Raw genomic sequence first — 57,671 nt, 5'->3', positions numbered from 1 at the left:
GGCGCTTGCTGGTTCGCAGAAAATCCCTTCCTCGGATGCTAGCAAGCGGTAAGCGTCGAGAATTTCGGCATCGGTGACGGCGGCAAAACTGCCGCGGCTGGCTTCGGAAGCGGCAACTGCCTGTTTCCAGCTAGCAGGGTTGCCGATCCGAATCGCCGTCGCCAGAGTTTCTGGGTGCGACACAGGCGATCCAGTCACCAACGGTGCCGCCCCCGCTGCTTGAAATCCCATCATTTGCGGCAGGCGAGAACATTTTTTCGCTTGGTGGTATTGACAAAAACCCATCCAGTATGCTGTGATGTTTCCCGCATTTCCTACGGGAATGCACAGCCAGTCGGGAGCATCGCCCAAAGCGTCCACCACTTCAAAAGCGCCGGTTTTTTGCCCTTCGAGTCGGTAAGGATTGACCGAGTTGACCAAAGTCACCGGATAATGTTCGGCGATTTCGCGGACAATTTCTAAGGCTCGATCGAAATTGCCGACAATCGAAATCACTTCCGCACCGTACAGCAACGCTTGGGCCAACTTGCCCAAAGCCACGTAACCTTCGGGAATCAACACAAAAGCGCGCATCCCCCCACGTCGGGCGTAGGCGGCCGCCGCGGCCGAAGTATTGCCGGTACTGGCGCAGATTACCGCCTTGGCACCAGCTTCCTTCGCCTTAGAAATCGCCATTGTCATCCCCCTGTCTTTGAAACTACCAGTGGGGTTGAGGCCGTCGTATTTGACGAGGACGCGCACGTCTCTACCGATTAAGGAGGCGATCGCCGGTGCCGGAATTAAGGGAGTATTGCCTTCTTGGAGTGTCACTACCGGCGTGGTTTCAGTCACCGGCAGGTAGGAGCGATAAGCTTCGATCAAGCCCGGCCAGCCGTAGTGTTTCGGCATGGCTGCGCGGGCAGCGGAGTTAGGAGCAGAGTCAGTTACAGGTAGAATCAGGGTCACGATGTCAATGGTTTTGAGGCAATGGCCGAGGAATTTACACCAATTTTAGCTCGATCGGTTAATTTGATGTTTAATACGATCGGTTCAGGTTAAAGTAACTTAATGGTGTGAATGTGTAGATATGTCTACTCAATTAGTAATGTCAAATAATTCATCCACTCTTTCTCGACCTCAAGTCACCGCGAGCAATCCCGAAATGGCTAGTCCTTCTACCCGATCGACCAGCTTGGCCCGCAAACTAGATTCGGCTAAGTGCCCCTACCAAGCCGATCAGCAAGTTAAGTTCCTGCACCTGCAAGCCGAAATCGACTCCTTGCTGCTGCAAGTGCAAACCCTCACACAGCAACGATCGATCGCTGCACTCTCTGCCCCCGAGCCAATTTCTGGCAGCAACAGCAATTAGCAGACAACACTTGCTGATGCGAATCCTGCTGCCCCTGTGTTATAAAAACTCAGGTTTTGCTACCCGCAGTTTTTTTGCCGAAAGTGCTATAAATTCTGGCGCTGCCGATAGCGATAGCTAGCATTTGCTAAAACGCGCTTGCCCGAAGCTCGACTCGTCTGCCCACACACTGGCAACGAGCTGACGTTTTATGGCGCTTTTTTATGGCGCTAATTTTGTCAAGCCATCCACATGGCATACGGAGAATCGAAATCAATTTATGACAGCATCGATCGAAAAACCACTAAATTTGACATCCGCAAGTGACACTTCCAACTTGCGCCTCAAAGATATTCTCAAAACCCTGCCCCGCGAAGTCTTTGTCAAAAACCCCCGCAAAGCTTGGACAAAAGTCATCGTCAACGTTTTATTAGTAGCTGTCGGTTATTTAGGCCTAGCAGTATCTCCTTGGTATTTACTGCCCCTAATGTGGATTTTCACAGGTACCGGATTAACCGGTTTTTTTGTAATCGGCCACGACTGCGGTCACCGATCCTTTGCTAACCGCCGCTGGGTAAACGATTTAGTCGGACATCTGGCATTTCTACCCTTAATTTTCCCGTTCCACGCATGGCGGCACGGACACAATTATCACCACAAACACACCAACAAAATTGGCGAAGACAACGCTTGGCAGCCGATGACAGCAGCCGACTACGCTGCCGCACCCAAAGCATTACAAATAGCTTACAGTTTAATCTTCGGCCCAATGTGGTGGGTAGGCTCGATCGCCCACTGGGCAAAAGTACACTTCATGTGGTGGCGCTTCAAAGGCAAACAGAAACAAGAACAAGTGCGGTTTTCAGTATTAGTAGTTTTAATCGGTGCTGCGATCGTATTTCCCACACTAATTGCCACCACAGGCATCTGGGGATTCGTCAAATTTTGGTTGATGCCCTGGATGGTTTACCATTTCTGGATGAGCACCTTCACCATTGTTCACCACACAGCCCCCGACATTTCATTCAAAGCACCAGAAGAATGGAACGAAGCCCAAGCGCAACTATCAGGAACAGTTCACTGCGACTATCCCCGCTGGGTAGAGTTTCTGTGTCACGACATTAACGTCCACGTTCCCCACCACCTCTCAACTGCTATTCCCTGGTACAACCTGCGCCTCGCCCACAGCAGCTTAAAAGAAAACTGGCAATCTCATCTCTACGAAACCAAGTTTTCTTGGTCCTTAATGAAGCGCATTGCCGACAACTGTCACCTGTACAATCCGGCTGGCGGCTATCTGACACTAGAGGAATTCAACGCTCAAACTAAGTAGTTATTGGTTGTTGGTTATTGGTTATTGGTTATTGGTTATTTGCTACAAATGTCCAATTCCCAATTCCCAATTCCCGATTCCCAATTCCCAATGACAACTAACAACTAACAAATTATAAATTATAAAATCTTTTGAGTATTGTAGGGTGCGTCAGGCGTGAATATTGCGTGCAAACCAACAATTTTTTGCCTGACGCACCCTATGGTTACTACAAAAAAGTCAGGTGCGTCGCTATAAGATTGTCGATATTTATTTGGGATTTTCTGTGGCGACACACCCTACGACTAAAATCTAAAATCTAAAATCTAATGGCTTTCAATCCTAATAACTGTCGCAACGAAAGCGAAGTAGAAAGCAAACTCATAGTCACTTATCTGTTGCCAAAACTGGGCTATACCCCCGACAGTTGGCATCAAGAAATCGCCTTTGGGAATATTCGCCTAGACTTCCTCTCATTTCGCATCCAATACATCCCCTTAATGCTCGATGCAGACTCGCAGATGAGTATAGTCATCGAAGCCAAACATCCCAAGGAAAAATTAGACCGTCACGTCAGGAGACTCAAGCGTTACTTAACAAGTTTAAGCATTCGCTACGGACTCATAACTAACGCTAAAGAAATTAGAATTTACGAAAAAGTCAGCGATGATATTCAGCTAGTTTTTCAGTGTGCCGGAGAAGAGCTAGAAACTAGACTTGATGAAATTATCGCTTTAATTGGCAGAGAAAGCTTAAAATATCTAAAAAATCCCGAAAATCTCGAACAGGAAGATAGTAATATTGATTTATTAATTCCTGATTTAATTAACGAAGTACCAATACAACCGGACAATCTCGCTACCGCAGAACCAAAGTTAAGTCAAATCTCAGAACCCCAAAAAATACCTGAAAATTATCCACTTAATCTTCAAGTTAAATCCGATGTAACCGTTCCCCAAACAAGCCAAAATACTATGAAAATAATTGCAGTCTACCACAATAAAGGCGGCGTTGGCAAAACTACAACAGTAGTAAATTTAGCAGCAGCCCTCAGCAAGAAAGGTAACAGAGTCCTTGTCATCGACTTAGACAGTCAGGCAAATACCACCTTTGCGACAGGTTTAGTAAAATTTGAGGATGAAGAACAAGACGATTTGAAAGATAATAATATTCTTCAAGTTTTGCAATCAGAAGACTTTTTCTCGATCGCCGAAGTAGCACGCAAGTCTAATTTTTGCAATCCCGAAATCGACGTAGTTCCTTCCCACATCGATTTAATGCAATATGAAACCGAACTCAATCAACTAGATTACAGCCGCATGATTTTAATTCAAAAACTAGCAGAGGTAGAAGAAAAGTACGATATTGTACTGATTGATACGCCGCCGTCTTTGAATTTTTATGCGAGAGTAGCCCTGATTGCAGCGGATTATTTAATTATTCCTTCTGATTTAAAACCTTTTGCCAATCAAGGATTGGTTAATGTCAAGGACTTTATTAAAAAAGTTAATGGATTCAAAAAACAAATTGGCAAGAAACCTTTAGAAGTTTTAGGTGTACTTGCTTGCAAAATCTCCACAAATTATAAATTTGTACAGTACAGTTTGCCCAAGCGGAGGGAGGCAATTCCCAAACGCTACGACCTTGAAATCATGGACAGCGTAATTTACGAAAGAGACGATTTAGCCAAGTGTGCAGAACAAATTCAAATCGTGGGAAATATGGAAATCGCCGATCCGATTTCAGTGCTGGAATTCAAGCCAGATTCCATCGCCTCCCAAGAATTTGAAATGCTAGCAGTAGAAGTTTTGGAAAAAATAGGTAAAAACTAATGAAAAAATTATCTCCGTCACTGGTTGCAGTTAAAAAAATAACATCCGCAGTGCCCCGTTCCAATTTTTCAGATCCTGATTTGGAGAAATTAGCGAGACTAATTTTAGATTCAGGAGGATTGATTAATCCGATAATTGTCCGCCGAAACGGTATGGATGCTTACGAGATAGTAGACGGAGATTTTGAATTCTACGCGGCGGCGAGAGCAAAGGAAATTGAACCTCTCAAGGGCGAGACAATCGGAGCATTCATCCTGGAAGAAGAAAATGAAAAACTGCTCCTCGAACAACTGGAAATTCTCAGAAAAACCGCAGTCACTGAGAGTGCGGATGAAAATAAAACTCCCCAAGAGCTATCAATAATTGATACTTCGGTTGAAAGTGAAATTCCCCAAACATCATCGAGCTTAGAGCAGCGACTGACAAATATTGAAGTTCGGTTAGAAAATCAACTCAATGAATTGAAAGCCTCGCGAACCCGCGAAGAAAAGGTGTTAGCTGAGAAAATACAAGAGTTTGAAAATCAGATTTCACAATTACCTTTATTAATTGAAACTCAGTTAAATGACAGAATTAATGAGTTGAAATCTGAGGTAAATGCGGAAAAACCGACTTTGGTAGATACTGTAGGAGAAGTTGAACAGGTAACTGCTCAACGGCTGTCGCTGTTGACTGCACTGAATACTCAAGAGAAAGATCGACTGAAGGCGAGTTTGAAAAATGTTGGGCTGAACGACCAAGTTATAAAGCTCATATTCAAAGAGCGAGATTTGCGGCAGTTTGTGTCATTTGCAAATGTGGTAGAACGTATTAAAGGGTTATCTGATAACAGAATGATTAAAATTATTGATTACTGGGAAAATACTCATAAGTTGTGAACCGTCTAAATTGTATTTTTCCGGAGGCGTCGAAGCCCGCGCCACAAAAGTTGAAACTAGATTTTTCCAAGGTAATTGAGTATGGTGAAAATACCGAAAAACGCCAGCCCAGACTGCGTTAGCTTTCGCCTCCGCCCCGAAGCCGTTTCTGAAGGCTAGGAAAGCCCGCCCTGTGGGGGCTGCACCAAGAAAGAAGCTCGCCCCACAGCCAAAAAAAGTAAAGATGAGTAAAGCAGTGTATCGTTGGTGTCCCGCAGGCAGTTAAACTCATCACAGTCGATTTTTTGTAGGAATTGCAGTCAATTTTGTCGATCGGGTTGTCAGCGCACAGCCACTCGCACAGTAAAGCAATGCGACGATATGTCTCCCAAGCGCACAGCCTGGGTAAGGTGTTTGTCTCGCACCATACAATTAGAGTTCTTGGGTTAGTCTCCCAGCACTTAAAACCTAAGCTGTAAACTGCCAATATACATAATTACCCAAACACCTGATTTTAATGACAAAAGGGGACTTGTAACAAGATGGAGCGATCGCAAGATCACAACCGAATAGTTGAATATTTGCGGATTAAGCCAGTTAGTCACAGTCAGATTTATACTTCCCAAATTGCAGTACCAGAGACTCAGGGAAAAGAAATTATTCGCGAACGCCGCGAAGCTCTCAGAAGAAGTCTCATCGAGCAAGGTAGCAACTTAATTCCTTTAATTGTGCGCCCTACAGAAGCTTACAGCAACGAAGAAGAATATGAAGTAATCTGCGGCTCAGATTGGTGTATTGTTGCCAAAGAACTCGGCATCGAGCAAATGTGGGCTTGGGTTTTTGAAATGACCGACGAGGAGGTAGCTGCGGCTCAAGCACAAATGGAGCATTTAGCGCCGCAACCAACTCAGAAAACTGCACAAATTGAGACTCTACTGCAACAATTTGAGCTATCATTTCAAAAAAAAGTAGAGAGTCTAGCTAAACAAATAGAACAATCTGTTAAAAAAAATGAAGATTTGCTAAAAAAGCAAGTAAAAGCTTTAACTGAACGGAACTTTGAAAGTGACAGAATAGAAGAAATCAAGCGTCTGCTCGAACAAGTTGAAAAAACATTTCACGAAAAGGTAGATAAATTGGCTAAAAAAATTGAGCAGCCCGGTAGCGACAATTCTCAGAATTCTGCGGTGATATCTGAGCTGAATTGTGAAGGTGCATTGATCCAATTGGATGAACTAGAAAAACTGATTTCAATAAAATTAGAACGCACTGTCCAAACTATTAATCAGTTTGTTGCCGATGCGATTGAAGACGTAGAAAACGACCTAAAAAATCAAATCGCAACGCTCCGCAGCCAAATTTGCGAGGCTGCGACTGACTCAGAAATACAGCCAGAAACACAGCGAAAAAAGCCGTTGAAGACTCAGCGTCAGAAGCAGTCGAAGATCCAGCAGAAACCTCAGTTACCGCAGTTGCAGTTGTCGTTGCCGTTTGCGCCTCAAGAAGATGAAGAGTACGAAAATCTTTCGCTGAGACGGTTGAAGGCGATGTGCAAAGACCGGAAAGTGCGGGGCTACGCGCGCATGAAACGACCGGAAATTCTGGCGGCTCTCAGAGAATTTGACGCGCAATAAAGGGGGCAATTGCTAATAGTTAAAGACTAATTGTTCGGTGTTCGATCGCGTTTTTAGACCAAAAGCGCGATCGGGCTTTCAGAACAGTCCTGGACACAGATATGAAAAGCTTGCTAAAATAGACACACAACCTCTTACTCCTCACCGAGCAGCCATGTCCGCAACCGCAGAATTAGCTACTACCCAAGAGATACTAGAACAAGAGATACTAGAAAACTTTATCTTTCCTCCCGGCGACTTATACAGTGACGAACCTCCCGTGGAAACAGAACTGCATCTGAGACAAATAATCCTACTGTTCAACTGTCTAGAATGGCTGTGGCGAGATAGAAACAATTTCTATGCTGCTGGAAACCTCACCATTTATTACAGTCCCAAACAACTCAAATCAAAAGACTTCCGAGGCCCAGACTTTTTTGTGGTACTCGGAACTGAACGCAAAACTCGGAAAAGCTGGGTAGTTTGGGATGAAGAGGGAAAGTACCCCAATATTATCGTCGAAATCCTGTCGCCCAAAACAGCGGATACAGACAAAAACTTTAAAAAACAACTCTATCAAGATACTTTTCGCACTCACGATTACTTTTGGTTTGATCCAGAAACTTTAGAATTAGCTGGGTTTCATTTGGTTGACGGGGAATATGAAGCGATCGCACCAAACGAATCCGGGCATCTGCGGAGTCAGCAGCTCGATTTGAGTTTGGGAATTTGTGGGGGAAAATTGCGTTTCTTTACAGCAGAAGGAGAGCTTGTTCCTACTCCTCAAGAGGTTGCAGAAAGGGAGGCTCAACGAGCCGGACAAGAAGCTCAACGAGCCGGACAAGAAGCTCAACGAGCCGATCGCCTGGCCGCGAAACTGCGAGAACTAAATATCGATCCAGATACAATTTAGCGCCCGGTTCCTCGCAAAAACACGGTTGATGGCTTGGTGTATTCGAGGTCGCCAAAATCGCACAGCCGGCAAGCTTGCGTGCCCGAAACAGCCTTTTTGAACAACAATAACCGCAGGAGATGACCGTTGCGGTCGATCGGCACATCAACACGGACACACTATGTCAAGATTAATTAGCCCGATCGCCCACAAGTCCCAGTCTCAGTCAAGCGTGAAAATCCGACGCACCAAGTTCCATGAACAATCCCATCTACCCCGGCATAACTCTCAACCACCACTACCGCATCGTCCGCGAATTGGGACACGGAGGCTTCGGACGCACCTACCTAGCTGAAGATGCCCACCGATTTAACGAACCCTGCGTTTTAAAAGAATTTGCGCCCCAAGTACACGGAAGTTACGCCTTACAAAAATCCGAGGAACTCTTCGAGCGAGAAGCCGGAGTCCTCTACAAGCTGCAACACAATCAAATCCCGCGCTTCCGCGAACTGTTTCGAGTCAGTATTAGCGATCGAGGCTACCTATTTCTCGTCCAAGACTACGTACCCGGTCAAACCTACCGCTTCCTGCTGGATGCCCGCAAGCGTCAGGGTTTGCGGTTCATAGAAGCAGAAATAAATCAACTGCTGCTCCAGATTTTGCCAGTGCTCGAATACATTCACTCTTTGGGAGTGATCCACCGCGACATCTCCCCCGACAACCTGATTCTGCGCTTGTCTGACGGAATGCCAGTGCTAATTGACTTCGGCGGAGTCAAACAAGTCGCCGCCACCGTAGAATCTCTGTTTGCTGAAGCTAACGGTACTCCCGCCCCCGCCACTCGCATCGGGAAGCTCGGCTACGCTCCCCTCGAACAAATGCAAATGGGCATCGTCAATCCCCACAGCGATTTGTACGCTCTGGCGGCCACAGTTTTGGTGTTGCTGACGGCGAAGGAACCGCACCAGTTGCTCGATAGCCAGACGCTCAATTGGAACTGGCGGGCAGAATGTTCTCTATCTCCCAATTTGTCCCTGGTGCTGGATAAAATGCTCGCTCAGCAGCCTCGCCAGCGTTACTCCTCGGCTCGCGAGGTAATGCTCGCCCTGTCGGGGAATCCGCCTTTGCAGCCTCCGCCACAACCGCCTCCGCCAGCGTATTTTCCGGCGGCGACTGCGCCGCCGGAACACTCGCCCGTACCCGTACCCGCCCCGCCGCAACTGCCGGGAACTCCGGTACGAGCTGCGAATAAAAATCAGCAAAAGACGCCTGCTTGGCAAATGGTTTTGTTTGTGGTAGCGGTGCTTTTAAGTATGGGGGGAGTTGGCTGGTTTGCAGGCAATTATGTGTTAAACCTGCAATCAAAAGTGCAGAAAATTCCCCAAACTCCGGGCCCGAAGCAGCAGCAAGAAGATGCTTTGCGCGATCGCTTTTCCAAGCTCGGAATTGACGATCGATTTTATAACGGTTACGTCAGCCTTGTAGACGAGACTTTCTATGCCAAATATCCGGAATTGCGCGGGCGACTGCTAAAAGAAGGTGAGGACGATCGCCAGTGGCGCGAAAGATGGCAAAAAGTCGGCGACGAGTTGCTCGACAAGCTCCAAAACCTCAGCAGCGACGCTAGAGCGCGGTTGGGGAGTTACAACATCGCCGATATCGATCGCTGGAAAACAGAGGTTAACAAGCTTTTTTTGAGCAGTCGCGCCCTCTACGATTTGGCTGATGCTAAGTTCTTTTATTGGTTTCCGCGACAGTCGCGCGAGCGCAATCTCATTGGTTTGCCGATCGGACAAATTTGGCAAGCCATTACCGCCGACACCCTCGCATCTTTGCAAGCAGGAGCAACTCTCGAAAGCATCGAACTTGACAGCCGAGCTGCCAGCAAAACCCTCACCGGCAATCTCAAACCCGGAGAAGGGAAAGCCTATATTGCCCGGTTAGCTCAAAATCAAACTTTGCGCGTGAATTTACAAGCTCCGCGAAGGTCTACTTTGCTGTCAATTTATTCTCCAGGGAAGACCAGCAAAGCTCGAGCTTTGCTCCAAGATGCACAGGAGCTGAGTTGGTCTGGATTGCTCGACGATACTGGTTTTTATGAATTCGTGGTAGTTTCTCAGTCATCGGAGCCGATCGCCTACGAGTTGAATCTGGCAGCAAAATAACCCCAGCCCAAAAACCGATCTCGCTCCCCTGATTGTCCGTCGAAGTTCTTGCTCCCAGATTCATCTGTACAAGTAAATCTCAACTCTTCAATCCCCCAATTTCAAACCGAATCATGGCTATTGACGCTCTGAGTGCGATCGGGTAATAATAAAGTAATCCCCATCCAGTAAATTTTCCGATTCACAAAAACAATATGTTTAGATTTGCGATCGTAGCTTTAGTAACTTTGGGATTAGTATTACTCACAGCATTTGGTTTACATCCCGCCAGTGCCACAGTCAGCAATCCCGAATTTTATGCTTGGAACTTTGCCTCTGTAGGCAGCAGCGAACTTGTTTGTAAAAAGACAGTTGTAGTCCCCCAAAACCTGCTTTTTCCATCATCCTCAATGCAGGCAGTCACTATCAATTCTGCAAAGGTCGATCGCAAATTTTGCGCTAATTCCACTCAGCCTGTCAATTAAGTCAGAGTCGCCCATCCTGTCCGCCAAAACAACAATTACATTGGTTCGATAGTTCCCAATGCAACTATTCACAATCTCACGCATTGCCTTCGCAAAAAGCGGACAAATTTTGTTATCTGGAATACACCAGACATCATATTAAATAATTGCCGTCACCTGCGGAGCGACCAGGCCCAAAAACCAGAAAATCCCCCCAAAGCTGTTGCAAATCGTTCAAAAGATTGAGAACTTTGTTTGACTTTCCAAATTAAATGCTGCAAGTAAAATTCTCATTTTTCAAGTCTTCAATCCTGCAATCATATCCTTTCCGGTGGCATCGGAATCATAAAATAGAGTCAACAGTCACCAGTCATGAGGAGTGCAACCCGAATTGATCTGACGCATCCGAGCCCAAAAATCCAGTTTCTCGATCGATATCTCTCCGGCTCTCCTGGGTTTATCATGAATACGGTATCAGACACAACTGTTCGCGATTCTGTGATGCCCTTGGAGTAAGGATATGCGGTTTGTTTATCACCACAAACTCAGGAGAGCCCTCTCTCCAAGAGCAACAGCGATTGTCCAACAAAACGACTTTTCAAGGCTTAATCCTACTTTATGAAAAAAATAGAATATTTTGCAAGGAAAATTTATAAAACGAGTCTCGCGCCGCAGTGTCATGCTATTGAAAAATATCGAACCCTTCCCAATTTTTCCAAAGCTATGACAGTGATTTAAGAACTGATGCACAATGATTAGCCAAATGGCTAATCTTTTATTGGCTAATTGGCCTAATCACTAACTCCTTAGTTTGAGTATGCTAGAGTTAGTCAGGTTCTGATATATAGTGCCATCTGTAATCTAAACTATCATGCTAAAAATTCTGGTTATTGAGGACGACGAATTAATCCGGGAAACTCTTGTGCAACTCCTGGAATCTCACAGCTACCGGGTGATTGTAGCCGAAAACGGTCGCTTTGGAGTGCAGATGGCACTTTCAGAAATCCCCGATCTAATTTTGTGCGACGTGCAGATGCCGGAAATCGACGGTTATGACGTATTGCGAACCTTGCGACAAAACTCCCTAGCTGCAACAATTCCCTTCATTTTCCTTACAGCTCAAAGTTGCAAAACCGATTTTCGTCGCGGCATGGAATTGGGAGCCGACGATTACCTGACAAAGCCCTTTACTAAGGCGGAATTGCTCGGAGCCATTGCTTCTCGCGTCTCGAAACGGCAAACAATTACTCAGCCACTGACATTCGCGCTTCACCAAGCAGAAGCCAGACTCAAAGATTTAGTTAACGAATCCACCAAAGTTTGTGTCCTCTCTCCCGAAAAGTTGGCTCTGGAAGCTCTGTTGCGCCGCGCTTTGGCACAAGGTGAGTTTCAGGTATACTATCAGCCGCAAGTCGATCTCGCTACCGGACAAGTTATCGGCGCCGAAGCTTTGGTGCGCTGGCAAAATCCCGATCGAGGTATAATTTCTCCCGCCGAATTTATTCCCTTAGCAGAAGAAACAGGTTTAATTATTCAAATTGGCGAGTGGGTACTGCTTTCAGCTTGCGCTCAAGCCGCTAGTTGGCTGGCTGCGGGGTTTTCGCCCTTTAGAATATCAGTAAATTTGTCGGCTCGGCAGTTGTCCGACCCCGAACTCAAAGCGCGAATCGTGCAAATATTAGAAACCACAGGCTTAGAGCCGGCTAATTTAGAACTAGAAATGACCGAAAGCGCTTTAGTGGAAAATGCCACAGTCGCAGGCGCTACTTTAAACGAACTTAAAGCTCTAGGAATTCGGATTGCGATTGACGACTTCGGCACCGGTTATGCCACTCTAGGATATCTCAAGCTATTTGCTTTTGACAGCTTAAAGATCGATCGAATTTTCGTCCGCAATGCCAACGTAGACTCTCAAAATGCTGCCATTACTACAGCAGTAATTTTACTCGGTCACAGCTTGAACATGACAGTAATTGCTGAAGGGGTAGAAACAGAAGCAGAACTAGCATTTTTGAGACAGCACAACTGCGATATCATCCAGGGGTATCTGTTCAGCCGTCCCGAACCCGCACCCATACTTGAAAGTATGCTAGTTGCCGACAGGCGTTTGTTCGCGCCACCCGTAGCAGCAGTTACCGCTCGCCCCATCCCCTTTGTACCCCTATCCGAACCAGAAAAATGTAAAAACCTTTCCATGTCGAGCCTAGGAATAGTCTAAGTCTTACCAGAATTTGTGTATAATAAAACAAAATTATCACTTTTAGCTGCTATTTTCTGTGAAAAAGTTGACCCTGCTTGCTCAAAAGTTATAACTTTTTCATAATAAAGGCAAATAAAAAAAGGAGATTTTCCCCAATATTCCTCTACTTCTTCCAATTTTATGCGAGCGGCGCCAGTAATTGGACTATTTGAGAAATTGTGGCGTCTTGAAATCGCGATATTTTATCAAGTTGCAGCAGGTAAACTCATTTAAGTTCCTACATTGGAAGCCGCACTTTCAATAACTGTCAACTGAATTGGTGCAACGCTCTCATGGAAAGAATATTAGTGGTGGACGACGAAGCAGACTGTCAAACAGTCCTAGCAATGTACCTGGAAAGCCAAGGATACCAGGTTGAATGCGCTAATTCAGGAATAGAGGCGCTCTCAGTTTTTGAAAATGCCCAGCCCGATTTGGTAATTTCCGATGTGATGATGCCGGAAATGGACGGGTTTGAGTTGTGCCGCAGCTTGCGTACTAGCCGTTTGGGACAGTTGGTGCCCTTTATATTTTTGTCCGGTCAAGGCGAAATGGAGTCAAAAGTTAAAGGTCACAAGCTCGGAGCTGACGATTATCTGGTAAAACCTTTTCAGTCTGAAGAAATCTTAGCTAAGGTGAAGGCGCAGTTAGAACGTGCTCACCGCGTTCACGCCGAGATTGTCCGAATGCTCCAAATTTCTACCGCCCAGGCACCGCAGCCAACAGTAGTCGCAGTATTGCCAGAGCGTGCACCTTTGCCTTTAACACCAGCAGAGGAAAGAGTTTTTTGGGAGGCTATTCAGGGTTATACTAACAAACAAATTAGCAATCAACTGTTTATTAGCCCCCGGACTGTACAAGCTCATTTAAGCAGCATTTTCAGCAAACTACAGCTAGAAAATCGCGCCCAACTTGTGAAATTCGCCTTAGAAAGGGGATACAAACCACCTCAAACTTAGCTCAAAACTCATCTCAACTTCAGGTGCGCCAGCCAATCAGTAAAGTTTAGATTTTAGATTTTAGATTTTAGATTTTAGATTTACTTGCAGCGCCGTGAATCTGGGAGCGGGAACAAAAGTCTAAAATTGGAAATTCACTACTTTTATCATGTCCAGTCAATTACGGTAACAAAAACGGTTCGCAGTGAAGTCTATTGACCGGACATGATATCGGGAACGTCGGAAAGTACCCGTTTTTGGGACTGTCAAAAAATCCCCTAGCTGCGAAAATCATCGCCGACGCACTCCAATGTCAATCAGATAATTTCCTATCAATTACCCGCAATCTGTAAAGGTTCCCTCGTTCGGACTTTAGTCCCAGTCATGGAAGAGGACTAAAGTCCTGACTGCAAACCAATCTGATTGTGGTAGTTTGACCCGACACAATCTTACTCCAAATTTAAAACACAATCAGGAAAAGTAGTTATCACGCAAACCCCCGGCCCCAAATTCGTACCCCGCAAGTTGGCACGTTGCAAATCAGCCTGTCGCACGTTACTAGCTGCATCGATATTTGTCCCAGTCAATTGAGCTTTAGGAAGCCTGGTATTTGACAGAATAGCATTCTGCAAATTAGTATCGCGCACGTCAGCATAAGACATATCCGCTCCGCTTAAATTCGCGCGACTCAAATTCACCCTAAACAGCAGCGAACGCCTCAAATCCGCATTGGACAAATTAGCTTGCAGCAAATAAGATTCGCCCAAATTAGCATTAAAAAGTTTAGCACCGCGCAAATCAGCTCTCGTCAGATTCGCCCGCCCCAAAAAAGCATTAGACAAATCCGCATTTCGCAAATTAGCACTGTCCAAGTCAGCACCGTACATCTCCGCATTAACCAAGTTAGCATTTGCCAAATTAGCACCACTTAAATCAGCTTCTAGCAAATTAGCTTCATAGAGATTTGCACCGCTTAAATCAGCACCTCTTAAATTAGCTCTATACAAACTCGCTTTAAACAAATCAGCATTTCTCAAATCGCAGCCTTCACACTCGTTACTTTCGAGCAACTGCCGCACAGAATCGGGATTTTGAGCTTTGACGGGAGCTGCCAGCAAAAACGGAGCTAAAACTGCTACACTTGCCAAGATTTTAAGTTTCACAAACAAACCTCACTGCCACTTCAGATCGATCGTACTCGCAAACAGTAGAATTTCAACCCATTTCTTTCTCTCTTTTCTCCCTCTCTGCGCTCTCTGCGCTCTCTGCGGTAAAAAAAAACAGCATTCGCAGCCAAAGATTTAGACCTGCTTACAGCAAGGCGGGCAGCGCCCGCCATACTTAACTAAATCAAGCCTCATCCAAAGCCGCAACACCAGGCAATTCCTTACCTTCGAGCAGTTCCAAACTAGCGCCGCCACCAGTAGAAATGTGGCTCATTTCTGGCCCCAAATTTAACTGTTCCACAGCCGCCACCGAGTCACCGCCACCGATAATGGTGGTAGTACCAGTTTTAGTAAGTCCAGCCAAAGTATGAGCGATACCTTCAGTTCCAGCCGCAAACTTCTCCATCTCAAACACGCCCATCGGCCCGTTCCAGATTACACTTTTGCAATCGGCCAAAGCATCTTGGAAAGTTTTCACAGAATCTGGGCCGATGTCCAAACCCATCCAACCGTCGGGAATGCTTTCAACAGGGACAATTTGAGTATTGGCATCAGCAGCAAACTTGTCAGCAACTACCACATCGGTAGGTAACAGAAAAGTAACTCCTCGTTCCTTGGCTTTAGCTTCCAAAGACTTCGCCAATTCCAGCTTGTCATCTTCCACCAAAGACTTGCCAACGCTCAAACCGCGAGCTTTGTAGAACGTGAAAACCATGCCGCCGCCCAGCAGCAGTTTGTCGCACTTTTCGAGCAGTTTTTCAATGACTCCAATCTTGCTCGAAACCTTAGAACCGCCAATGATAGCAGCTAAAGGACGCTGAGGATTGTCGATCGCACTACCGAGATACTGCAATTCCTTCTCCATCAAAAACCCAGCCACAGAAGGACTCAGATATTTAGTAACGCCCTCAGTAGAAGCGTGAGCCCGGTGAGCCGTACCAAAAGCATCATTGACATACAAATCGGCCACTGAAGCTAACTTCTTGGCAAATTCCGAGTCATTTGCCTCCTCTTCTGAGTAGAAGCGGACATTTTCCAGCAAAACCACATCGCCATCCGCCATCGCCGCCACTGTAGCAGCCACGTCATCGCCGATGCAGTCATCAGTCTTTTTGACCTCTTTCCCCAACAATTCCGACAGCCGCTTCGCAACCGGTGTCAAGCGCAGCTTCTCCGTCACGCCCTTGGGACGCCCGAAGTGGCTGCACAAAATCACCTTAGCGCCCTTGGAGGCTAAATCTTGAATAGTCGGCAGAGCAGCCCGGATGCGAGTATCATCGGTGATATTGCCGTTGTCGAGCGGCACGTTAAAGTCCGCCCGCACCAATACCCGTTTGCCCGATAAGTCCGATGCTGATAAATTTGCTACAGTTTTTTTGGTCACAGGATTAACCTCCTAATATTTGTGTTTTTGTCTAATTCCGTTGAAATGGCGGCACTCGTCACTTGCACTTGGGGCCTCGGACGCATTCAACCGCGTCCGTACAAAAAACGGAGGATAAAACAAACGGCACTCATTGGTTCAACCTAAACATTTTATCGGAGTCCGTGCCCGGGAGATGTGCACTATGTTCAAGACTGTCTTATTTCCTGTAGATCAAAGCCGAGAAGCCCGCGAAGCTGCCGAAAAGGTGGTCAATATTGTGAAAACCTACGGCTCTCGTTTAGTTATTCTGTCGGTAGTCGAACTCCCGGCCGAGGTGGGCGACGCGCCGCCAGAGGTGATGAGTTCGCCCGAAGCAGTCGCCAAGCTGCTGTCTGAGGCCCAATCGATGTTTTCCCAGCAGGGAATTGAAGCTGAAATCATTGAACGAGAAGGCAAACCGCCTTTCACGATTTGTGATGTGGCTGACGAAATCGGGGCCGATTTGATTGTGATGGGCTGTCGGGGGATGGGTTTAACTGATGATGGGGCGTCTGACAGCGTTACCAGTCGGGTGATTAATCTGTCTCCTTGTGCGGTTTTGATTGTGCCTTAGTTCGTTGACTGTTGACTGTTGGCAGTTGGCAGTTGACTGTTGGCAGTTGACTGTTGGCAGTTGTAATTAAATCACTGATTATTAACAACTAACAACTAACAACTAAGCTGTCGCGCATTTAAATTGTATATTCAGGGCGGGCGGGACACCCCACTAATTGTGCGATCGTTTTTTAACATACAATTTAAATGTATAACAGCTTAACAACTGTCAACAGCCAACAGTCAACTAACTAATGAAAATTCACTGGTATCCGGTTTTAACATACAATTTAAATGTATAACAGCTTAACAACTAACAACTGTCAACTAACAACTAACCAATAACAACAGTCAACAGTCAACTAACTAATGAAAATTCACTGGTATCCGGTTTTAACATACAATTTAAATGTATAACAGCTTAACAACTAACAACTGTCAACTAACAACTAACCAATAACAACAGTCAACAGTCAACAGCCAACAGTCAACAGTCAACAGTCAACAGTCAACTAACTAATGAAAATTCACTGGTATCCGGGTCACATTGCCAAAGCTGAGCGGGCATTAAAAGAACAGCTAAAGCGGGTAGATGTGGTGCTGGAAGTCCGAGATGCCCGCATTCCACTGGCTACTTACCATCCGCAAATGCCTAGCTGGGTGGGGGGTAAGCCGCGAGTATTGGTCGTCAACCGTATGGATATGATTGCGCCTCGGGCGATCGAGGCGTGGGAAAGATGGTTTGAGTCACAGGGGGAAACTGCCTATTTTACCAATGCCGAACACGGGCAAGGAGTACATCATGTTGCGGATGCTGTGCAGGATGCTGGGGTGCAGTTAAATAAGCGAAGGTTCGATCGGGGTATGCTGCCCCGTCCTGTTCGGGCTGTGGTGATGGGCTTTCCGAATGTCGGAAAATCTGCTTTAATTAATCGGCTGTTAGGGCGGAGAGTGGTGGACAGTGCGCGCAGAGCTGGAGTTACTCGATCGCTCCGATGGATTCGGATTTCTGACGAAATTGAGTTATTGGATGCTCCCGGAGTAATTCCCACCCGCATTAACAATCAAGAAAATGCCATAAAATTAGCTATTTGCGAAGATATTGGGGAAGCAGCTTACGACAATCAGGTAGTAGCCGCAGCTATGGTAGATTTGCTCCTAAAGCTTGAGGCAACTGATGACTCTTTGATCTCATTATCTGGTTTCAAATCCAGGTATAAAGTAGATATAGGATCTAGTAACGGTGAAGATTATTTGCACGAGGTAGCAAAAGACAGGTATAAAGGAGATGTCGAACGAACGGCGCGACAGATGTTGAATGATTTTAGAACTGGTGTTTTGGGTGAGCTTAGTTTGGAGTTGCCGCCGGATTAACCCGACTCGTGCGCTACAACTAATCAGGAATGGTATTAAATAGGGATTTGGTGACGCTGAGGATTTGAACTTCGTCTCCGATGCGTACTATTTTTCCGGTTGCTTGCGGTGACACTCGCGTGTTTACTATCAGCCGACTAAAGTGATTTAAACCTCCTTGTTTTACCAAGTCAGGCATGATTTCCTTGTGCTTGGCTATTAGGACATTTTTTAAATTTGGATAAGCTTCTTTCGCGGACGAATTTCGCCTCGATAGGAGAGAGGGCCCACGGGGATTAATTGCTTCAAATATTACTGTGCCTATTTTAAACCTGACAAGTTGATCGGCTTCTGGGAAAAGTTTGTCTTCCCAAAAAGCTGGGACATCTCCTATTTCAATATTAGCTCGCAAGCGATGTCGCATCTCGTTAACGCAAACTCTTGGAAACCAAGATGCAACTTCGGCAATTGTTTGGGTACCGATAATGCTTGGCCCCGGTGCTGCGGTATCGTCGGGAAAGCCTGTCAGCAAGTTTTCAATTAATTTGACTGGGAAACCGAAGTAGCTACTCAACCAATATTCTATTCCCGGGCGTTCTCTATCTATATGAAAAAAGATTTCTTGTTCGGTGTCTTGAATTTTCAGGCCGGCAATTCTTTTTTTGATGTCAAATGAGAGGCGCAGAAAATGGATTCCGCTGTTGCGTTTAGTGTTAATAACTTCTCCTGCTTCGTCGCAGATTGCAAAAGATCGATCGCCTTCTAGAGCTCCGCTAGCAAGAATAGTGGCTTGACTGACTGCTATGCCGTCAAGGGACTTGACCGGATAGATATGAATGCTGGCAACGTAAGACATTTCGATTCATTTATAAATAATTGTCTTTTTAGATACACTATAGCATCCTCTGCCGACAGAACGATGACGGCTGTTGACTTTGTTAAATAAAAAAGGGCAGTTTTTTTGAAGTGTAAATTCTGCAATAGCTGTTTGTAAACAAAAATTAAATAATTACGATCGATTTTGTGGTAAATATTATGCTATAAAATATAGTCTTGGACGCAGGGGCGACCAAAAACCGGGTTTTTCACCAAAATATTTGCTTAAAACCCTCTTTTAAACCTTGTTGGGAGAGTTCAAAAACCCGGTTTTTGTGTTGGGGTGCGTCTTGGACTAAAATACAAAAAATTGAACAGAGTTGCAAACAATGAGTGAAAGCGAAAAAACAGGTATGATTTCGCGACGCAATTTAATGTTGAGGGCTGGTGCAGGTATGCTGGCGGCCAGCATTGCACCTGCGCTTTTACTAGCTCGATCGGCAAAAGGAGATACGATCTCTGACATTAGTCCCGACGGTGCTCTCCAGAAATTGATGGAGGGGAATCAACGGTACATTGAGCAAAAACGGACTTTTCCAGACCAAGCCCGATCGCGAATTGTCGAAGTAGCAGAGGGTCAACATCCGTTTGCTACCATCCTTGCTTGTTCTGATTCGCGGGTGGCTCCGGAAATTATTTTCGACCAAGGATTAGGGGATTTATTTGATATCCGAGTTGCTGGAAATTTTCTAGACGATGGGGTTCTGGGAAATATGGAATATGCCGCAGTAGAATTAGGGGTTCCGCTATTAGTAATTTTGGGTCACGAACGCTGCGGTGCGGTGAAAGCTGCTTTAGATGGGAAGGCTGTGCCGGGTCACATTGGGACTTTGGTGGCGGCGATCAAACCGGCAGTTGATAGCACAAAAGGTGACAAAGGCGATGCTTGGGATAATGCAGTCAGAGCTAATGTGAAAATGAATGTCAAGAAGTTAACATCTTCGTCGCCTATTTTGGCTGAAGCTGTGAAAGCGGGCAAGCTTAAAGTTGTTGGGGGGCGCTACGATCTCGACAGCGGCAAAGTAGAGATTATTGCTTGATTTTGTTGGTAAGTCATTAGTCCAACGTCATTAGTCATTAGTCCAACGTCATTAGTCATTAGGAAGAGGGAAGAAGGAAGAAGGAAGAAGTCATTAGTCATCAGTCATCAGTCCAACGTCATTAGTCCAACGTCATTAGTCAGCGGTGCCTGTGAGTGCCCGCCCTCTTAGTTGTCATTAGTCCAACGTCATTAGTCATTAGTCCTGTCCCCGATCGAGAACATCATTGGTAATAAAGTAGAGATGCAAGTTTACATTAAGCCCATTTCTTGCAGCCCCCGGCGCAGGCGTTCTGCTTCAAACGGGCGGCGGTGTTGGTGAAGGGCGATCGCTCTTTTGAATTCTGCTAAACTCTCTGGCATTTTGCCAATTTTTAGCAGCGCTACTGCCAAGTTTTGATGAGCTTCGGCGTGTTGGGGATCGATTTTAATGGCTTGTCGGTAGTAGGCGATCGCATCTGCTAAATTTCCGGATGCTTTCAGCGTCAGTCCCAAATTGTAGTGACCTGTCGCAAAATTGGGGTCAATTTTTAAGGCTGCTTTGTAAGCTTTTTCTGCGGCGGGCAAATCTCCTTCATCTTTGAGCAAATTGCCCAAATTATTGTAAGCACCCAACTTCAGCGCCGGGAAAACCTTCGTATTAATTGCGAGTTGATAGTGTTCTTTGGCTTTAACAAACTGCTGCTGCTGACCGTAGGCAATTCCTAAATGATAGTTGAGTTCATAAACAATAGAATCATCAATTGCGGCATCCGTCAAGCCTTTAGTTAATAAATTAATTCCTCGCCCAAGTTGTCCGCTTTCTACGTACAGCGCGCCCAATTTGCTGCAAGCATAAGCGTCATTTGGATAATAAGTTATATAGCGTTCCATTGCTGCTTGAGCTTTTTGGAATTTACTTTTGGCGGCGATCGCATCTTTGTGATAACCAGAGTGCCAAATCGCCACATTGGGGAGAGAAGCTATTTTCCATTCCGGTTGGCGCTGCAAAATCTCAGCTACGCTGTCGTCTACCATGGCGTGGTAAGGGCGAGAAAAGCGGATGCCGGGGCGATTGCGAAACAAACGCGATACTAGGGAATAGGGTGATTGAGATGCACCGATTTCTTGGCGGATGAGATTGATTAGCAACAGTCGATCGCTCTTAATTGCCTGCTTAAGAAGAGGTACAATCTCGGGTACGAGCACCTCATCGGCATCCAAAACCAAAATCCAGTCGCCCTGGGCGTGCTTCAGTGACTCGTTGCGCGCCGCTGCGAAGTCGTCGCACCATTCAAAGTCATAAACCCTCGCGCCGGATTCTCGGGCTATTTCACGAGTGCGATCGCGCGAACCGGTATCTACTACAACTATTTCGTCAACAACACCCTTAACGCTGTCCAAAGTCCGCGACAGTGTTGTCTCTTCATTTTTCACGATCGTGCACAGTGTCAGGTCCATCGGGCGCAAACTTTCCTCATTTCACACAATAATTGTAATTTTTTTACCAGTAAAACACAAAAAGTCCCAGAAAGCATTCTCCTCTACCAGCTAAAAAAAATAATATGACTCAATGCCCGTGCTGCAAACCTCAACAGCGATCCGCGATCCCCATCTCAAATCTCAAACCTTCAATGCCCCAATCTCAAATCAAGTACCTTTCTTCGCGAAAATAATTGGGTTAACTCTTTTGACACACAAGCAAGCTTTAAATTCGCAGGATAGATCGAAAATCCTACCACTTTCGATTCTTCCTTACGGTAGAGGTAAGGGCCCGATAGCGATTGTTATTCTTAGAACATAAGACAAGGCAGAACATAAGTTAAGCATTCAGGAGAAAGAGAAATGGGAATTATTGCTTGGATCGTTTTAGGACTGATTGCCGGTGCGATCGCCAAGGCTATTTATCCGGGAACTCAAGGCGGCGGTTTTATTGCCACAACAGTTTTAGGAATTGTGGGCGCGCTAGTGGGAGGTTATTTAGGTCAAGTCTTTGTGGGGACTAGCGCGGGAGCTTCCTTCGGAGCATTAACTCTACCCAGCATAGCTTTTGCAGTCATCGGTGCGATCGTGGTACTTTTCATCTGGGGATTGTTAACTCAGCGTGCTGCATAACAAATATTGCCAATTCAGACTCTGCAGATTTTTAGGGTATTCATAAACCCGGTTTCTTGAAGAAACCGGGTTTTTCAGTTTTTCAGTATATCGGACTCGGCGGTTGAAACCGCTGCTACACAAACACTCACGCGACGGGAGCGGGTTGAAGAAACTCGGCGGTTGAAACCGCTGCTACACAAACACTCACGCGACGGGAGCGGGTTGAAGAGAAACTGGGCGGTTGAAACCGCTGCTACACAAACACTCACGCGACGGGAGCGGGTTGAAGAGTAAAGACAAACTTGGCGGTTGAAACCGCTACTACACAAACAAAACCCACCATAAGCGGGTTAAAGACTAAAGTTAATCAATCCGCAAATCGAAAGGTAAGCGAACGTAAATCCCTTGCGGGTCATTCATGGATTTGACAACAGCCAATTCCTCCTGCATTTTCTTAAATTCCGCCGTTAGCGGGTCGAGTTTGGCGGCTGGTTTCAAAACGCGAACCCCTGAAATTCTTTCCAAAATTCGCTCCTCCAAAGTGCGACTTTTTGGATATTCTTCTAACTGCCAATCGTCGCCTAGTTTAGCTTGCTTAGCCGCTTCTCTAACAGCATCTTCAAGCCCGCCAATTTCATCGACTAAACCCAACTGTTTGGCGGCAGTACCAGACCAAACTCTGCCTTGAGCAATTTCTTGCACTTTGTTTTTCGGCAGTTTGCGGGAGTCGGCGACTTTGGTGATAAATCGATCGTAAATGCGATCGACTACTCTCTGAATATTCGCCAATTCTTGAGGATTTTTCGGGCGGGAAACCGTGTTAGTATCCGCAAAGCGAGCGGTTTTCACCACATCCCAAGTTATGCCGTTGTTATCCGCCAACTTTTCGGCATTGAATAGCATCCCAAAAACGCCGATGGAACCAGTAATCGTATTGGCTTCGGCAAAGATTTTGCTCGAACCCATCGAAATCCAATAGCCGCCGGAAGCTGCTAAATTGCCCATCGACACGATAACAGGCTTTTTTTTGCCCGTCAGCGCGACTTCGCGCCCGATGACTTCCGCAGCCGTCACGCTGCCTCCTGGGCTGTTAACGCGCAAAACTACTGCTTTTACGTCGTCATCTTGTCGGATTTTCCGCAATTCTTTAGCAATGCGATCGCCCCCTACTTGAGTCGGGCCGCCTTCCCCGTCTACAATCTCTCCCTCGGCGTAAAGTACAGCAATCTGGTTTTTCTTGTCAGCGCGAGTTGAGTCTTTACTCTCAGCAACTCTCGCGTAGTTTTTCAAGCTAATTTGCTTAAAAGATTTGTCTTCTGCGTCAGTTCCTGTCAGTTTTTTGAGTTCCGCCGCAATTTGATCGAAATATACAACTTTATCAACTAACTTGCTTTTGAGAGCTTCCTCAGCCATCAAAGTTCCGCCATTATCTGCCACCGCTTGCAGTTGCGGCACGGTCAATTTGCGGTTTGGGCCGACAGTTTTCAGGTATTCGCCCCAAATATCTCCGAGCAATTTTTGAGTTTGCTGGCGATTTTCCTGGCTCATTTTTTTGAGCAAAAACGGTTCGACGGCTGACTTGTATTTGCCGACGCGAGTCACTTGCACTCCCACGCCGTATTTTTCCAAAGCACCAGTCCAAAACATGGCTTGACTGCTAAAACCGTTGAGTGTTAGAGAGCCGTAAGGATTGACTGCGATTGTGTTAGCAACGGAACCGAGGTAATAATCTCGCTCGCTCCAGTCCATTTCGTAAGCAAAAATGGGTTTTTTGGCATCTCGGAAACGCTGCAAGGCCGATCGAACTTCTTTGAGATTAGCAAACCCGCTACTGCTAGCATCCGAACTGCCTTCGAGATAAATGCCCACGATTTTGGGGTCTTTTTTCGCAGATTCGATCGCGTCTAAAACAGTCCGCAGCGTCACAGCTTCGCCCGACTCGTCCGAAAGCGCTTCTTGAATTGCCGCGCTCGTGCTGCGGCTCGGTTTGCTATCGGTGATATTGAGTGAAAGGTCTAATACCAATACCGACTTATCTTTAACTTGCGGGCCCGAATCTTTAGACGACGATGCCGCCAGAGCAATTAGCAGTACCAGTCCTCCCAATCCGATGCCGCCTAGCAGCAACAATCCGAGGAAGGTTCCCAGCAAACTTGCACAAGTATATTTTAGGAAATCTTTCATTTAGATAATTGGTTAGTGGTTATTGGTTATTGGTTATTCGTTATTCGTTAGTGGTTATTGGTTATTGGTTATTGGTAGGAACTAACAACTAACGAGTAACGACTAACAACTTTGGTTAGTGGTTATTGGTTAGTGGTTATTGGTTAGTGGTTATTGGTTAGTGGTTATTGGTAGGAACTAACAACTAACGACCAACAACTAACAACTAACAACTAACGACTGCCAACTGACATCCTTCTATCTTAACCTTTCCAAAACCCCAGAATGTTTTAACTCATCCAAGTTAGCGCAGCCTGTACAGAACATCGCTGTGGCAATCTCTGCAATTAAAACTTCCGCTAGCAAGGCACAGGCTGATTCCGATTGCGCTGCTGCTTGCAGAAACGGCCGCGCCAGCCCCGCCACATCCGCGCCGAGGGCGATCGCCTTGGCTGCATCCAACCCGTTTTGCAAGCCTCCAGAGGCAATTAGGGCAACATCTGGCGCTGCGGCGCGGGTGCTGACAACGCACTCGGCTGTCGGGATTCCCCAGTCAGCAAAGGTGGCACCCAAACGGCGCTGCTTGGCATCTGTGGCTCGCTCTCCTTCTATTTTCGCCCAAGAAGTGCCTCCGGCTCCGGCAATGTCGATCGCACTTACCCCAGCCGATCGCAATTTCTGTGCCATTTTCCCTGAAATACCGTTGCCAACTTCTTTAGCAATCACCGGTACTGGTAATTTTTCGCACAATTTAGCAATTTTATCTAGCAGTCCTTTAAAGTTAGTATCACCTTCGGTTTGAACGCACTCTTGCAGCGGATTTAGGTGTAAAATAAGGGCATCAGCTTCCAGAATATCGATAATTTTTTGACACTCTTCTAAACCATAATTATAGTTTAACTGAACTGCTCCGATGTTAGCAAACAGCAGAATATCTGGAGCGCGGCGGCGGACGGCAAATGTAGGAGCTAGTTGAGGATGTTCTACGGCGATGCGCTGGGAACCTACTCCCATTGCGAGTTTGTATTCCTGAGCGACATCAGCGAGGCGATAATTGATTGTCTGGGCTAGTTCTGTGCCGCCTGTCATTGAGGATATTAGCAGGGGAACGGCTAGTTTTTTGCCGAGAAATGTGGATGTTAAATCGATTTGGGCGCGATCGAGTTCTGGTAAACAGCAGTGAGCAAAACGGTAGTTTTCTAGTCCGCTGGTAGTTTCGCGAAATTGTACGTCTTCTTCGAGACAGATCCTGATGTGGTCTGCTTTGCGGGTTTCTGTTTGCGAGGGTGAGGTTAATGGCAAGTTCACAGTGGCTATTTGGGGAGAGAGTTTTGAGTTAGGAATATAGCAATTTTATTTCAGTTTTGAGTGTTTTTTTACCGCAGAGGGCGCAGAGGGCGCAGAGGAGTAGAAAAGAGAGATCGCAAATTCTGTTTTCTGTTGCTATATTATCCTGGAACGGTCATCGGCATTCCATTATCCGAAGGTTTTAATTTCAGTAAAAAAGGCACTGCTTTTTGCACCCATGCTTTGACAGGCGTATAACTTGCCGCGTGTTCTCCGAAAGAAATTTCCAGCATATCGGTGTGAATTATGCCGGGATTCAAAGGAATCGCTGCCATACCTCGCGGGAGTTCTTGGGCGAGCGATCGGGTAAGTCCTTCGATCGCCCACTTGGAAGCGCAATAGGGTGCGACTTGCGGCGAAGTTGACCTTCCCCAACCGGAACTAAAGTTGACAATTATGCCGCTTTTTCTTGCAATCATTGCCGGGACAAAGTGGCGAATCACATTAGCTGTACCTTTAATATTAACATCAATTACCTGAGAAAATTCTTCGCTGCCGACATTCCACAACGGCGCGGAATAATTAGTGATAGCTGCATTGTTAATCAGCAAATCTGGCGGTTGCTGCTTTGCCATAATTTCTGTAGCCCAAGCTTTGACTAGCTCGTCGCTAGCGACATCCAAACAAGTAAAATGATGGGGCGCACGATATTTTTGTTTTAGTTTTTCCACTGCTTGGGAAGAACGGGCGCATCCTAAAACTGTGTGCCCCAATTCAATAAACTTTTCGGTCATGGCAAGACCTAGACCGCGACTGACTCCGGTTATTACAATTAATTTTGTCATAAAGTTGCTGCAATTTTGAGATTAAGTAATAGAATACATATTGACGGGGCATTTAACAAATCATCCCAGGGGGAAAGCATGAAAGTAAAAGCAGCAGTTGCTCGCAGTGCAGGCAAACCTTTGACTGTTGAAACGGTCGATCTAGATGGGCCACGAGATGGTGAGGTGCTGGTGGAAATCAAAGCGACGGGTGTTTGTCACACTGATGCTTATACTCTTTCCGGCGCAGATCCAGAAGGTTTGTTTCCTGCTATCTTAGGCCACGAGGGAGCCGGGATTGTTGCGGAGGTTGGGGCGGGAGTGACAAGTGTCAAAAAGGGCGATCGGGTAATTCCACTTTACACTCCCGAATGCCGCAACTGCGAATATTGTTTGAGCGGCAAAACCAATCTCTGTCAAGCAATTCGCCTGACTCAAGGGCAAGGCGTGATGCCCGATGGCACGAGCAGGTTTTCAATCAATGGCGAGAAAATTTTCCATTACATGGGAACTTCTACCTTTGCTAATTATACAGTATTGCCAGAAATTGCGGTAGCCAAAATTCGCGATGACGCTCCTTTTGAGAAAGTTTGTTTAATCGGCTGCGGTGTCACCACAGGCATCGGCGCTGTCATCAATACCGCAAAAGTAGAACCAGGTTCCAATGTGGTAGTTTTTGGTTTGGGCGGCGTGGGTTTAAATGTAATTCAAGCGGCGCGCATGGTGGGAGCTAACATGATTGTCGGCGTTGATTTGAATTCCGACAAGCGAGAAATGGCGGAAAAATTCGGCATGACTCACTTTGTCAATCCCCGCGAAGTTGAGGGCGATTTAGTGCCTTATTTGGTAGATTTAACCAAAGGCGGAGCTGACTACACTTTTGAATGTATCGGCAACATTAATGTGATGCGCCAAGCCTTAGAATGTTGTCACAAAGGTTGGGGCGTGAGCGTAATTGTCGGGGTAGCGGGAGCCGGTCAAGAAATTAGCACTCGCCCGTTTCAGTTAGTCACTGGTAGGGTTTGGAAAGGCACGGCTTTTGGCGGGGCGAAAGGCAGAACGGATGTGCCGAAGATTGTTGATTGGTACATGGACGGTAAAATTGACATCGACAGCTTGATAACTGAGGTAATGCCGATCGAACGTATTAACGAAGCTTTCGATTTGATGCACAAAGGCGAAGTAATTCGCACAGTTTTGACATTTTAAACAAAACAGGACTTACGCGTGGCAACGTAATTCTGTCACTTACAAGTGTTACAAATAATCTCTAACCTATCATAAAAAGCGTCGAAACTGCGTAAGTCCTAGGAAAGAGCAATAAGTTAACAAAAATGACGAAATTTCCCCACGACCAGTTTGCCAAAGAATATCTTCAAGAGTTATTATCACCTCTCGGACAAGTAGAAACGAGTAAAGATGTCACTGCGGAAGTGAGAGAAATTGATGTTTTCTTTCAACCTACTTCTGTTAATTCTGAATACGCACAAACCTTGGGTTTATTAGGTAAAATAGCAGCGACAGTCGCAATCATTGAACCTTTTCGCAACCCAGTTAATCGTGACGGCATTTTCAGTGGCGTGACGAAATTATTAAATACCAGAGCAGACTTCTTGCGAAAAGCTAATAGAGAAGAGCAACGTTTAGAGTCACGTGAATTACCCTTCTTGTGGATTCTCACTCCCACTGCTTCGGAAACTTTATTAGAAAATTTGGGTTTTCGGATGCCAGAAGAGTCAGAGGGTTGGGGGAGAGGAGTTTATTTTTTATCCAAAGATTGGCGAGTCGGGTTGATCGCGATTCACCAGTTACCTAAGGTTCCGCAGACGATGTGGTTGCGGATGTTAGGTAGGGGTCGGGTACAGCAGGAAGCGATCGCTGAGTTAACTGCTTTGTCTGTGAATAATCCATTGCGATCTAATGCGTTAGAATTATTGTACAACTTGCAAGCAAATCTGCAAGCGAATTTAGCAACTATTCCTCAAGCAGATCAAGAAGATCGGGAGTTAATTATGGCTATAGCACCTCTATTTCAAGAGCAGTTACAAGCAGCAAAACAGCAAGGATTGCAGGAAGGTATTCAACAAGGTAGAGAAGAAGGTATTGAACAGGGAATTGAACAAGGAATTGAACAAGGAATTGAACAAGGATTGGAACGAGGACGACAAGAACAGCAACGCTTAATTCTAGAAAACTTTTTCCTGGTCAGATTTGGGCAATTAGACGAGAAAATGACAGCTTTCTTGTCAACCTTATCGACTTTACCTGCTGCTGAATTTACGATGATATTATTTTCAATATCGATGCTGACAGTAGATGAAGCTGGTCGCCAACAAGCGATCGGATTATTAGCTGAAAATTTTTTGAGAATGCGGGGATATGAATTAGGCGATATGTTGGCAATAGTTATGACTAATCTATTGGCATTGCCGGGAGAAGAATTGAGGTTGTTATTAGATCGATCGCCTCAGTTATCGACAAATGAATTGATAAATTTGTTGGGACAGAGGCGGGAATAGTCCTGTTTGATTTAATCTCAATAAATGCAGGATTTACGTATTATAATAGGAAAGTCAGGGATTGAGATTCTTTGCTTGGCTCACACTGACCAAAAATCATTCTCACTGCGTAAGTCCTATAATTGTGACAATATTTTCTACTCTTTAGCGACCTGGTGAATGGTGTTAAAAACTATCCAACTACAAAAAGAACATGAAAGCTTCGGCGGTAAACTCGGTTTTTACAGCCATCAATCCTCTGCCTGCAACAGCGAAATGAAATTCGCCGTTTACCAACCGCCGCAAGCCAAACATCAACCCGTACCAATCCTGTATTTTTTATCAGGATTAACCTGCACGGAAGAGAATTTTATGGCAAAAGCCGGGGCGCAACAATGGGCAGCAAAATACGGGTTAATGCTGGTGGCGCCCGACACTAGCCCGCGCAATACTGGCATTCCCGAGGAAGACGACAATTGGGATTTGGGAAGTGGTGCGGGTTTTTATATTGATGCGACAGCCACACCTTGGAATTCTCACTATCAAATGTACAGTTACGTTGTGGAGGAATTGCCTAAATTAATTGCTGAAAATTTTCCAGTCATACCGGAAAAACAAGGAATTTTCGGTCATTCGATGGGCGGACATGGAGCTTTAATTTGCGCGTTAAAAAATGGCGATCGCTATCTTTCAGTTTCCGCTTTTGCGCCTATTTGCGCGCCCATGCGCTGCCCTTGGGGACAAAAAATATTTGGACACTACCTCGGCAATAACAAGGAGAGTTGGCGGGCTTGGGATGCTAGCGAATTAGTTATGGAACAGCAATACAAGCGTCCGATTTTGATTGACTGCGGTACTGATGATTCGTATCTAGCTGAGGGGCAATTGTTGCCGGATGTGTTCGCAGCAGCTTGTACAAAAGCGGGACAGCCGCTGACTTTAAGGATGCAGGAAGGTTACGATCACAGCTATTATTTTGTAGCTAGTTTTATTGAGGAACATATGCAATTTCATGCTGCTGTTTTGTGCGAGTAAAATTTGAAAAATAAACCCTGAAGTAGGGTGCGTCAGTTACCAAGATTTTTGCGAAAAACCCAGAATTTCAAAACTGACGCACTCTTCGAATAAATGGTGCGTCATAATTCGACTTTTGGCGATGATTGAGAATTACTACACTGACGCACCTGGAGATGGTTAATTGAGAAGTAGGGTGCGTCAGAGAGAGGTTTTAGCAACAAATTAACAATCTCGAAACTGACGCACTCCTCGAATAAATGGTGCGTCACAATGGAATTAGGAGTGATGATTAATAATTGCTAAATTGACGCACCCTACAATCTTAGCACTTCTCGAATAAATGGTGCGTCATAATTCGACTTTTGGCGATGATTGATAATTGCTAAATTGACGCACTCTACAATCTTAGCACTTCTCGAATAAATGGTGCGTCAGAATGGGATTATGAGTGATGATTGATAATTGCTAAATTGACGCACCCTACAATCTTATTTGAGAGCTCCTCGAATAAATGGTGCGTCACAATGGAATTAGGAGTGATGATTGATAATTGCTAAATTGACGCACCCTACAATCTTATTTGAGAGTTCCTCGAATAAATGGTGCGTCATAATTCGACTTTTGGCGATGATTGAGAATTACTACACTGACGCACCCTACAATCTTAGCACTTCTCGAATAAATGGTGCGTCAGAATGGAATTAGGAGTGATGATTGATAATGGCTAAACTGACGCACCCTACAATCTTATTTGAGATCGATCGCAAATACCCACTTTTTGTACTTGCGATCGCGATTTTCGATGATTCCCGTCAGTTGGTTCAAAATCTTTTCGGTGATTGGTCGGTTTTTGGGCAATTGATAGTTTTCTACTCGGTTAATTGGGGTAACTTTGGCGGCGGTTCCGCACAGAAAAATCTCGTCTGCAATCAACAGTTCTGATTTGTCTACTGGTCTTTCTGTGACTTCTATTCCTAAGTCTCTGGCGATAGTTATCACGCTGTCTCTGGTGATTCCTTCGAGGATATCTTGATCGAAACCTGGAGTCACTAATTTACCATTTCTGGCGACAAATATGTTCATTCCTGAAGCTTCGCTGACTTTTCCTTGGGTGTTCATCATAATTGCTTCGTCGAAGCCGGATTCTACTGCTTCTGTTTTGGCTAAGGCTGAGGTGATGTAAGCGCCGCTAATTTTGCCTCTCAAGGGTAAGCTGCGGTCTTCTTGGCGATACCAAGAACTGATTCTACAGTTGACTCCTGCTTTGGGTAAGTAGTCTGAGAGTTCTAGTCCGTAGACAAAGAAGTCTGTTTCGACGTTGTGCAGTCGGGGGGCAATTCCTAAGCTGGATGTGTAGACGAAAGGGCGGATGTAAAATGATTGTGTTGGCTGGTTTTTTTTGACAAAATCAATGATGATTTGTTGAATTTTGTCGGCGGGTAAATCGCAGTTGAGGAATCGGGCACTTTGACTTAATCTTTGACAGTGGCGGTCTAATCTAAATAGGAGGATGCGATCGGCATTTTCGGGGTCGGGTATTCCTCGCAACCCGCCTAATACTCCGGTTCCGTAGTGCAGTGCGTGAGTGGCTATGGAAATGTTGGCGTCGGTAAATGGGAGAAATTGGTTTTGAAAGTAGGCAATTGGTAGAAAACTATCCATGATTGAAGCTGGCAATGAGTTGGGCTGTCCGCGAGGAATGATGAATTTGGTTATATTACCATAAGTTGGACGATTTGAGACTTGAGATTTGATTGGATTGAGAATGATTGATGAGTGTCGGGCTTTGGCGCTTGGATGCAGTTGTATTCTTTGTTTAAATTATGATGATTGTTTTGTGGTTGTGTCGATCGATAAAATAATCTAAATTGCGGTAGATTTGGTGGATAATTGTTTTGGTTGAGAGTGCGATCGTCTTTGTTGGCGCAGCCTCAGTACGGGGGGCTTTGCTCTGAAGAGGGGACGGATCGCGAAAGCTGGCGCTAACTATTGCTAACAAAAATTAACCCAGGGGTAACTGTGGCACGTAAATGTTTCATCATTGAAATGGGGATGGGTATTGACCAGCACGGACAGGAACCGACTGTAGCCTGTGCAAGGGCTGTACGGAATGCGATCGCCCACAATGCTTTGCTGGGTGTCTGGGAAGTGGCGGGTTTGAGCGATCCAAATCAAATGATTGTGGAGGTTAAGGTGGCTGTTCCTTACCCGGAACAAGTGCGGCCCGATGAGGTATTGGCGGTGCTGCCTTTTGGTAGCAAAACTCTGATTGTCGAGCAAGGGGGGATGGTGGTGGCCGGAAGGGCGATCGCCTCTTTGAATGATAAAAATGATGAAATGCTGATTGCTGTGGCGGCTGTGACTGTTTTTGTGGAAACTGAAGACTAATTAATTTTGTGTTGTTTGAATAAATCGGGGTGAAGCTCGGTCTTCTTCGTGTAGCCCCTGTAGGGGGGCTTTGGTAACGGGCGATCGCACTTTTGTCAAAGCTCTGATTAGACCTCTGGCATAATTATTGTGGAACAGGCCCGAGAGTCTGTTTTTGACTATCTTTTTAGGAGATGTCTACTGAAATGCGCTTGGTTTGACTTTCGCCGTCAACTCCGAAGGCTAACTCAGGGCTATCGGAGTCTAAATCGTGTGATCTGAGATTAACCAGCAGCAGAACGTCTAAGGATCGTGAATTAAATAATTTACACATATTTGTGGGACGGGCGGGAGAGCCCATCCCACAAGAATAATAAAAATTTTAAGTTATTTAATTCTCATTCCTAAGCATAATTACTTGTGAGTGCGATCGGGCAAACCCTGATATAGTAAAGCCAAAGGTACGCCACAGAAAGGTTGTTCTCTAACAAATTTTCCACCGGACATCAACTATGCTGCATCGAATTCTTGCCAAAAGTCGGTATCTAATGTTAATTGCTGTAATCGGTTCTTTTGCAGCTTCTGTGACGCTTTTGATTTACGGTGCCCTGGAAACTATCACTACGATCGCGCACACAACTACAGGATCGATTTCCAGTGAAAACTCAAAAAAACTGATTTTGTCCTGTGTGGAAGTTGTAGATTTGTTTCTGTTAGCCACAGTATTTTACATTACGGCACTCGGACTTTACGAGCTGTTTATTGATGAGCGCATTAAAGTACCCATCTGGCTGGAAATTCACACCATCGACGACCTCAAAACCAAACTCACCAGCGTGATTGTCGTCGTATTGAGCGTATTGTTTCTCGCGGAGGTAGTGAGGTGGAACGGCGCGACTAACATCCTTCCCCTCGGAGCAAGTATCGCTTTAGTAATAGCTTCGCTGACGTATTTTCTGAGTTCGCAGGTCAAAAAAACCAAGTCTGATTAATCCATGTTTTAGCGGGTAAATTACCCACACTTTGCTGAACCAGCCACCAAAACATTTATGTTTACGGTGGCAATAATTTAAATATTACATCTGTCCTAAGATTGAGATAAGTTTTGTCTTAAAAGGCCTTTTAGAGAGAGGAAGTTAGTTGTTTATAGTAGATAAGATAGAATTAGTTTTTAATAATTGAAGACCATTATGTCCGAACAGCAATTTGACACATTACCTTCACAAGCACAAGAATTTCCCCAAGGGGCGCAGCAAATTTTTTAGGCTACTTTTAAGAGCGCTACCGAGTAACATACCCTTTTTATGCTGTAGCAAAAGTGCGTCGCTCGGCTATTCGCCATCCGCGGTATTTGTTTGTGGAGCCGCACCCTAGACAGTCATGGACGATCGAGGGGTTTTTTCCCGGATTTAGTATGAAGTCCTAACTGCAAACCCAGTAGTGTATGGATGACTGATAATTCAAAAAATAGCTCTTGCGACAGATGGCTGCACTATTAATTATTCGATATTTTGAAAACAGTAAACTTTGTTACAGAATTTATGCTCACTTCATCCACTCCTCTAAAACAGGTATTCCACTGCCCGGAAGAATCGGATTTTTACTCGCACTGCTTGGAAAGTTTAGTGTTAAATGCCAGCGACAATTCTCGACTTATCGTAGAGTTTGGTTCTGGTGAGGGAAGTCCAGTTATTAAGTCTTTGCTGAGAACAGATTTTGACGGGGAAATACAGGGATTTGAGCTAAATAATGTAGCTTGGAAAATTGCTCAGTCTCAAATTAAGCAATATCAACTCAGCGAAAAATACAAGGTCAACAATTGTTCTTTTTTTGATTCGCCTTTATACGATTCGGCGGATTGTATAATCTCGAATCCGCCTTATTTGCCTGCGGTGGATAACAAGATTTATCAACCGCTGTTGCACGGCGGGAGTGATGGTTCTACAATTGCTAGAAAACTTTTATCTTTGGGCTGCGACCAAGTTTTGCTGATGGTTTCTAGCTATTCTAATCCTGTGGGTTTGATCGATTATGCTTTGGAACAAGGCTACTCGGTGGCGAATTTTGAGATTGCACCTTTAAATTTTGGCTATTACAGTTCGGAACCAAAGGTGAAAAGCGCGATCGCCAGTCTCCGCAAACAGGGAATGGCTTTTTATTCGGAAAATATCTATCTGCTGGCGGGTGTTTTGTTTAAGCAGCAGCAAAAGTCGCAAAGAGATTTGTCGATCGAGCTAATTCAATTAATGACTGCTTTTTAAAATACAGGTTGGGTTGGGTGCATCTGAGATGTTGCACCATTGTCAGCAACAGGCTGTCCGGCCTGTTCCACAAGAAATACACTCTTTTAGGAACAGGCCGGACAGCCTGTTCCTCAAAGGCTTATTGAGAACGGTGCAATATCTAGGGTGCATCAGTCTCTGACGCACCCTGCGAGATAGCTGTTAATTTTGTTGTGCGGCTTGGATCGATCGCACCACAGCAGCCCCAGCCCGATCGCCGATCGACTTCTCCTGATCGTAGCCCAACACCAGTTCCCACGCTTCCTGCGGGTATTTGTCAGCCAGCGGGATCGCCACTTCATCAAGCATCCAGCGCCCGTGACGTTCGTCTTCGCGGATGTGCAGTTCCCAGTAACCCATTGCAGCTTGCGAGAGGTTCAGCCGCTTGGCGGCGGCGAGATAATTGCGGTAAGCGACGGGCCCGGCTACTTCAAAATAGGTGAGTCCGCCGTTGTAGCGCAGAAAATGGCGCTTGCGTTCGGTAAGCAAGAAGTTGTGGTTGATGCTGGCGAGGACTTCCCAAGGTACTAAATCAAAGTAGGCTTCGGGTTCCGTGCTCATGCCGAATTCTGCCAGCATTTGGGCAAAATAGGTGGAGTGCTTGCGGGCTAAGCGACCGCCGCCGTATTCTTCGATCAGCACCCGCGTCAGGGTTGACTGAATTTCGTTGCCGGCACCGCCGATGATGCGAGAAACCCGGCTGGCTTCGACTAAACCGTCGAAGGAGGCGATCGCCAGCAGGTGTCTGTATCCCGCTTCTGTCATCTGTTCTCGCAAATAGCGGTCGATCTCGGTGAGTTCTGGATCGACATCGGCGGCGGCGCGATCGCGCAGGGCTTGCTTGACATCCTCGATGTTTTGCAGGGCTGCAACGTCGATTTGGGCGCTTTCCCACTCCTGCCAAGATGCTTCGATGCGATCGCGCACGGAACGCAAATAGTGCGATCGCTCGTTGTTGTAGCGGCGCAAATCGTCGTACCAAAATAAGTTGAGTCTGTTGATGCGGTACAGCACGCGCTGCAAGAAGCGGTGGGCGCTATCGTCGCCGTCCGGTTCCTGATAGGCCTGGCGCAGCGCAAAGGCGATCGCACTTTCAAAATCGCTAACAAGTAACGGTTTTGCAGCCACCGTTTTGTCTAAATCATCCACCTCTAATAAGTTGACAAATTGGCGATCGGCTGCTTCATAATTTGGAAGTGCGGGTTGCTTTTTAGGAAGACTCGGCGAGTCGATTTTGGGGAGTAAGTCTGCGGTATTTTGCATGGAATCAAGTTATGTTAACTCAAATTATTGTGCAGCTTGCCAGCACAGCCAACCGTTGCAGATTGCTGAATATTTTTTTTGCTGCTTATTTTCAAGATACCGAATCATTCACCCCGATACACCTTTCTATTGATAGATATTTTTTAGTTTTCCTTATTCTCTGCTTTTGCTTTAGCTAACTAATTACTTCTGACTGTCTCTGGGAGCGATCGAGTAATTGGCGCTAATATTTCAGCGTCTTGTTTAGCAGGCACAGCTTCCCGCCACGCTGTGATACCGCCAGAGAGGAAAGCTAACTTCAAATTAGTTTTTTGCAATTTTTGGTATGCTTTAACCGATCGCCCTCCCCGCGCACAATAAAGTACAATCGTTGGTTGAGGTTGATTGGATTTGACAATCGATCGAGCAATAGCTTGCACTTGCTTGATACCGAATCCAGCTTCAATGTCAATCAGGGGAACCAGCGGACTTTCACCGATGCGATCTTCTGCGTACTCTTCGGGCGATCGCACGTCAATCAAAATCACCGGTTTCAACTTACCTTGCTGCAATTCGGCAACAGTTACTTGTTGAGAATTCCAACTGGCAATAAAAGTAGGGATGTCCATGTGATTGATTAAAGCCATTACAGTCAAAGAACTAATCGCGATCGAACTCAGACCAAGAATTACAGGTAAGGGGCGAAAATAGCGATCGATACCTAGTTTTAACCTGTTATTTAGCATTTTAATTTTTCTGATAAATGGATAGAGTATTTGTCCGAGATAGCCAGCAGGTATCGAATTAGAGACACCATATCGATCGGGCATTTTTTTTGTTGGCATATAGAGGGTGCCAAATAGTAAATCTAACAGCGGCAACTGAACGGCAAAATTTTTGTTGTGGATTTTAGGACTTTTACTGTGATGCCAGTGATGGAATTGCGGCGTGGCGACGAACCATTTGAGCGGGCCAAACTTGATAGTAATGTTAGCATGAATTAAAAAGGCGATCGCCGCCGAATAAAGAGCATAAACCGCAAAAGCTTCCTTAGTAAATCCCAACCAGTAAAGAGGCATCATTTTGCAAATCTGAGTAAAGAGTTGCTCGCAGGGATGCACCCGCACTGCTGCCAACCAATCCATGTGTTCAATGCTGTGATGGACTGCATGAAATTGCCAAAGCCAGGGTACTTCATGCAGCATTCGGTGAGCAATATAATATGCCATGTCGGAAATTACAATTGCTTCTAAAAACTGCAACCAGATTGGTTGAGAGGCTATTTTGCTTTGCAATTCCGGGTTGAGTAAATCAGTCATCATGGACAAGGTTACAGCCACAACAAGAGCGCCAGCTCTGCCAATAAAGTGACCTGTAAAAAAATAGGTAGCATCGGTTGCCCATCCGAGACGGAATATCTTTTGATTGTGCAAGGAAAAGATTCTTTCGAGGGGCATGAAGATGCAAGTTAAGATGAGGAAACCTTTGACTACTTCTGGCATGATTTTTGTTGATATTTACTTGCTCACTTCCACAGTGCCATCACCACAGACAGGACGATCATTCTCAATGATAGGATCTGGCGGTTGGGTATCCCCCGGAGAATTTGCTTCACACAGAATAGCTGTAGTAGTCTTGTCATTGTTAGCTGCTGGGGAAACAGGTACTAAAAATACAGCCCCGACATAGCTACGAAGATTATTGTTGCGAGATACCGCATAACTAAACGCAGCATTTTTGGTAGCTATGGATGAATAGTTATAGTTGGTTGTCTGAGTTTTAATGCCAAGTCCTAAAGCAGAAATAGAATTGCCAAAAGCACTATTTTCCGCAAAAGAAGCTTCCTGACCTTTGTTCATTGAGGAAACATATTGCTTAGCTTGAATCTGCATGGCTTTATACGGCTTACAACGGGCAAATTCAGGGAGGGCGATCGCACTAAGTATCCCAATAATTATCACAACTACAAAAAAGTCAATAATCCGTGAAGTTCCTCCACCAGATTTATATTCATTTATGGAACGCAAATCTGGCTGATAAGTTTTTGCCACAGATTTAAGCTTTTTTATCGATCGCAAATCTTGCCGATCGACTGTTGCGACAGATTTACGTTGTTTGATAGGTTGCAAATTTGTGCGATCGGTTTTTACCAAAACTTTCAATTTTTGGTTGATTTGATTTAGGTCAAGCTTTTCTCTGGGCTGCGGATCGGTTGTGGCGACAGATTTACGTTCTTTTAGGGGTGGCAAATCGGGCCACTCGGTTGTGGCGACAGATTTGCGTTCTTTGAGGGGTTGCAAGTTTGTGCGATCGACTGTGGCGACAGATTTAGGTTCTGTGATGGGTTGCAAATCTTGCCGATGGCTTGTAGTGACAGATTTACGTTCTTTGATGGGCCGATCGGGTTGATAAGTTTTTACCGAAGCTTCCGATTTTTGGTTGATTTGATTGAGTTCAGGCTTTTCTTTAAGCTGCATAATAGTTCTCCAAATGTTTTACACCAGAGGTTTTCAGACGATGATTCGTTTGAGGCGATGTGCGATATTCAGCTTTGAAGTAGCGCCTCTTTGACCTTCGATCGAGGATTTGCCAACCTGGGCGATCGCACTTTCTACCTTATTTCTATTAAATCACGTGACTATTTGAGTTCTCATCGACTTCTCATCGACTTCTCATCGACTTTAGACATCACTGGCATTTAATAGCGCTACTGACTATAATTGAATAAATGATTAGAGGAACAGTAAGTTATGGCTGTGCAGTTGCTCAAAAGACTTTTCACAGTAGAAGAATACCATCAAATGTGTAAAGCTGGGATTCTTTCAGAGGGCGATCGCATAGAATTGATAGAAGGAGAACTTGTGCAAATGGCTGCTATTGGAACTCGTCATGCTTCCTCTGTGAGGCGCTTAGCCAGACTGTGCAGCCAAATTCCCGAAAATTTGGCTACTTTTGACGTGCAGAACCCCGTTCAGTTGAGCGATCGCACTGAGCCGCAACCCGATCTAGTATTGTTACAACCTCGCGCCGATTATTATTCAACCGCCCACCCCCTCCCATCGGAAGTTTTACTATTAATAGAAGTAGCTGACACTTCAATAGATTATGACAGAGACGTGAAACTTCCTATTTATGCCCGATCGCAAATTCAGGAAGTATGGATAGTCAATTTACAGGAAAACTGCTTGGAAGTTTACCGCCAGCCGACTGTTAACGGTTACAGTTTAATGCTCAGGTTTTGGCGGGGCGACAAAGTTTCGCCGCTGGCTTTTCCCGAATTTGTAGTTAGTGTGGATTTGGCGATCGGCTAAATAAGGATTATACCATTTTAGATTTTAGATTTTAGATTTGGGAATGACTTAGTGGATATGGGTTTGAAGTTTGCTTAGAGTTGCATTATTTTTTGATTTCAGGATTATTTGCATTATAGCCGATCGCCAAAATACTCCTGATACAACCGACATCTCGCAATACAATCATTTCCCTCCAATTTCACCAACCCCATACTATTTAACTTAAACCCCAATTCTGACCTCAATCGCACTGGCTGGGAAACACTCACAACCTCTCTCATCGCCTCCATCAATTCCGCATATTTATCTAAATTCCACAAATGCCGCCGCAAATGATCGCTGTAAATTCCCGCTTCAGTAGCTGAAGATTTCACCAACTGATTTAAAGTCACATCTTGACGCGCAATATGATACATTCCCAGCCGCACTAAATAAGGATTTCCGCCTACTAAACCCATTAATTCGGCAATGTCCTCCGCACTCCAATTCAATCCGTGCCGCAGTGCCAAATCTTGCACTTGCTGCCCATCAAACTCCGGCAATTCGATCGGCAATCCCACATTAAACGGCGATTTATTCACATCCAGTGGGATATAAACTTCTGTAGAATGCACTACAATTAAGCGAAACTTTTTCCAGATATCTCGCCGCTTGGCTTCTTCGTGCAAAGCCCGCAACAATCCAAAAAAGTCGTCGGCAATTTCCGGGCATTCAAACAGGCGATCGCACTCATCCAAACCCAATGTCAGAGGCGCTGACGATTCTGACAGTAAATACTGTTCAAAGAAAGCCTTGCAGCACTGATTGCTGCCAATTAAATCTGCTAATTCCCAGCATTTAGGCAACTGTTCCAGCATTTCCAATTCTTGACCGACGCTAGCACAAAACCACTGCAAAAACGTATCTGAATTAGCAAAAACTCTCCTATTTGCTAATTGAAAACTCAGCGCTACTGTCCGAGAACCTTGCTGTTCTGCATGATGCAAAATCCGCGCCATTAAAGAAGTTTTGCCCATCTGTCTGGGAGCTTTGATGCGGATCAGCGCCCCCGGTTGGAGGACGGTTTCATAACAGCGAGATTCGATGGGAGGGCGATCGATATAAAAATAAGAAGCTAAATCTACTTGTCCTCCCGGCAATTCTGGTGCGGCTGCTGGCAAGGGTTGAATTATTGACTGTTTTGTGGTAGGAATATTGCTTAAATTGACAGCTAATTCATGGCCTGGACTGGATTGGGCGATCGCAATTTTTGCAGATATTGGCAACACCTCATCGAGCGCCGATTCCGCCTCAAAATCGGCTATATCGCGCCATTCCTGGCCCAATCCGCGACAAATTTCGATGAAATTGGCATAATCCACAGGTTTGCCATTCAGGAAATGACTGACAGTAGATTGGGCTATCCCTAAATCCTCAGCCAAGATTTTCTGACTGGGGAAGCCATTTCTCAGCAGAGACGATTTAATTGCGGGAATGCACTGGAGACGCAGCCTGAGCGATCGAGGCATTGCTTATAACGATCGAGACACTAAAACCATCATAAATGCCACCGTCCCCAAAGTCGATAAAAAGTCGATGAAAAGTCGATTTAAGACTCAAATATTGAGAAATATCGTTGTTACGGCAAGTCTAGATCCCCCTAAATCCCCCTTAAAAAGGGGGACTTTGAACACTTCCGGTCCCCCCCTTCTTAAGGGGGGGCTAGGGGGGATCGAAATCTAGTAGTCTTGCCAAGATTCTGTAACTACTCCTAAAGTCGATGAAAAGTCGATGAATTCTCGAAGAAGTCACTCACGAACTCAAATAGCGGCCTGATTAGATGAGAAATAACAAGGTTGAATCGCATCAAAACGAGGTAAAAGCATTGTGCATTCTCTCCTAATTTGGTCGCTAGCGTTAGCCACTAATCAACCGGGTTTCGCTTTCACACCGCCGATGTTTTGGTTGCTGCTAGGGGTTGTACTAAGTGCGATCGATCTATTTATCCAAAAAACTCAGCCCCAAAGATACAGGTTTTACGCGCTGATGATGGGAGTTGCTGCTCTAATTTCATCCTTTATTTTGTGGAGAGGATCAGTAGCATTTCAGTTTGATTGGGCGAACGTAATGTATGAAGATTTTGACTGGCAGATATCCTACTGGATGGGAATTTCTCTCGCCCTAAGTATCTGGATTAGACCGATTTTCATTGTTCGCAAAAAGTTTGTAATTCCCGAAGCCACCGCAGCCACAACTATCTCCGAAATTTTATCGGGAGAAATCGGAATGGTGATTTATGAAGGTGCTTCTTGGAAAGCTCGCAATGAAGATTCCCAAGGAATCGCACCCAGACAAAAAGTTTACGTTTTGCGCCGGGAAGGAAACACGCTGATTGTGATACCTGACAGATTAATTAGCAACAGTTAACTGCTTGAGCGGCGATTGAAATCGCTTCTTGTCAAACAAAGTCCGCGCAACGCGAGACTAAGAAATCAACTATCAACTATTTACCAGGAGATTCACTATGTATCAGTATTTTTTGATGGTGTTGTTTGCAATCACTGGAGTATCTTTAGTCAGTAGCGTTAAAATCGTCCGTCAAGGAGATGAAGCTTTAGTTGAGATTTTCGGAAAGTACGATCGCAAAAAACTCGAACCCGGTTTAACATTTCTGATTCCGTTTGTCGAAACAGTCGCTTACAAACAAACTCTGCGCGAGCAAATGTTAAAACTGCCACCGCAACAATGTGCAACTCGCGATCGGGTTTTTGTCACCCTTGAATTTATTGTGTACTGGCGAGTAATTGACTTAGAAAAAGCTTCCTACAAAGTGCAGAATCTCAAGGAAGCGATGTTCAATATGCTGATTCTTTCGATTCGGACTCAGATTGCTCAATTAAGTGTCGAGGAACTTCATACAGCTCGCCATCAACTCAATAATACTTTAGTGGAGGAGTTGGATACAACCACCGATCCGTGGGGTGTGAAGTTTACGAGGGTGGAGTTGCGCGATTTTGCGATCGGCAGTAAAGCGATTAAACCCGAATATTCCGACAAAAAACAAGCACAAAAGTTGCGATATTAGGGATTATTCTTACCTACTCCTCCTCGTTCCTCCTCGTTACCAGGCTCCGCCTGGTGACGCAGATCCAGAGGCTCTGCCTCGCTGCATTTAATTGAGATTTTAGGACTAAAGTCCTGACTACAAACAAAGAGGATGCAATACCATGAGTCCCAAAAAAAATCTGTTATCTAACCTTTCACTTTATCGTTACGAATGCTTGCTGTTTTTAATCTACGTCGGAGTAATTGGCGTGCTAGCTCGCCCCTCATTTATTAATGAGGTAATTCTGGAAATTCCCTCGGAACCAAAACAGTATGTTAGCTCAATGAACAGAGAGCAGAAAGCCTATTTTGCTCAAAAAAATACTTTGGCTAATTCGGTTGAAGCGTTGGGAATAGGCATTCAAACTGAAACCCCAAATTACAAGTATTTAGTTCGCGCCACCAAGCAAGCAGCATTTAATTACGGAGTATCCAAGCACTCAAAAAGTATAAGTTATGTCGGCGGTGTCTTTGTATTTCCTGCTAAAGAAGTTGAGCCAAATGCTGCAAAAGATGAACTCAAGACATTAGCCATATTGTGTAAAGCTGATTCTCCCGGTTCAATTCAACCGCCAGAACCCACTTATCAAAATGGTAAAACTGCTTGCGGTAAAGGCACGACAGCAGTAACAGAATAATCGAATTCTAGGGCGGATAATGACAGCAGATTACAAACTCAAATCGGCATTTAATTCACTTTTTGAGGACTAAAGTCCTTACTACAAACAAATAGGAGACTAATACCATGCGTCAAGAAAATTCTAAGCCAGTTAATGGTTGCGGATGTTTAGTGCTTTTAATGTGCATTGGAGTATTGACCGCGATCGCTCTACCATCTTATCTGAGTAGTGTAAATGGTGGTAAGCAATCGGAAGGCAAACATTATATTAGTTTTATGAACAAAACTCAGCAAGCTAAATTTGCAAAAAAAGGTGCTTTTAGCGATCATATTCCTGATTTAGGACTTGACATTGAAACAAAAACAAAATGGTACAAATATTCAATTCGCGCTACTGATAAGGCAGCCTTTAATTACGGAGTATCCAAGCAAGAAGGACCTAAAAGTTATGTCGGCGGTGTGTTTGTAGTTCCTGCTAAAGCAGTTGAGCCAAATGCTGCTCAAGATGAAATGACAACAACATCCATCTTGTGCGAAACTGATTCTGACGGTACAATTAAACCAGCAGAACCAATTTATCTAAATGGCAAAGTTATTTGCGGTAAAGGCACAACACAAGTGACCAAATAATTCAACTATAGGCAAAATTATGACAGTCGATTACCAATATCAAATCGGCGGCAGTCTCCCGCAAGATGCGCCTACCTATGTGGTGCGACAAGCTGACTCGGAACTTTATCAAGCCCTGAAAGCGGGAGAGTTTTGTTATGTGCTCAATTCCCGACAAATGGGCAAATCTAGTTTGTTGGTGCGAACTGTACAAAAGCTCTCGGCTGATGGCGTTGCTTGTGCTACGATCGACCTTTCGGACATTGGCAACCAGCAAGTCTCCCTCGACAAGTGGTACGGCGGTGTCGCTTACAAACTTTTGTGCAATTTCAACCTGTTTAACGCAGTCGAGTTTATGACTTGGTGGCGGGAGAGAGAATTGATGTCCCCAGTCCAACGTTTAGGAGAGTTAATTGAAGAGTTATTGCTGGTAAAGATTTCTCAAAACATTGTCATTTTTATTGATGAAGTTGATAGCGTTCTCAGTTTCAAAGAATCCCTTGATGATTTTTTTGCCTTGATTAGATCGTGCTACAATAAACGCGCTCACAAATCAGAATATCAGCGGTTGACATTTGTGTTGCTGGGAGTCGCTACGCCGTCGGATTTAATTAGCGATGCCACTCGCACGCCGTTTAATATTGGTCGCGCGATCGAACTTCAGGGTTTTAAGTTACACGAATCTTTGCCTTTGGTCAAGGGGTTTGAGGGTAAAGTTGACAATTATCAAGAAGTTTTACAAGAGATTTTGGAGTGGACGGGTGGTCAACCGTTTCTGACTCAAAAGCTTTGTAAATTGATTGTTCAAGGGCAGGAGTTAGGAAGAAGGACTGAAGTCCTTACTACGAACCGATTGTTGATTGGGGAGATAGTGCAATCTCAGATTATTAATAATTGGGAAGCTGCTGATGAACCAGTGCATTTGAAGACAATTCGCGATCGCCTCCTCAGAAATCAGCACCGCGCTAGTAGATTATTAGGACTATACCAAAAAATATTGCTCGTTTCAGAACCCCCCTTCTTAAGGGGGGCTGGGGGGATCGAAAAAATATTGCCTGTTTCAGAACCCTCCTTCTTAAGGGGGGCTGGGGGGATCGATGCCGATGATACTCCAGAACAAACTGAACTGCGCCTCAGCGGATTGGTGGTAAAACGAGGTGGCAAATTAACGGTAAATAACCGCATTTACGCAGCTATATTTAACCAAAACTGGGTAGAAAAAGCTCTTTGCGACTTGCGGCCCTACGCCGAATCTCTAACAGCATGGATAGGATCGAATTGTCAAGATGAATCTCGATTGTTGCGCGGTCAAGCATTGCAAGATGCGCGAGAATGGGCTGCTGGTAAAAGTTTGAGTACCCAAGATTATCATTTTTTAGCGGCTAGTCAAGAGGCAGAATTTACTCAATTGCGCGATCGCGAACAACTAACTCAAGCAGAAATAGAACTGTTGCGTCGGGAAAAACAGTTATTAGAAGAATTAGCCGAACAGCAAAAACTTAGAAAAGCTACTCAACTTAAACTCTGGCGCGAACAAAGACTTAAAGTACAAATTTTCACGGTAAGTTCAGCATTACTGATTTCTATCTTACTTGTTGCTTTTTGGATTAAACCTTCAATTGAGGAACGAAATCACAAAATCCTGACTCTCAGTTTGTTTTCCGAAACCCTATTTGCAGCGGATAAAAAACCTGAAGCTTTAATCGAAAGCATTAAAGCAGTTCAAGAAATGAACCGATCGCTAGGAGTGACATCAGATATCCAAGTTAGGATTTTAACTGCACTAGAACAAGTTGTTTACAGTTTTAATAAACGCCTAATTCTTTTGAATTCAGCCAATAAGTTAGCTTTGGTTGTTTTTAGCCCAGACAGTCAAATGCTGGCAATAACTAACGAGGATAGGACGATTAAAATTTGGCAGACAAACGGCAGCTTGAAAGCTGTGTTGAAAGGTCATGATGCTCGAATTGTCAAGGTAAGTTTTAGTGCGGATAGTCAGAGGCTGATTTCAGTTAGCGACGATCGTGTAGTTAAAAATTGGCAGGTTGATGGCAAGCTAATTGAAACTTTCAAGCAAGAGAAAAACCAAGTAAAAAATGACGATTTTAAGCAAAACAATCAAATAACTGCCTCAGTCTTAGGCGAGAAAGATGTGAAAATTTTGAGCTCAAACGGTAGACTAATGAGTATGTTTAAACATCCCAGTCAAGTTGCAAATATTAATTTTAGTCCCGATCGCCAAATACTGGTATCGGCGAGTGCAGACAAAATGGTGAGACTGTGGAAAATTGACGGTACATTGCTCAAAACTTTAAAGGGACACAAGAGTGCAGTTTGGAGTGCGAGTTTTAGTCCAGATGGCAAGACTATCGCTAGTGCGGCTGCCGATGGTACTGTGATATTGTGGAATTTGAATGTGGATGATTTGCTGGCGCAGGGTTGTAATTTAACTCGCAATTCTCTTCAGGTTAAGTCGGTGCTTACTGAAAGCGATCGCCACTTGTGCGACGAAATTATAAATCAGCAAAAAGTGCGATCGCCTATCCACAAGCCCTAGCTGGCAAAGATTAATCGATCGCCATAAGTACGCTAAAAATAGCTAAACTTGGTAGCACATAATAGGCAATAGGTGAGCCCGAGCGGTGTATTCTATTCTCGAACAAAAATATCAGCATCTGGAAAAAGAGTTAAGGGGCGGCGCGATCGCCCTGGGCGGAATTTTATGCACCGGTACTCTCTGGTATTGGCAGATCGAAAAATGGTCTCTGCTGGATGCGGCTTACATGACAGTATTTACCTTAGCCACTGTCGGCTACGGCGAAATTCACCCCCTCGGCAGACGCGGGCGAATGTTTACCATGTGCCTGATTTTAATGGGTGTCATGGTGATTGGTTATATCGTTAACCGCTTTACAGAAGCGCTGATCCAAGGCTATTTTCAAGAAGGAGCAAGAATTAGGCAGCAGCACCGTTTGGTAGATTCTTTGGTGGGGCATTACATTCTCTGCGGTTTTGGCCGCACTGGGCGGCAGATTGCCTTGGAATTTGAGGCCGAAAATATCCCTTTTGTGGTGGTAGATTCGGCGGTACAGTCGATTGAGGCTGCTTTGGCGCTGGGATACACAGCGGTGCAGGGAGACGCGACACTCGATGAAACTTTGCTGAATGTGGGGATCGATCGCGCAATTTGCATAGTAGCAGCTTTGCCCTCGGATGCGGAGAATTTATATACTGTGATGTCGGCGAAAACTCTGAATCCGAAGGTACGGGCGATCGCCCGCGCCACCACAGAAGAAGCCGTCAAGAAGTTACAGCGGGGCGGCGCAGATGCTGTCGTATCCCCCTACATTACGGGCGGAAAACGCATGGCTGCGGCTGCTTTGCGGCCTCAGGTTATGGATTTTGTGGACGGCATTTTGACAGGAACCGATCGCTCTTTTTACATGGAAGAATTTCTGGTAGATCCTAACAGTTGCGTGTACGTCGGACAAACTTTGAGAAATGCAAAACTGCGATCGCAATCGGGGGCTTTGGTGTTAGCAATTCGGCAGCGTGAGGGCAATTTGATTGTCGGGCCAACTGGAGAAACGGCGATCGAAGGAGGAGATAGGTTGATTTGTTTGGGCACCGCCGAACAATTGCGCGCCCTGAATCAAATCCTCAGTCCCCTGAGTTTTCGCGTACCGCGGCCGAGGAAATAAAATGAATTAATCAGGACTAAAGTCCTGACTACAAACCTAATTAACCGTTAATTTTATTGCTTTGGTTTGGCAAAAATGGCCCAAACCCAGAGCCGATGGCGGGATTTGAACCCGCGACCGACCGATTACGAATCGGTTACTCTACCACTGAGCTACATCGGCAAGACGACTTTCAATAATAGCACAAATTAAAAAAAAAGCAATGAGTTGTATAATTTTTATTAAAAATTCCACAACTCAGGACTTGAGAAAGCTGGGCTGTAAAAATCCCGTTTGTGCTGAAAAATCTGGCTGACGATCGACTCGCACAGGCCCAAACCTGGTTTTTGATCCCGCAGGCGAACGGCAATAAACTTGTTAAACGGCAAGTTCTCCGTCTGTTGAGCCGGCTATGGCCCCGGAATAAACCAAACCCCGCTGCATATCCAGCGTCAGCATAGTGCCGTCCCGAATTACCCGCATCGCATTCTCCACGCCCACCATCACCGGCACGCCCAAGCGCAACCCGATAATTGCAGCGTGAGAAGTCAAACTGTCCTCTTCAGTCACCACACCGGCTGCTTTGCGAATCATGTCCACAAAATCGGCGCTAGTGCGCTGCACTACCAAAATGTCTCCGGCGTGGAAATTCGACACATCTGCTGCAGTGCGAGCAACTCTGGCCATCCCGCTTACCGATCCCAAACCGACACCGGTGCCTTTGCCTAAAACGGCTGTGACTATCTCAACTTTGATCAAATCCGTCGATCCGGCCACCCCTTGCAAAGTACCGGCGGTCATCACCACTAAATCTCCGTCGGACAATAATTTTTTTTCTTGGGCGACATTGATCGCAGATTGAAATGTCTGGCCGGTGGAGGGCAAATCTAGCACCAACAGGGGTTTGACTCCCCAGACTAATTGCAGTTGTCGGGCTACGTCTACGTGAGGAGTAACTGCCAAAATTGGAGTTTTTGGTCGGAACTTCGAGACGTTGCGGGCTGTCGAGCCGGTTTTGGTCAATGTCATGATGGCGGCGGCGTTTAGCTGTTCGGAGATTTGGCTGACTGCTTGGCTGATGCCGTTGGGGATCGATCGACCAACATCTTCTACATTTCTAATATTCCGCTTAATGCCTTCTCTCTCCATCCGCACCGCAATTCTCGCCATTGTCGCCACCGCTTCGACAGGGAAGTCGCCCACGGCTGTTTCGTTCGAGAGCATCACCGCGTCAGTTCCGTCCAGAATCGCGTTGGCAACGTCGGAAATCTCGGCGCGGGTAGGACGGGGGTTTTTCACCATGCTGTCGAGCATCTGGGTAGCGGTAATCACCGGAATCCCCATGCGGTTGGATGTGGCAATCAAGCGCTTTTGCAAAATCGGCACGTCTTCGGCGGGCAGTTCCACTCCCAAATCGCCGCGGGCGACCATCACGCCGTTGCAAAGGGCGAGAATTTCTTCCATTTGTTCGATCGCCTCGTGCTTTTCGATCTTAGCAATCACCGGTACTTGCTTGCCCGCACTGGCAATCAATTCTTTGATTTCGAGCATATCCTGGGGATTGCGGACAAAGCTCAGGGCCACCCAATCGACACCTTGGTCGAGGCCGAACATTAAATCTTTGCGGTCTTTATCTGTGAGCGCCTTAATTGACAGGTACACTCCCGGAAAATTCACGCCTTTGTTGTTGGAAAGTGGCCCGCCGACGACAACGCGGCAGTAGAGTTCTCCCGCGCCGGGGTCTACTTTTTCCACGCGCATTTCCACTTTCCCGTCGTCTAGCAAAATCAGCGCTCCTTCTGGGACTTCCGAAGCTAGGGGTTCGTAGGTGACGGAGGAAATCAGCTCTGTGCCGAGTACCGGGCGGCTGGTCAAAATGAAAGGAGCGCCGTTTTTGACAGCTATAGAGCCTTTTTCAAAGCGCCCCAAACGAATTTTTGGCCCTTGGAGGTCTTGGAGGATGGCGACTGGCTGGTTGAGTTCAAAGGAGGTTTGCCGGATTAAGCGAATGCTGCGAAGGTGGTCATCTTCTGTTCCGTGGGAAAAGTTGAGTCGCAAAGTTGTAGCACCAGCTTCTATGAGGTTTCGCAGCACTTGTGGGTTGGATGTGGCAGGGCCAATGGTGGCGACAATTTTAGTTCGGCGTAGGGCTTTTGGCAATTGCATCAGCGGTGTTCAGGGGAGGCGGGTGGAAAGACAGTCGGTGGATTTGAGATTTTAGATTAAATGATTGAAGAATCAGAGATTTACTCTACAGATGAATCTGGGAGCGGAAACTCTTAGTCTAAAATTTGGGGCACTATCGCGACTCCTGTCGGAAACTTGTATCCGTTTTTGGTGGGGTCAAGATGCCTCTACTACAAAAACTCTATCATTGTGTCGATCGAATTTGCGATCGGGGGAACTTTTAAATATCCCCTCTACACAAGTTTGTCAAGTTTCGGGTCAAACAATTTAAAATTTGGGATTTGAGATTTGAGAAGCGGCCCCGCGTACCGACGAGTTTGAGTGCACAGAAATCTCAAAACTTTGTGCGCGCCATATTAGATTCAGTTTTTTTACGAAAGTTTACTATTGACAGAGTTGTATCTTATACTACGCAAGGGTGAAATATTAAGGAGTGTTAACAAAGATGTCGGAGGCAGGACGGCCGCTGACAGTGCCGAAAGAGTTTCTGAGTCCTCCCGGTGACTTCAATCCGACGCTGCTGCTGTTTTTGAGTGCCGTGGGGATTATCGGAATTTCTTTTATGGGTTTCTGGTTTTGGGAATGGCCCCAATGGTGCTGTTTTTCATTGAATGTGTTGGCTTTGCACATGGCTGGAACGGTGATTCACGATGCGTCTCACAATGCAGCCCATCGCGATCGCACGATGAATGCTATTTTGGGACACGGTAGCGCCCTGATGTTGGGCTTTGCGTTCCCGGTGTTTACGCGGGTACATATGCAGCATCACGCCCACGTTAACGATCCCGAAAACGATCCAGACCATTATGTTTCGACTGGCGGGCCTTTGTGGTTGATTGCTGCGAGGTTTTTTTACCACGAGATTTTCTTTTTCAAGCGCAAGTTGTGGCGAAAGAATGAACTGTGGGAATGGTTTTTCAGCCGCTTGTTTGTGATTACGATCGTGTATATCTCGATTCAATACGACCATTTAGGTTACGTGTTGAATTTTTGGTTTTCTCCGGCTTTGGTGGTGGGGTTGGCGTTGGGGTTATTTTTTGATTATTTGCCGCACCGTCCGTTTCACGATCGCGATCGTTGGAAAAATGCCAGAGTATATCCTAGTCCAATTCTGAATATCTTAATTTTGGGACAGAACTATCATCTGATCCATCATTTGTGGCCTTCAATTCCTTGGTACAATTACAAGCCAGCTTACGAAGCTGTGAAGCCGCTGTTGGATGAGAAAGGTTCTCCTCAAAGTTTGGGAATATTGGAAGGGAAAAAGGACTTTTGGAGTTTTATATATGACATCTTTTTAGGGATTAGGCTGCATCGCAAGAAAGCCACTGATTAATTAAAACCCGGTTTCTTTGAGAAGCCGGGTTTTTTTGTAGTTTATGAGTTTTGGGACTTACGCATCAAAATCAAAGAAACCGGGTTTTTCGGATTTTTGTCGGCTGTAAGGGTATTCTCGAAAAAACCCGGTTTCTGACACCCTGCGTCAGTTTATCAAGGAGGCGGTTGAAACCGCGTCTACACAAACGATGTCCGCCTGCGCGGACTTTGAAATAATACCAAATCCAGTTTATGAAGGAGGTGGTTGAAACCGCGTCTACACAAACGATGTCCGCCTGCGCGGACTTTGAAATAATACCAAATCCAGTTTATGAAGGAGGTGGTTGAAACCGCGTCTACACAAACGATGTCCGCCTGCGCGGACTTTGAAATAATACCAAATCCAGTTTATGAAGGAGGTGGTTGAAACCGCGTCTACACAAACGATGTCCGCCTGCGCGGACTTTGAAATAATACCAAATCCAGTTAATCTTTAGTCCGCGCAGGCGGACTTTGACTGTGTAGCAGCGGTTTCAACCGCCTGGTGTCTTGGCTATCAGATGCCGAAAAGGCAATCATTAAAGTTTCAATCCCCTCTCGGGGAAGTGGTAAAGGAGACCAGCTAACGACCAAGTTGGAACGTTTGCTACAGGAGTGGGGTTTCAATCCCCTCTCGGGGAAGTGGTAAAGGAGACGGGTCAGACACAATTGTGTGTTACCCATCGGGATTCCGCAAGTTTCAATCCCCTCTCGGGGAAGTGGTAAAGGAGACACGGCACACCCACCATTCTAAATATGGATTCCTCTCTAGTGTTTCAATCCCCTCTCGGGGAAGTGGTAAAGGAGACGGTCTAACAGTTTTTTCCGCATTCCTTGAAGCAGTAGGTGTTTCAATCCCCTCTCGGGGAAGTGGTAAAGGAGACAGTCAAGTTCTGACAACTCAAGTTCTGACAACTCAAGTGTTTCAATCCCCTCTCGGGGAAGTGGTAAAGGAGACTGAACCTATGTCTCTGGAGGAAACCGCAGACCTCTACCGGTTTCAATCCCCTCTCGGGGAAGTGGTAAAGGAGACGAGTGAAAAAATGAGTCAAACGCAAGAAGAAACCCAAAGTTTCAATCCCCTCTCGGGGAAGTGGTAAAGGAGACTTTTATTGACGAGGAAGGCTATGAACCCCCAAATTGTTTCAATCCCCTCTCGGGGAAGTGGTAAAGGAGACCTTGAGTTTCTCGCTTTTAAAACTACTACCTCCCTTGAGTTTCAATCCCCTCTCGGGGAAGTGGTAAAGGAGACCTATTCGATGCTCCTGTCACTCCCTAGTTTCAAAAAGAGAAGTTTCAATCCCCTCTCGGGGAAGTGGTAAAGGAGACTGTTCCCTATCCTGGCCAACAGTCAGGACCTTCTTGTTTCAATCCCCTCTCGGGGAAGTGGTAAAGGAGACAAAATACGGGAATGACGAACCATACCGCAATACTGTTGTTTCAATCCCCTCTCGGGGAAGTGGTAAAGGAGACGATAGCGTGCCTGGGCGCGACGCCCCTGGCGCACCACCTGGTTTCAATCCCCTCTCGGGGAAGTGGTAAAGGAGACTCAACATTTTTGTTTGTAATGCAGGATTCTAATTTAGAGTGTTTCAATCCCCTCTCGGGGAAGTGGTAAAGGAGACTGTTCGTCCAGGAAGCCTTACCCAGAAAGGGTTTCAAGCCTCAAATCGACGCACCTTTTTTTTGTTGTCAATAAGAGGGTAAAATCAGCAATAAGCTCAGTTGCTGGCAAGCCGTAACCCTTGCTATGAGAGTCATCGACGCACCTCAACGAGAAAATCAGGGTTTGACCGATCGCCCGAGGTGCGTCGATTGACATTCTGCGACACTGAAACTAGCTGCAGATCCCAAAAAAAACTATGCAATTTTCAAAATTCTGGAGCGGTTTTTGCAACTCGCACACTCACCAACATACACCTTAACTTGCAACTTGTCAACCCCTTGAGAAAGAAATCTGCCGATCGCCCTTTATGAATTGTCCGGGCGATCGACTTTCACCATCGCCAAATCTACTTTTCCCCAGCCGCAGCCACCGCCAAATTCCAATCCGGCCGCAAATTTTGAGCTCCCCGCAAATAAGGATGATAAATTTCAACCTGTGCCGGCCAATTGACGTGAATCAAGAACCGAATGCAGCGCGGTAAAGAACCCTCAACGTGCATTTGCTGGACATCCAACAAAGGAACATTGCACCAGTGAGGACGTTCGCGGGCGATCGCGGCCGGAAAGATAGCATCTAAATCGCGAGTAGCAGAAAACGTAGCACTAATAATTAATTCTGGATTAATATCATTTTTTGCTTCTAATTCATCTAACAATTCTCTCACCGCTTCTCTAATTGCTGCCACCGAATTATCGCTAGCAGTAGTTGCCCCGCGAATCGCCCGCACTTGCCACTCCACGCCAATATTTTTCATGTTTTTGTTAGTTGTTAGTTGTTAGTCGTTAGTCGTTAGTTGTTAGTCGTTAGTTGTTAGTAGGAATTGGTAATTCGGAATTAGAACCAAAAAATAACAAATAACAAATAACTGCCAACACCCCACTGCCATTAGTTGTTATTCGTTAGTCGTTAGTTATTAGTTGTTAGTTGTCAGTAGTAATTGGTAATTCGGAATTATAACCAAAAAATAACAAATAACAAATAACAAATAACAAATAACAAATAACAACTAACAAATAACTGACTATTAAATCACGGGCGATACAGCCACAGCGGTAAACCGCTAGTAGACATCTCAAATTCCAGCAAATTCTTGTAAGCTGAAATTCCCGATGTATCCAGACTACTCCCCAAGACCCGATTTAGGAAAGGTTTTGGCTTTTCTAGGGTGCAGCATTCGGTTTTTTCCGGGTCGAGGCCGGCGAGTTCGGCTGTCCAGCGGCGAGCGTCCTCTTCTGTTCCGAGCCGATCGACCACACCCAATTCTAAGGCTTGCTGACCGCTAAAAATGCGACCGTCGGCAAAAGTTTTGACTTTTTCAACCGGTAGGGAACGGGCTTCGGCAACGGTTTCCACGAATTGCTGGTAGGTAGTGTCGATTAAGTCTTGCAGAATTTGCTGTTCGGGTTCGGTCAATTGTCGATCGAATGCCAAGATATCTTTATACGGCCCGGATTTAATCACCTCAAAAGAAACGCCGACTTTTTCTAGCAGCCCTTCTATATTGTTACCCCGGATAATCACCCCGATGCTGCCAGTAATTGTACCGGGATTGGAAACAATATGTTGGGCTCCCATGCCGATGTAGACTCCGCCAGAAGCTGAAATATTGCCGAAACTGGCGACTATTTTGATTTTTTCTTGCAAGCGCTTGAGGGCGCTGTAAATTTCCTGGGAATCGCCGACTGTCCCCCCAGGGCTGTCTATCCGCAGCAGCAAAGCGGGAAATTTGCGTTCTTCAACAGTTTTGAGGGCTTCGAGAACTCGTTTGCGAGTTTCTCCGGCAATGGCACCGGTGACTTCGATGCGGGCGATTTGTTTGCGGTAGCGGGGCTTGAATGGCCAAATCATGGGCAGTTTACAGGCAATGTATGAAATTTTGTAGCTAACTTATAGTGTGCCTTATCGATCGGGGTAGATGTTGCGATCGTGTTCGCAACAGGCCCGACAGCCTGTTCTAGATTCTCAGCAACAGGCTGTCGGGCCTGTTCCACCTTGATTTTGTGGAACGGGCATCTTGCCTGTTCTAGATTCTCAGCAACAGGCTGTCGGGCCTGTTCCACCTTGATTTTGTGGAACCGGCATCTTGCCCGTTCTAGATTGCCCGTTCGATCGCACTTAACCCAACATCAATAATATATAATTGTAAAAATTGCTTAACAAATCTACATTATTTTTCTGAGAGCAGCTCTCATCAATCATTTGGAGTCCCCGCCATGCAGCTAAAACTGACCGGTTCTAAACTACCTTTTGCCCCGCTGTTGCTAATTGCGCCGTTTTTCCTGTGGGGAACGGCAATGGTAGCCATGAAAGGAGTCATGCCACACACGACACCCCTGTTTGTAGCATTTGTGCGTTTAGTACCTGCGGGCGTGTTAGTTTTGTTGGCGGCGGCGCTGATGGGAAAACCGCAGCCACAGGGCCCGAAAGCTTGGCTGTGGATTTCACTGTTTGCTGTAGTTGACGCTACTTTGTTTCAAGGCTTTTTAGCCGAAGGTTTGAACAGAACCGGTGCGGGTTTGGGTTCGGTGATGATTGATTCTCAACCGCTAGCTGTGGCGATTTTGTGTTTGTGGTTGTTTCAAGAAAAAATTGGCTTTTGGGGCTGGTTGGGATTAGTAATTGGCGTGATCGGCATCAGTTTAATTGGGTTGCCGGATGGCTGGATTTTGGGGCTGTTTTCTCCTGAAAGCGCGCAGGTTTCTGCGGGTATCGAAAGTGTGTTTCAGGGTGGGGAATGGTTGATGCTGTTGGCGGCTTTGTCGATGGCTGTGGGTACGGTTTTGGTGCGCTGGGTTTGCCGTTATGTTGACCCGGTGGTGGCGACTGGCTGGCACATGATTTTGGGCGGTTTGCCACTGTTGGCAATTTCGGCAGCAACTGAGTCCGAACAGTTTGTAAATATCGATTTTTCGGGATGGATGGCGTTAGCTTATTCTACTATTTTTGGGAGTGCGATCGCCTACGGTTTATTCTTTTATTTTGCTTCCAGCGGCAGTCTCACAAGTTTAAGTTCTCTTACCTTTCTTACCCCGATTTTTGCTTTGCTGTTCGGCAATTTGTTGTTGGGCGAGGTGTTGAATCCGCTGCAATCGATGGGGGTGGGGCTGACTTTGGTGAGTATTTATTTGATTAATCAGAGGGATACTTTGGCGGAAAAATTGGGAAAAGGCCGGAAGAGTGCAGCGAATTCTGAGGAGAAAGTGCAGTTATTAGAGTCGTCGGAGTTGAATGCAGTTGAATTTCCCGTGCAAGTTCGGGCTACAGAATTGGAGTCGGAAGTTTAGGGATTTGGGAAATTTAGGGAGAATTGGTTAACTCTTGAATTAACTGATTTGGAGTTACAATCCTAGGAGTAGTAACCGGAAAATCTCGCGGGTTGCGGGTGACAATGGCATCAATTCGATTGATTACAGCAGTGCTGTACTGAATCGCATCTTCAAAATCCTTGAAGTTGCAAGTTAATGCCATTGAAATAACAGAGTTATCTACTGTTGCGACTTGACAAAATGTGGCTATATGTCTCAAAAACTCAAGCGTTGAATCTCGACTTTTAACTTTACGTATGATGTAGTAAAGGTCGCCAAAAGTAGAGGCTGAAATATAGCCTTCTAGGTGTCCCTGTTCAACAAAGGACAAAACTTGTTCGCTTTCACCAAAAAATTGCTGTCGTTCGAGGGCGATATCTAAGATGATGTTAGTATCTAGCAAGATTTTCATAGATTGTGTTTCTCCTTCAAAGCTTCCCATCTAGCTTCCTCTGCATCGAACTCAGGCGAGACAGGCTGAGTATTCTCAAACCAGGCTTGCAAAGCCTTGATTTTAGTTTTTACTTTTCTTTTGGGATTTGCTTCCTGCGACTCAACTACTAACTCTGGGGAACTGACAACCGCATCAGCTACCGGCCAAACGATGATTTCTACATCTCCCGGCGGCATATTCACGGGTTCCACAACTACCAAGTTGCCAGTTGCATCGATTTTACCTCTAAGTTTGTATGCTTGCATGGTAATCTCCGATAACTATGTTTCTATTATATGACATAAAAATTTGGCAAGTTCCTCTGCAATCAATCCAAAACTAATCATATTAAAAATTCTTAGGAAGTCCGCCGATATAACCTCTCAAAAATGCCTCTGATAATTTCACAAGTTCTTGTCCCTCCAAAGGTTGAGGTTTGAGAATGCCTGTAGCTTTAGTATAGCCTAATTGGTTGCGGGAAATTGCAAACAGCCGCTGTTCATCATCATCTAAATCCAAACCATCCAAAACTGCCGGGTTGTGAGTTGTTAAGATGACTTGTTTATCATTCTTTTTTGCTAGTTCGACTAATTCTTCGATTAATCGGCGGCATAATCGAGGATTGAGGGAAGCGTCAATGTTGTCAATTGCAAAAAAATTAGGCGTGAGTTCGCTAATAAATAAAGCAAAGTAAAATAGCAAAAATAAAAAGCCTTCATTAGAACTTCTTTGGTCAAAGTAAGCTAAATCTGGATCTAAGTATCTATCTTTAATTTGAAGTGAGTTTTGAATACTTGATAAATTTGGAGGAGATTCAAAATCTTGAAACCAATCTATCAGTTGCAGCTTTTTTTGAATTTCATTAAGCTGTTCCTGGTTGTCTGAATTCAAAAATTTTAAAAGTTTAAACAAGCCTTCTCCATTAATCCCTAATGGTTGAATTTGCCCTTCTTTTTCAAAAGTACGTAAGGCGATATTTTCAGGAGAGTAAATGATAAATTCCTGTATTTTAAGTGTTTTGATATTTGTTTTGCGGATAAATTGATATTGTCGATCTCGGCTGTCTAAAAAACTATTATATTCCCAAGCAGCAAGCGGCCTATAGGCTCTTTCTAAATTCCGTTCTTCTTCTGAAATCCCATAGTAAAAATGATTTCTCCATCGAGCATAGGGTGTATTATCGTTATTTAAAATAAACCATATTTTTATTGTGTCATTATTTCCTCTAATTTCAATGCTGATATCTTTATCTAAATTTTCCTTTTCAAAAGCCGATCGCATAAATTGAGGTTCTGTAACTCTGATGCCCCTAGATGCTAAAAACTCGTTATCCAGCTTATCATCTGCCGCCGCAGAAGCAAGGGCGATCGCCTCTAGGATATTACTCTTGCCGCAGCCATTTTCACCAATCAATACAGTTACTCGTCCTAATTCTAGCTTCAGCTTTTGAATGGACTTATAATTTTCGATTCTGACTTCTCCAATCATAATTCAATCCCATATAATCTGAGTGTACTCATTGTATCTGCGATCGCATGGATCTCAAAGAACGTCTGCAGGGCCACCTAATTCAAATTGTACGCGATCGCAACCCATACCTCGCGTCCGCAGGGCATTTCTATGTCCAGCAATACATTCGCGAACAGTTGGGAGAGTGGGGTACTGTAGAAG

Annotated in this window: 50 protein-coding genes, 1 tRNA gene and 1 CRISPR repeat array (1 of these 52 running past the window's edge); of the genes, 29 read left to right on the top strand and 22 right to left on the bottom strand. The window is 45.3% G+C overall.

Features of this window, described 5'->3' with window-relative positions:
- Positions 1–888, bottom strand: partial view of a threonine synthase gene (thrC, locus tag IQ270_RS01390; RefSeq protein ID WP_193971265.1) — the 5' portion only. It extends 180 nt beyond the left edge of the window; 888 of the gene's 1,068 nt are visible here — the first part of the coding sequence; its start codon is at positions 886–888; its stop codon lies off the left edge, out of view.
- Between the two features lie 178 nt (positions 889–1,066).
- Between thrC and IQ270_RS01385 the strand changes: the two genes are divergently transcribed.
- The 9 genes from IQ270_RS01385 (at position 1,067) to IQ270_RS01345 (ending at position 12,659) form a co-directional block, all read left to right on the top strand.
- Positions 1,067–1,348 carry a hypothetical protein gene (locus IQ270_RS01385; RefSeq protein ID WP_193971236.1) on the top strand — a complete coding sequence of 94 codons (282 nt, stop codon included), beginning with the start codon at positions 1,067–1,069 and terminating at the stop codon, positions 1,346–1,348.
- Positions 1,349–1,607: 259 nt separating this feature from the next.
- On the top strand, positions 1,608–2,660 hold the full coding sequence (locus IQ270_RS01380; RefSeq protein WP_193971234.1) for a fatty acid desaturase: 1,053 nt from the start codon (positions 1,608–1,610) through the stop codon (positions 2,658–2,660).
- Positions 2,661–2,968: 308 nt separating this feature from the next.
- Positions 2,969–4,471 carry an AAA family ATPase gene (locus tag IQ270_RS01375; protein ID WP_193971232.1) on the top strand — a complete coding sequence of 501 codons (1,503 nt, stop codon included), beginning with the start codon at positions 2,969–2,971 and terminating at the stop codon, positions 4,469–4,471.
- The gene (locus IQ270_RS01370; protein ID WP_193971230.1) at positions 4,471–5,349 is read left to right on the top strand and encodes a ParB N-terminal domain-containing protein; all 879 of its coding nucleotides are present in this window, start codon (positions 4,471–4,473) and stop codon (positions 5,347–5,349) included. Before IQ270_RS01375 ends, IQ270_RS01370 begins: the two co-directional genes overlap by 1 nt.
- Positions 5,350–5,870: 521 nt before the next feature.
- Positions 5,871–6,962: a Rho termination factor (modular protein) gene (locus tag IQ270_RS01365; RefSeq protein WP_193971228.1), complete on the top strand. Its 1,092-nt coding sequence runs from the start codon at positions 5,871–5,873 to the stop codon at positions 6,960–6,962.
- A gap of 154 nt (positions 6,963–7,116) precedes the next feature.
- Entirely contained in the window at positions 7,117–7,854 is a 738-nt protein-coding gene (locus IQ270_RS01360; RefSeq protein WP_193971226.1) for a Uma2 family endonuclease, read from the top strand.
- Between the two features lie 236 nt (positions 7,855–8,090).
- Entirely contained in the window at positions 8,091–9,998 is a 1,908-nt protein-coding gene (locus tag IQ270_RS01355; protein ID WP_193971224.1) for a serine/threonine-protein kinase, read from the top strand.
- A gap of 194 nt (positions 9,999–10,192) precedes the next feature.
- Complete coding sequence (locus IQ270_RS01350) at positions 10,193–10,462, top strand: hypothetical protein (protein WP_193971222.1); 270 nt, start codon at positions 10,193–10,195, stop codon at positions 10,460–10,462.
- An 850-nt stretch (positions 10,463–11,312) separates the two neighbouring features.
- Positions 11,313–12,659 carry an EAL domain-containing response regulator gene (locus tag IQ270_RS01345; protein ID WP_193971220.1) on the top strand — a complete coding sequence of 449 codons (1,347 nt, stop codon included), beginning with the start codon at positions 11,313–11,315 and terminating at the stop codon, positions 12,657–12,659.
- Here IQ270_RS01345 and IQ270_RS01340 read toward each other — a convergent pair.
- Entirely contained in the window at positions 12,656–12,817 is a 162-nt protein-coding gene (locus IQ270_RS01340) for a hypothetical protein (protein ID WP_193971218.1), read from the bottom strand. The two genes, IQ270_RS01345 and IQ270_RS01340, sit on opposite strands and share 4 nt — an antisense overlap.
- A 156-nt stretch (positions 12,818–12,973) precedes the next feature.
- Between IQ270_RS01340 and IQ270_RS01335 the strand changes: the two genes are divergently transcribed.
- Positions 12,974–13,639 carry a response regulator transcription factor gene (locus tag IQ270_RS01335; protein ID WP_193971216.1) on the top strand — a complete coding sequence of 222 codons (666 nt, stop codon included), beginning with the start codon at positions 12,974–12,976 and terminating at the stop codon, positions 13,637–13,639.
- Between the two features lie 428 nt (positions 13,640–14,067).
- Here the strand turns inward: IQ270_RS01335 and IQ270_RS01330 are convergent, their stop codons facing one another.
- Entirely contained in the window at positions 14,068–14,781 is a 714-nt protein-coding gene (locus IQ270_RS01330) for a pentapeptide repeat-containing protein (protein ID WP_193971214.1), read from the bottom strand.
- Positions 14,782–14,968: 187 nt separating this feature from the next.
- Positions 14,969–16,168, bottom strand: a complete 1,200-nt coding sequence (gene pgk / locus IQ270_RS01325) for a phosphoglycerate kinase (RefSeq protein ID WP_193971212.1) — start codon at positions 16,166–16,168, stop codon at positions 14,969–14,971.
- Positions 16,169–16,352: 184 nt separating this feature from the next.
- Here pgk and IQ270_RS01320 point away from each other — a divergent pair, with 184 nt between their 5' ends.
- Positions 16,353–16,763, top strand: a complete 411-nt coding sequence (locus IQ270_RS01320; protein WP_193971210.1) for a universal stress protein — start codon at positions 16,353–16,355, stop codon at positions 16,761–16,763.
- Positions 16,764–17,263: 500 nt separating this feature from the next.
- On the top strand, positions 17,264–18,118 hold the full coding sequence (ylqF, locus tag IQ270_RS01315) for a ribosome biogenesis GTPase YlqF (protein ID WP_193971208.1): 855 nt from the start codon (positions 17,264–17,266) through the stop codon (positions 18,116–18,118).
- A gap of 19 nt (positions 18,119–18,137) precedes the next feature.
- Here the strand turns inward: ylqF and IQ270_RS01310 are convergent, their stop codons facing one another.
- Positions 18,138–18,953, bottom strand: coding sequence for an MOSC domain-containing protein (locus IQ270_RS01310; protein WP_193971206.1), 816 nt, complete (start codon positions 18,951–18,953; stop codon positions 18,138–18,140).
- A 349-nt stretch (positions 18,954–19,302) separates the two neighbouring features.
- On the opposite strand from IQ270_RS01310, the gene IQ270_RS01305 reads away from it, so the two are divergent.
- Complete coding sequence (locus IQ270_RS01305; protein WP_193971204.1) at positions 19,303–20,013, top strand: carbonic anhydrase; 711 nt, start codon at positions 19,303–19,305, stop codon at positions 20,011–20,013.
- Positions 20,014–20,264: 251 nt separating this feature from the next.
- Here IQ270_RS01305 and IQ270_RS01300 read toward each other — a convergent pair whose 3' ends face one another.
- A complete protein-coding gene (locus IQ270_RS01300) occupies positions 20,265–21,452 on the bottom strand; it encodes a glycosyltransferase family 2 protein (RefSeq protein ID WP_193971202.1) in 1,188 nt (395 codons plus the stop codon).
- A gap of 384 nt (positions 21,453–21,836) precedes the next feature.
- On the opposite strand from IQ270_RS01300, the gene IQ270_RS01295 reads away from it, so the two are divergent.
- Positions 21,837–22,106: a GlsB/YeaQ/YmgE family stress response membrane protein gene (locus tag IQ270_RS01295; RefSeq protein WP_193971200.1), complete on the top strand. Its 270-nt coding sequence runs from the start codon at positions 21,837–21,839 to the stop codon at positions 22,104–22,106.
- Positions 22,107–22,451: 345 nt separating this feature from the next.
- Here IQ270_RS01295 and sppA (IQ270_RS01290) read toward each other — a convergent pair whose 3' ends face one another.
- From sppA (IQ270_RS01290) to IQ270_RS01280, 3 genes are all read right to left on the bottom strand, one after another.
- A complete protein-coding gene (gene sppA / locus IQ270_RS01290; RefSeq protein ID WP_193971198.1) occupies positions 22,452–24,272 on the bottom strand; it encodes a signal peptide peptidase SppA in 1,821 nt (606 codons plus the stop codon).
- 237 nt (positions 24,273–24,509) lie between these two features.
- On the bottom strand, positions 24,510–25,559 hold the full coding sequence (fni, locus tag IQ270_RS01285; RefSeq protein WP_193971196.1) for a type 2 isopentenyl-diphosphate Delta-isomerase: 1,050 nt from the start codon (positions 25,557–25,559) through the stop codon (positions 24,510–24,512).
- 140 nt (positions 25,560–25,699) lie between these two features.
- Positions 25,700–26,383: an SDR family oxidoreductase gene (locus IQ270_RS01280; RefSeq protein WP_193971195.1), complete on the bottom strand. Its 684-nt coding sequence runs from the start codon at positions 26,381–26,383 to the stop codon at positions 25,700–25,702.
- Positions 26,384–26,461: 78 nt separating this feature from the next.
- Here IQ270_RS01280 and IQ270_RS01275 point away from each other — a divergent pair, with 78 nt between their 5' ends.
- The 3 genes from IQ270_RS01275 to fghA all read left to right on the top strand — a co-directional run bounded on the left by IQ270_RS01275 (position 26,462) and on the right by fghA (position 29,895).
- Entirely contained in the window at positions 26,462–27,571 is a 1,110-nt protein-coding gene (locus IQ270_RS01275) for an S-(hydroxymethyl)glutathione dehydrogenase/class III alcohol dehydrogenase (protein WP_193971193.1), read from the top strand.
- A 125-nt stretch (positions 27,572–27,696) separates the two neighbouring features.
- Complete coding sequence (locus tag IQ270_RS01270) at positions 27,697–28,881, top strand: flagellar assembly protein H (RefSeq protein ID WP_193971191.1); 1,185 nt, start codon at positions 27,697–27,699, stop codon at positions 28,879–28,881.
- Between the two features lie 159 nt (positions 28,882–29,040).
- Positions 29,041–29,895, top strand: coding sequence for an S-formylglutathione hydrolase (gene fghA / locus IQ270_RS01265; RefSeq protein WP_193971189.1), 855 nt, complete (start codon positions 29,041–29,043; stop codon positions 29,893–29,895).
- A 729-nt stretch (positions 29,896–30,624) separates the two neighbouring features.
- On the opposite strand, the gene IQ270_RS01260 is transcribed toward fghA, so the two are convergent.
- A complete protein-coding gene (locus tag IQ270_RS01260; RefSeq protein WP_193971187.1) occupies positions 30,625–31,539 on the bottom strand; it encodes a branched-chain amino acid transaminase in 915 nt (304 codons plus the stop codon).
- Between the two features lie 154 nt (positions 31,540–31,693).
- Complete coding sequence (locus IQ270_RS30565; protein WP_228055993.1) at positions 31,694–31,876, bottom strand: hypothetical protein; 183 nt, start codon at positions 31,874–31,876, stop codon at positions 31,694–31,696.
- A gap of 20 nt (positions 31,877–31,896) precedes the next feature.
- On the opposite strand from IQ270_RS30565, the gene IQ270_RS01255 reads away from it, so the two are divergent.
- The 3 genes from IQ270_RS01255 (at position 31,897) to IQ270_RS01245 (ending at position 34,505) form a co-directional block, all read left to right on the top strand.
- Entirely contained in the window at positions 31,897–32,265 is a 369-nt protein-coding gene (locus IQ270_RS01255; protein WP_193971185.1) for a Lin0512 family protein, read from the top strand.
- Positions 32,266–32,756: 491 nt separating this feature from the next.
- Complete coding sequence (locus IQ270_RS01250; RefSeq protein ID WP_193971183.1) at positions 32,757–33,236, top strand: YqhA family protein; 480 nt, start codon at positions 32,757–32,759, stop codon at positions 33,234–33,236.
- Between the two features lie 549 nt (positions 33,237–33,785).
- Positions 33,786–34,505 carry a methyltransferase gene (locus IQ270_RS01245; RefSeq protein WP_193971181.1) on the top strand — a complete coding sequence of 240 codons (720 nt, stop codon included), beginning with the start codon at positions 33,786–33,788 and terminating at the stop codon, positions 34,503–34,505.
- Positions 34,506–34,688: 183 nt separating this feature from the next.
- On the opposite strand, the gene IQ270_RS01240 is transcribed toward IQ270_RS01245, so the two are convergent.
- The 3 genes from IQ270_RS01240 to IQ270_RS01230 all read right to left on the bottom strand — a co-directional run bounded on the left by IQ270_RS01240 (position 34,689) and on the right by IQ270_RS01230 (position 38,245).
- Positions 34,689–35,789, bottom strand: coding sequence for an iron-containing redox enzyme family protein (locus tag IQ270_RS01240; protein ID WP_193971179.1), 1,101 nt, complete (start codon positions 35,787–35,789; stop codon positions 34,689–34,691).
- 179 nt (positions 35,790–35,968) lie between these two features.
- Complete coding sequence (locus tag IQ270_RS30560; protein WP_228055986.1) at positions 35,969–37,270, bottom strand: sterol desaturase family protein; 1,302 nt, start codon at positions 37,268–37,270, stop codon at positions 35,969–35,971.
- 15 nt (positions 37,271–37,285) lie between these two features.
- The gene (locus IQ270_RS01230; RefSeq protein WP_193971177.1) at positions 37,286–38,245 is read right to left on the bottom strand and encodes a type IV pilin-like G/H family protein; all 960 of its coding nucleotides are present in this window, start codon (positions 38,243–38,245) and stop codon (positions 37,286–37,288) included.
- A 273-nt stretch (positions 38,246–38,518) separates the two neighbouring features.
- On the opposite strand from IQ270_RS01230, the gene IQ270_RS01225 reads away from it, so the two are divergent.
- On the top strand, positions 38,519–39,079 hold the full coding sequence (locus IQ270_RS01225) for a Uma2 family endonuclease (protein WP_193971175.1): 561 nt from the start codon (positions 38,519–38,521) through the stop codon (positions 39,077–39,079).
- Positions 39,080–39,192: 113 nt separating this feature from the next.
- Here IQ270_RS01225 and IQ270_RS01220 read toward each other — a convergent pair whose 3' ends face one another.
- Positions 39,193–40,569, bottom strand: coding sequence for an AAA-like domain-containing protein (locus IQ270_RS01220; protein ID WP_193971173.1), 1,377 nt, complete (start codon positions 40,567–40,569; stop codon positions 39,193–39,195).
- 358 nt (positions 40,570–40,927) lie between these two features.
- Here IQ270_RS01220 and IQ270_RS01215 point away from each other — a divergent pair, with 358 nt between their 5' ends.
- From IQ270_RS01215 to IQ270_RS01190, 6 genes are all read left to right on the top strand, one after another.
- On the top strand, positions 40,928–41,467 hold the full coding sequence (locus tag IQ270_RS01215; RefSeq protein WP_193971171.1) for an NfeD family protein: 540 nt from the start codon (positions 40,928–40,930) through the stop codon (positions 41,465–41,467).
- A 97-nt stretch (positions 41,468–41,564) separates the two neighbouring features.
- Positions 41,565–42,125 (top strand): SPFH domain-containing protein, encoded by a 561-nt coding sequence (locus IQ270_RS01210; protein ID WP_193971169.1) that lies wholly within the window; start codon positions 41,565–41,567, stop codon positions 42,123–42,125.
- A 142-nt stretch (positions 42,126–42,267) separates the two neighbouring features.
- The gene (locus IQ270_RS01205) at positions 42,268–42,783 is read left to right on the top strand and encodes a type IV pilin-like G/H family protein (protein ID WP_193971167.1); all 516 of its coding nucleotides are present in this window, start codon (positions 42,268–42,270) and stop codon (positions 42,781–42,783) included.
- Between the two features lie 107 nt (positions 42,784–42,890).
- Entirely contained in the window at positions 42,891–43,394 is a 504-nt protein-coding gene (locus IQ270_RS01200; RefSeq protein WP_193971165.1) for a type IV pilin-like G/H family protein, read from the top strand.
- Between the two features lie 19 nt (positions 43,395–43,413).
- Complete coding sequence (locus IQ270_RS01195) at positions 43,414–45,930, top strand: AAA-like domain-containing protein (RefSeq protein WP_193971163.1); 2,517 nt, start codon at positions 43,414–43,416, stop codon at positions 45,928–45,930.
- 85 nt (positions 45,931–46,015) lie between these two features.
- Entirely contained in the window at positions 46,016–47,074 is a 1,059-nt protein-coding gene (locus IQ270_RS01190; protein WP_193971161.1) for a potassium channel protein, read from the top strand.
- A gap of 90 nt (positions 47,075–47,164) precedes the next feature.
- Here the strand turns inward: IQ270_RS01190 and IQ270_RS01185 are convergent.
- A tRNA-Thr gene (locus tag IQ270_RS01185) sits at positions 47,165–47,236 on the bottom strand.
- A gap of 195 nt (positions 47,237–47,431) precedes the next feature.
- Positions 47,432–49,219, bottom strand: coding sequence for a pyruvate kinase (gene pyk / locus IQ270_RS01180; protein WP_193971159.1), 1,788 nt, complete (start codon positions 49,217–49,219; stop codon positions 47,432–47,434).
- 466 nt (positions 49,220–49,685) lie between these two features.
- On the opposite strand from pyk, the gene crtR reads away from it, so the two are divergent.
- Positions 49,686–50,576 (top strand): beta-carotene hydroxylase, encoded by an 891-nt coding sequence (gene crtR / locus IQ270_RS01175; RefSeq protein WP_193971157.1) that lies wholly within the window; start codon positions 49,686–49,688, stop codon positions 50,574–50,576.
- Positions 50,577–51,140: 564 nt separating this feature from the next.
- Positions 51,141–52,221: direct repeats of the CRISPR family, unit length 36 nt; unit sequence GTTTCAATCCCCTCTCGGGGAAGTGGTAAAGGAGAC.
- A 387-nt stretch (positions 52,222–52,608) separates the two neighbouring features.
- Here the strand turns inward: crtR and aroH are convergent.
- The gene (gene aroH / locus IQ270_RS01170) at positions 52,609–53,016 is read right to left on the bottom strand and encodes a chorismate mutase (protein WP_193971155.1); all 408 of its coding nucleotides are present in this window, start codon (positions 53,014–53,016) and stop codon (positions 52,609–52,611) included.
- Between the two features lie 275 nt (positions 53,017–53,291).
- Complete coding sequence (sppA, locus tag IQ270_RS01165; RefSeq protein ID WP_193971153.1) at positions 53,292–54,110, bottom strand: signal peptide peptidase SppA; 819 nt, start codon at positions 54,108–54,110, stop codon at positions 53,292–53,294.
- Positions 54,111–54,475: 365 nt separating this feature from the next.
- Here sppA (IQ270_RS01165) and IQ270_RS01160 point away from each other — a divergent pair, with 365 nt between their 5' ends.
- Complete coding sequence (locus IQ270_RS01160) at positions 54,476–55,546, top strand: DMT family transporter (RefSeq protein WP_193971151.1); 1,071 nt, start codon at positions 54,476–54,478, stop codon at positions 55,544–55,546.
- 13 nt (positions 55,547–55,559) lie between these two features.
- Here IQ270_RS01160 and IQ270_RS01155 read toward each other — a convergent pair whose 3' ends face one another.
- From IQ270_RS01155 to IQ270_RS01145, 3 genes are all read right to left on the bottom strand, one after another.
- Positions 55,560–55,979 (bottom strand): PIN domain-containing protein, encoded by a 420-nt coding sequence (locus tag IQ270_RS01155; protein ID WP_193971149.1) that lies wholly within the window; start codon positions 55,977–55,979, stop codon positions 55,560–55,562.
- On the bottom strand, positions 55,976–56,266 hold the full coding sequence (locus IQ270_RS01150) for a hypothetical protein (RefSeq protein ID WP_193971147.1): 291 nt from the start codon (positions 56,264–56,266) through the stop codon (positions 55,976–55,978). The genes IQ270_RS01155 and IQ270_RS01150 overlap by 4 nt, the downstream gene beginning before the upstream one ends.
- Positions 56,267–56,348: 82 nt before the next feature.
- Positions 56,349–57,488, bottom strand: coding sequence for an AAA family ATPase (locus IQ270_RS01145; protein WP_193971145.1), 1,140 nt, complete (start codon positions 57,486–57,488; stop codon positions 56,349–56,351).
- Positions 57,489–57,671: the final 183 nt, after the last annotated feature.

It is taken from the genome of Microcoleus sp. LEGE 07076 (genome assembly GCF_015207455.1).
In the GTDB taxonomy this organism is placed as follows: domain Bacteria; phylum Cyanobacteriota; class Cyanobacteriia; order Cyanobacteriales; family Microcoleaceae; genus Microcoleus.
The sequence above is the reverse complement of the archived record's forward strand: the minus strand, read 5'-3'. Positions and strand labels throughout refer to the sequence as shown.

What these genes read in the sequence shown, in the direction of transcription:
- IQ270_RS01385 (WP_193971236.1), top strand. Translation starts at nt 1,067, where the DNA reads ATGTCTACTCAATTAGTAATGTCAAATAATTCATCCACTCTTTCTCGA.
- IQ270_RS01380 (WP_193971234.1), top strand. Translation starts at nt 1,608, where the DNA reads ATGACAGCATCGATCGAAAAACCACTAAATTTGACATCCGCAAGTGAC.
- IQ270_RS01375 (WP_193971232.1), top strand. Translation starts at nt 2,969, where the DNA reads ATGGCTTTCAATCCTAATAACTGTCGCAACGAAAGCGAAGTAGAAAGC.
- IQ270_RS01370 (WP_193971230.1), top strand. Translation starts at nt 4,471, where the DNA reads ATGAAAAAATTATCTCCGTCACTGGTTGCAGTTAAAAAAATAACATCC.
- IQ270_RS01365 (WP_193971228.1), top strand. Translation starts at nt 5,871, where the DNA reads ATGGAGCGATCGCAAGATCACAACCGAATAGTTGAATATTTGCGGATT.
- IQ270_RS01360 (WP_193971226.1), top strand. Translation starts at nt 7,117, where the DNA reads ATGTCCGCAACCGCAGAATTAGCTACTACCCAAGAGATACTAGAACAA.
- IQ270_RS01355 (WP_193971224.1), top strand. Translation starts at nt 8,091, where the DNA reads ATGAACAATCCCATCTACCCCGGCATAACTCTCAACCACCACTACCGC.
- IQ270_RS01350 (WP_193971222.1), top strand. Translation starts at nt 10,193, where the DNA reads ATGTTTAGATTTGCGATCGTAGCTTTAGTAACTTTGGGATTAGTATTA.
- IQ270_RS01345 (WP_193971220.1), top strand. Translation starts at nt 11,313, where the DNA reads ATGCTAAAAATTCTGGTTATTGAGGACGACGAATTAATCCGGGAAACT.
- IQ270_RS01335 (WP_193971216.1), top strand. Translation starts at nt 12,974, where the DNA reads ATGGAAAGAATATTAGTGGTGGACGACGAAGCAGACTGTCAAACAGTC.
- IQ270_RS01320 (WP_193971210.1), top strand. Translation starts at nt 16,353, where the DNA reads ATGTTCAAGACTGTCTTATTTCCTGTAGATCAAAGCCGAGAAGCCCGC.
- ylqF (WP_193971208.1), top strand. Translation starts at nt 17,264, where the DNA reads ATGAAAATTCACTGGTATCCGGGTCACATTGCCAAAGCTGAGCGGGCA.
- IQ270_RS01310 (WP_193971206.1), bottom strand. Translation starts at nt 18,953, where the DNA reads ATGTCTTACGTTGCCAGCATTCATATCTATCCGGTCAAGTCCCTTGAC.
- IQ270_RS01305 (WP_193971204.1), top strand. Translation starts at nt 19,303, where the DNA reads ATGAGTGAAAGCGAAAAAACAGGTATGATTTCGCGACGCAATTTAATG.
- IQ270_RS01300 (WP_193971202.1), bottom strand. Translation starts at nt 21,452, where the DNA reads ATGGACCTGACACTGTGCACGATCGTGAAAAATGAAGAGACAACACTG.
- IQ270_RS01295 (WP_193971200.1), top strand. Translation starts at nt 21,837, where the DNA reads ATGGGAATTATTGCTTGGATCGTTTTAGGACTGATTGCCGGTGCGATC.
- sppA (WP_193971198.1), bottom strand. Translation starts at nt 24,272, where the DNA reads ATGAAAGATTTCCTAAAATATACTTGTGCAAGTTTGCTGGGAACCTTC.
- IQ270_RS01280 (WP_193971195.1), bottom strand. Translation starts at nt 26,383, where the DNA reads ATGACAAAATTAATTGTAATAACCGGAGTCAGTCGCGGTCTAGGTCTT.
- IQ270_RS01275 (WP_193971193.1), top strand. Translation starts at nt 26,462, where the DNA reads ATGAAAGTAAAAGCAGCAGTTGCTCGCAGTGCAGGCAAACCTTTGACT.
- IQ270_RS01270 (WP_193971191.1), top strand. Translation starts at nt 27,697, where the DNA reads ATGACGAAATTTCCCCACGACCAGTTTGCCAAAGAATATCTTCAAGAG.
- fghA (WP_193971189.1), top strand. Translation starts at nt 29,041, where the DNA reads ATGGTGTTAAAAACTATCCAACTACAAAAAGAACATGAAAGCTTCGGC.
- IQ270_RS01260 (WP_193971187.1), bottom strand. Translation starts at nt 31,539, where the DNA reads ATGGATAGTTTTCTACCAATTGCCTACTTTCAAAACCAATTTCTCCCA.
- IQ270_RS01250 (WP_193971183.1), top strand. Translation starts at nt 32,757, where the DNA reads ATGCTGCATCGAATTCTTGCCAAAAGTCGGTATCTAATGTTAATTGCT.
- IQ270_RS01245 (WP_193971181.1), top strand. Translation starts at nt 33,786, where the DNA reads ATGCTCACTTCATCCACTCCTCTAAAACAGGTATTCCACTGCCCGGAA.
- IQ270_RS01240 (WP_193971179.1), bottom strand. Translation starts at nt 35,789, where the DNA reads ATGCAAAATACCGCAGACTTACTCCCCAAAATCGACTCGCCGAGTCTT.
- IQ270_RS30560 (WP_228055986.1), bottom strand. Translation starts at nt 37,270, where the DNA reads ATGCCAGAAGTAGTCAAAGGTTTCCTCATCTTAACTTGCATCTTCATG.
- IQ270_RS01230 (WP_193971177.1), bottom strand. Translation starts at nt 38,245, where the DNA reads ATGCAGCTTAAAGAAAAGCCTGAACTCAATCAAATCAACCAAAAATCG.
- IQ270_RS01225 (WP_193971175.1), top strand. Translation starts at nt 38,519, where the DNA reads ATGGCTGTGCAGTTGCTCAAAAGACTTTTCACAGTAGAAGAATACCAT.
- IQ270_RS01220 (WP_193971173.1), bottom strand. Translation starts at nt 40,569, where the DNA reads ATGCCTCGATCGCTCAGGCTGCGTCTCCAGTGCATTCCCGCAATTAAA.
- IQ270_RS01210 (WP_193971169.1), top strand. Translation starts at nt 41,565, where the DNA reads ATGTATCAGTATTTTTTGATGGTGTTGTTTGCAATCACTGGAGTATCT.
- IQ270_RS01205 (WP_193971167.1), top strand. Translation starts at nt 42,268, where the DNA reads ATGAGTCCCAAAAAAAATCTGTTATCTAACCTTTCACTTTATCGTTAC.
- IQ270_RS01200 (WP_193971165.1), top strand. Translation starts at nt 42,891, where the DNA reads ATGCGTCAAGAAAATTCTAAGCCAGTTAATGGTTGCGGATGTTTAGTG.
- IQ270_RS01195 (WP_193971163.1), top strand. Translation starts at nt 43,414, where the DNA reads ATGACAGTCGATTACCAATATCAAATCGGCGGCAGTCTCCCGCAAGAT.
- pyk (WP_193971159.1), bottom strand. Translation starts at nt 49,219, where the DNA reads ATGCAATTGCCAAAAGCCCTACGCCGAACTAAAATTGTCGCCACCATT.
- crtR (WP_193971157.1), top strand. Translation starts at nt 49,686, where the DNA reads ATGTCGGAGGCAGGACGGCCGCTGACAGTGCCGAAAGAGTTTCTGAGT.
- aroH (WP_193971155.1), bottom strand. Translation starts at nt 53,016, where the DNA reads ATGAAAAATATTGGCGTGGAGTGGCAAGTGCGGGCGATTCGCGGGGCA.
- sppA (WP_193971153.1), bottom strand. Translation starts at nt 54,110, where the DNA reads ATGATTTGGCCATTCAAGCCCCGCTACCGCAAACAAATCGCCCGCATC.
- IQ270_RS01160 (WP_193971151.1), top strand. Translation starts at nt 54,476, where the DNA reads ATGCAGCTAAAACTGACCGGTTCTAAACTACCTTTTGCCCCGCTGTTG.
- IQ270_RS01155 (WP_193971149.1), bottom strand. Translation starts at nt 55,979, where the DNA reads ATGAAAATCTTGCTAGATACTAACATCATCTTAGATATCGCCCTCGAA.
- IQ270_RS01150 (WP_193971147.1), bottom strand. Translation starts at nt 56,266, where the DNA reads ATGCAAGCATACAAACTTAGAGGTAAAATCGATGCAACTGGCAACTTG.
- IQ270_RS01145 (WP_193971145.1), bottom strand. Translation starts at nt 57,488, where the DNA reads ATGATTGGAGAAGTCAGAATCGAAAATTATAAGTCCATTCAAAAGCTG.